Here is a 57,671-nt window from a genome sequence, read left to right on the forward strand (position 1 = left end):
CATGCGGTGGTGCTGGCTGGTCTGCCGCACCGAGGGAATCCGCTCGCCGGGCAGCAGCACGCCCTGTTGCACCAATGCCTCGATGTCCGCAGCCAGCTTTTCATATAGTTTCACGCTGCGCTCCCCTTTCCCTTGCGCCCCGTCGGTGCCCGGACCGGCCACCTTGCCGGGCTGCCGTCAGCTGAGCCAACGATGAAGATCATAGTACGGCAGGGGCACATTTTGGAGCTGTCCGGCACATTGGGGTTCCACCCGCACAAAGCCGCTGGCCTGGCCGAGCGCCGACACCGAGGCCGCACCCTGCTGTGCATTGACCTGCACGAAACTCTCGCGGCCGCCGAGGTTGCCAATTTCGCCCACGCGCCAGAAGGCATCGCCACGGTGCGGGCGCGTGCCGGACAGCGCCGCCCTGACCCGGCCCACTGGCGGGAACAGCTCCGCGCGCCCCTGCAGGCGGCGCAGCAGCGGCGTCACCAGCAGCGCGAAGGTGGCATAGGCTGCCGCCGGATTACCGGGCAGGCACACCACGGGCTTGCCGCGCAGGCGCCCCACCGTGACCGGCTTGCCGGGCTTCATGTTGACACCGCGGCAAAGCAGCTCGCCGCCCGCCGATGCCAGCGCCGCCGCGACCAGGTCGCGCTGGCCGACCGAGGCACCGCCGGTGACCAGCACCAGATCAGCGTCGGCGGCAAGTTCCCGCAGCATGTCGTGCAAGGCGCGCTCGTCGTCCTGCACGTGGCGGTGGCAACTGACCACGGCGCCCATCGACTGCACCAGCGACTCGAGCATCGGGCCATTGACGTCGTGCACTTGGTACACGTCGCGCGGCTCGTCGTGCGCCGCCACCTCGTCGCCCGAGGTCAGGATGGCCACCTCCACCAGCCGGCAGACCGTGGCCTCTGTCAGTCCCTGCGACGCCAGCGCGGCAATATGCCCCGCATGCAGCAGGGTTCCTGCCGACAGCAACAGGTCGCCCCGGCGGGCGTCCTCGCCCTTGCGCCGGATATGCTGGCCCGCCACGGGTGCGCGCGCGCAGACCACACCGCGATAGGTCTCTTCGGCATCTTCCAGCGCGACCACGGCATCGGCGCCGGGCGGGATCACGCCGCCGGTGTAGATGCGGATGGCCTGGCCGGGCAACAGCGGCTGCGGCTGCGTGCCGGCGAAGACGACCTGCTGCAGCGGCAGGCAGGCGTCAGCGCGGCAGTCTGCGCAGCGCACCGCATAGCCGTCCATGGCGCTGCGGTCCGCTGCGGGCGTATCCATGACCGCGGCCACGTCGCCGGCCAGCACGCGGCCGGTCAGCAGGCCCAGCCACACGGTTTCGGTCTGCCGCACGGGCTCCGCGCACATCGCGAAGACCGCCTGCGCCTCGTCAAAATTCAGCATGCTGCGTCTCCGCGGCTGGCGTCCAATGCGGCGCCGGTATAGTCGACATAACCATCCTGGCGGCAGAAGCTGAGCAGGCGCAGGCCGGCCTGCTCGGCAATGCGTATCGCCAGCGAGGTCGGCGCCGAGATCGTCGCCAGCATCTGGATATTCATGCGCGCGACCTTGCGCACCAGTTCATAGCTGGCGCGGCTGGACAGCAGCACAAAGCCGTCGTCCATCGCCACGCGCTGCATCGCCAGGTGGCCGATCAGCTTGTCCAGGCCGTTGTGACGGCCCACATCCTCGAACACATGCAGGATCTCGCCGCCCGCATCGCACCAGGCCGCGGCGTGGACGCCCCCGGTGGCCTGCATCAGCCGCTGGTGCGACGGCAGCGCCGCGACGGCACGCTCGATCATCTCGCGCGACGGCGTCAGCCGGGTGGCCGGCTCGGGCATGCGCGCGGGCTCCAGGTCGAGCAGCTCGATGCTCTCGATGCCGCAGACGCCGCAGCCGGTGCGCCCCGCCAGCGCGCGCCGGCGCGCCCGCATGGTGGCAAAGGCGTGTTCGCTGATCTCCATCTGCACTTCGGCGCCGTGCGCGTGCACGCGCACTTCCAGGTCGTGGATCTCCGCATTGCGCCCGACGATGCCCTCGGTCAGCGAGAAGCCGACCGCGAACGCCTCCAGGTCCAGCGGCGTGGCCATCATCACGGCATGCGAGATGCCGTTGTACACCAGCGCCACCGGGAGCTCTTCCGCCACGTTGTCCGTGGCCGGCTGCACCACGCAGTTCTTGTGCCGCACGATGCTGCGCGCTTCATAGCCTGAGTGTTCAACCAGTTCGGTGCATTCCATGGGGGTCTCTTGAAGAAAATGAATTCAGCGCCTGCTTGCACACCGTCGGTGGGTCCCCCTCTCCCGCTTGCGGGAGAGGGGGGCGTTCACCAGTGATAGCGGCTGCGTTCGCCGCGGTGGTGCACGCGCGCAGGATCAGCGCGCCGCCGCGGGCTGGCGACGGGACGGGGTCAGCAACACCGGCACCGACTTCGACGTGGGCGTGCCGCAGCCATCGCCAGTGCTTTCCAGCGGCACCAGCGGATTGGTCTCGGGGTAGTACGCCCCCAGGCAGCCTTGCGGGATGTCGTACTCGACCAGCACGAAGTCCTCGACCTGGCGCTGCACGCCGTCGTCCCAGACACTGGTGATGTCCACGTGCTGACCCGCCTTCAGGCCAAGCCGCGCCAGGTCAGCGGGGCTGATGAAGACCACCCGGCGCAGGCCGAACACGCCGCGGTAGCGGTCGTCCAGGCCATAGATCGTGGTGTTGTACTGGTCGTGCGAGCGCGTGGTCATCATCACCATCAGCTTATCGCCATACTTCTGGCGGGCCCGGCTGATGGGGGTGTCCTTTTCGATGCGGTTGACCAGGAACTGCGCCTTGCCCGACGGCGTATGCCAGACCCGGTTGCATGCCGCCGGCGTCAGGTGGAACCCGCCCGGCACCGCCACGCGCTCGTTGTAGCTCTCGAAACCGTCGATCACCTGCTCGATGGCGTCGCGGATGCGGGCGTAGTCTTGCGCATACCAGAGCCAGTCAATCTTCTCCGAGCCCAGCGTGGCGGCCGCCATGCGCGCGACGATGGCAATCTCCGACAGCAGGTGCGGCGACGCCGGCGCGTTCATGCCAAAGGAGATATGGACCATGCAGACCGAGTCCTCGACCGTCACGCCCTGCGCCACGCCGTCCTGCTGGTCGATCTCGGTGCGGCCCAGCGTCGGCAGGATCAGCGACTCCTTGCCGTGCACCAGGTGGCTGCGGTTGAGCTTGGTGGCGATGTTCACGGTCAGGTCGCACTGGCGCAGCGCCTCAAAGGTGCGCGGCGTATCCGGCGTGGCAGTGGAAAAATTGCCGCCCAGGCCGACAAAGACCTTGACCTTGCCCTCAAGCATGGCCGAGATGGTGTGGACCACGTCATACCCATGCTTGCGCGGCGGCTCGAAGCCGAAGGCGGCCTGCAGGCGGTCCAGGAATTCCTGCTCGGGCTTCTCTTCGATACCCACCGTGCGGTCGCCCTGCACGTTCGAATGCCCGCGCACCGGCAGCAGCCCCGCACCGGGGCGCCCGATGTTCCCGCGCATCATCATCAGGTTGGACAGGATCTGCACCGTCGGCACGGAATGCTTGTGCTGCGTCAGGCCCATGCCCCAGCAGGCGATCACGCGCTTGCCCCTGGCGTAGACCTGGGTCAGCGCATCGATATCTTCCTGCGACACGCCCGACTCGGCGACGATGTCGGCCCAGCTCTCCGCGCGCAGGTCTTCGATGAAGTCGCCGAAGCCGATGGTGTGCTCGCGCACGAAATCCACGTCGATCAGGCGCTCGCGGCCGTGCCGGATGGCCTCTTCGTCGAGTTCGTCCAGGCGCTTGGCCATGCCCTTGATCAACGCAAAGTCGCCGCCCAGCTTGGGCTGCACGAACATCGAGGCGATCTTGGTGCTGGAGCCGGTCAGCATCTCCACCGGGTGCTGCGGGCTGGTAAAGCGCTCCACGCCGCGTTCGCGCAGCGGGTTGATCGACACAATGGTGGCGCCGCGCCGCGCGCACTCGCGCAGCTCGCCCAGCATGCGCGGATGGTTGGTGGCCGCGTTGTGGCCGAACAGCAGGATGGTGTCGGCATGCTCGAAGTCATCCAGCACCACGGTGGCCTTGCCCACGCCGATGGTCGGCGGCAGGCCCCGGCTGGTGGCCTCGTGGCACATGTTCGAGCAGTCGGGGAAGTTGTTGGTGCCATAGGCACGCACGAATAGCTGGTAGAGGAATGCGGCCTCGTTGCTGGCGCGCCCTGACGTATAGAATGCGGCCTGGTTCGGGTCCGGCAGCGCGCGCAGGTGGCGCCCGATCAGCGCAAAGGCCTCGTCCCAGGCGATCGCACGGTACTTGTCGGTCTGCGCGTCATAGACCATGGGGTGCGTCAGCCGCCCGTGCTGCTCCAGCTCATAATCGGTCTGCGCCATCAGCGAAGTCACCGTGTGCTGCGCAAAGAACTCGGGGGTCACGCGCATGCTGGTGGACTCAGCGGCCACGGCCTTGACGCCGTTCTCGCAGAACTCAAAGGTGGAGGCGTGCTGCCGGTCCGGCCAGGCACAGCCGGGGCAGTCGAAGCCATCCGCCTGGTTCTGCTTGAACAGCATCTTGTACTTGCCTCCGGCAACCTTCTCCTTGATCAGGTTGATGGCAACGTACTTCAGCGCACCCCAGCCGGCGGCGGGGTGGGTGTAGGGGGCGATGTGGCCTTTTTCAGGGGTCGGGGAGCTCATTGGCGTGGTGTCCTGTAACGACGGGGGCGCTGTCCGGCGGCCTGCGCTGCTTATCGAAGGGGGCCGGATCGTTGCGGTGTCACCAGATTAGATTTCCCGGGTGTCCCCGGGTACATACAAACAGGTGCTTGCCCGGGGAGCACAGTTGCTTCAGACCAGCGGGAACGCCTTCACCAGGTGCCGCAGCAAGCTGTCAGCCACCGGCGACAGGTGCCGGCCGGTCCGGGTGATGATGTGAATGCGGCTGTTGTTCAGGATGGGATTGGCCAGCGGCAATGACACCAGCTGCCTGAACTGCGGCTCCTTCAGCGCCACCGAGCGTGCCGTCATGATGTAGCCCAGTCCCATCGCCGCATATTCCCACAGCACCTTGAACGAGTTGGTGACGAGCATCGGCTTCAGGGTGACGTGCTCGTCCAGCTCCGCCGCCTGGATATGCTTGCGCACACCGAACGATTCCGTCAGCGCCGCTCCCTGGTGCGGCGCCAGGTCCGCGAGCGTCAGCGCGCGGCGCCTGCGCGCCAGCGGATGGTCCTTGTGCACATGCACGCGGATCGGCGACAGCCGTGAATAGTGCGAGCGCAGGCGCACATCGTCGGGCGGCTGAAAGACGAAGCCGATATGCGCCAGGTCCTCCAGGATATGCCGGACCGTTTCATCGGTGCCGGCCACCTGGATGCTGCAGCTCACGTCGGGATGCTTGCGCAGGAAGCCCTGCAGCACGGGCTCCAGCACCAGGTCGACGAAGCCTTCGCCAAAGACCAGCTCCACGTGGCCACGCCGGGCATTCTTCAGGTTGTTGACCTCGGCCAGGAAGGTATCGTTCAGGTCCTGCTGGCGCCGGGCAAACAGCGCCAGCAGGCGCCCGGCATCGGTGGCTACAACACCCCGCCCGCGCCGCTCAAGCAAAGTCAGTCCGGTGTCCTGCTCCAGTTTCGCCACGGCGCGGCTCACCACCGACGGGTCCAGCTCAAGCACCTCGGCCGCGCCGCGCACCGTGCCGGTCTCGATAATCTGCAGCAGGCACAGCGCCCGCTTGCGGTCCAGCACATCTTCCATGTCTTCCTCCTCTGGTTCGCGCCGCCAGCCCAGGACGGCAGCGCGCTGATTTTTCTAATGTTGCAAATTATGCAACGTTTCGCGTCTACCATTGTCATGGTTTCGGCAAGCGCATGCGTAGAGAATGCTGTGGACGACCACGCTCCGATACCGCCATGAACCAGGCCCCGCTTGCCGATCTGCACCAGTCCATCCAGACCCTGTCGCCAGAGTTCGTTGAGATCCGCCGAAAGATCCATGCGCATCCCGAACTGGCCTTTGAAGAGCGCCAGACCAGCGACCTGGTCGCCGGGCGGCTGGCGGCATGGGGCTACGAAGTGCATCGTGGCATGGGCACCACCGGTGTCGTGGGCAGGCTCAGGAAGGGGCAAGGCAGCAAGGCGCTGGGCATCCGCGCCGACATGGACGCGCTGCCGATCCAGGAAAAGACCGGCCTGGACTACGCCAGCACCATCGCCGGCAAGATGCACGCCTGCGGACATGACGGGCACACGGCGATCCTGCTGTGCGCCGCCAGGTACCTGTCCGAATCCGTCGATTTCAATGGCACGCTCAACCTGATCTTCCAGCCGGCCGAGGAGAACGAAGGCGGTGCGCTGCGCATGCTGGAGGATGGGCTGTTCGAGCAATTCCCCTGCGATGAAATCTATGCGCTGCACAACTCCCCAGGTCTGCCGGTCGGCCAGATCGGGGTGATCGCCGGCCCTGCCATGGCCTCGTTCGACCGCGCCACGGTCACGCTGCGCGGCCGCGGCGCCCATGGCGCCATGCCTCATCATGGCATCGACGCGATGCAGTGCGCCGCCAGCATCGTGCTGGGACTGCAATCGATCGTCAGCCGCGAGATCGACGCGCTCAAGTCGGCGGTCATTACCGTGGGCTCCATCCAGGCCGGCACGACCTACAACGTCGTGCCCGATAGCGCAACGATCAAGATCGGAGTGCGCACGCTGGACCCGCAGGTGCGCACGCTGGTCGAGGCGCGCATCAGCGAATTTGTCGCCGCCCAGGCCCAGAGCTTCCGGCTGCAATCCGAGGTCGTCTACGAACGCAAGTACCCGGTGCTGGTCAACCACGACGCGCAGACCGAGCGCGCGCGCCAGGCCGCGATCCGGCTGGTGGGCGTGGACAACGTGGTCGAGCGCCCGCCGGTGATGGGCAGCGAGGACTTCGCCTACATGCTGGAGCACCGGCCCGGTGCCTACATCCGGCTCGGCAACGGCCTGGGCGAAGATGGCGGTTGCATGGTCCACAACCCCCTGTACGACTTCAATGACAAGGCCCTGCCTGTCGGTGCCGCGTTCTGGGCGCACCTGACGCAAAGCTATCTGGTTTGAACAACAATTCCCCGGGGACATCCGCCATGGCTACACTGAACCGCCGCCGCTTCCTTCAATACGCCGGTCTTTCCGCCGGCACCTCCGTGCTGGCCGGCCTGCCGGCCTTTGCCGCAGACAACTTTCCCGCCAAGTCGCTGTCCCTGGTGGTCCCCTACCCGGCCGGCGGTGCCAGTGACACCTCTGCCCGCATTTTCGGGGAATCCATCAGCAAGAGCGTCAGGCAGCAGGTGATCGTCGAGAACTACGGTGGCGGTACCGGGCTGATCGGCGCCAACAAGGTGCTGGGCGCACCGGCCGATGGCTACACCTTCTTCCACGGCTCGATCAACGAGGTCTTCCTGGCCCCCATGCTCAACCCGGCGGCGCGCTACAAGCCGCAGGACTTTCAGCTGGCCGCGCCCATCAGCGACGCCAACATCGTGCTGCTCGTCAGGAACGGCATTGCCGTCGATACCCTGGACAAATTCCTGGACTATGCGAAGCAAAGCAAGGGCAAGCCGCTGACCTACGCCACCGTCGGCATCGACTCCATCTACCACCTCATGGGCGATGCCCTGGCTGCCCGGCTCGGCGTGCCCTTCCTGCACGTGCCGTACAAGGGCGGCGCACCAGCGCTGCAGGGCCTTGCCGGCGGGGAAGTTGACTTCGCCATCCTGCCCTACCAGTCCAGTTTCGACAGCATGCAGCAACAGGGCCGGCTGAAGGTGCTGAGCAGCTTCGCCAAGGCCCTGCCCCCGGCGCTCAAGCATATTCCGCTGATCTCGCAAAGCCGGCAGGTGCCCGACTTCGAGTACTCGATCGGCGGCGGCTACTTCGTCAGGCAGGGCACGCCCGCGAGCCGGGTGTCGGTGCTGCGCAAGGCGATTGGCGAAGCCCTGGGCAAGCCCGAGATCCGGGCCAAGCTGGAAGCCGAGGGACGTACGGTCGCACAGCCGATCGACAGCCAGGAGCAGGCGAATCAGGTCTTCGACCAGTACCTGGGGCGTGTCACACAACTGATCCGGAACGTGGGCCGCAAGACCAACGCGTCCTGAAGCCTTGTCGCAGCACGCGCCTGAGCCACCCTCTCTTTCTCCAGCGCTGGTCCCCGCGCGCCTTCACCGGCGAAGGCATCGATGAGGCGACCTTGCTGCGCTTCTTCGAGGCCGCGCGCTGGGTGCCTTCGGGCGACAACGCGCAGCCGTTGCGTTTTCTCTATGCCCGCCGCGATACGCCGGAATGGCAGCCGGTCTTCGCGGCACTGTCTGAGTACAAGCAGGGCTGGGCGGCGCGCGCCTCCGCATTGGTGGTGATCCTGTCTCGCACGGTCTGGACGCCACCCGGCAAGACCGAGCTCAGGCCATCACCACGCATTCCTTTGATACCGGGGCGAGCTGGTGGGGCGTGGGCGCTTTGCCTTCGAGGCTGAATGAGTTTCCGCGGCCTGGCGGCCGGGCAGCACCCCACGGGGATGCTGCCCGGCGGAGGAACTGCCGGTTTGGCATTTGCATAGACGCCGCCTGCACATATCGGCATGCGCAAAGCTTCGTTCGCGTTACGCTGCGCCCTTCATATAGTGGGGCTCCCTGTGTTTCACCGACCTCCGCCACCGCGCCGCCAGAGCGCGGTGCGATCCACTGTTCCTGCCACCATGATGAAATTGTTCCGGCCGTTCCGGTCCGCACGCCCCGCCAGGGCGCTGGCTTCGCCTGCCTGGCTTGCTCCCGTCGTACTGTCCCTGGGTCTGCTTGGCGCGGGCGCCGCGGCCGCTGCCCCTGCCGCCGAAACCCCGCGTGCGGGGGGCACGCTGACCACGATCATCCAGCCCGAGCCCGTCGTCCTCACCTCCGCGCTGAACTCGGCGGCACCGACCGGCTTCTTCAGCGCCAATGTGTTCGACGGCCTGCTGGAGTACGACAACAACTTCAAGCTCAAGCCGGCCCTGGCCGAACGCTGGGAGATCTCCAGGGATTCGAAGACGCTGACTTTCCACCTGCGTCCCAACGTCAAGTGGCACGACGGCAAGCCGTTCACCTCGGCCGATGTCAAATGGACGCTGGAAAATGTCTGGAAGAAGCTCCACCCGCGCAACCAGATCCTGCTCGGCAAGGTGACCCAGGTCGATACGCCGGATCCGCTGACTGTGGTGCTGCGCTTCTCCGAGCCGTCGCTGGCCGTGCTCAGCTCGCTCAACAGCAACGGCGCGCAGGTGCTGCCCAAGCATCTGTATGAGGGCACTGACATCCTTAACAACCCCTACAACAACAAGCCGGTGGGCACCGGGCCCTTTGTGTTCAAGGAATGGAACAAGGGCAACTACATCGTGCTGGAGCGCAATCCCAACTACTGGGACAAGGGCAAGCCGTACCTGGACAAGATCATCTTCAAGGTCATTCCGGACGCCAGCGCACGGGCTGCGGCGCTGGAGAAAGGCGAGGCGCAGTACGCGCCGTTCAACCCGGTGCCGCTCAAGGATGCGCAGCGGCTCGCGCAACTGCCGCCGCTGAAGCTGGAAACGCGCGGCTATGACTGGCTCTCGCCATGGCTGTTCATGGACATCAACCTGGACCGGCCGTACTTCAAGGACGTGCGCGTGCGTCAGGCCCTGGCCCATGCCATCGACCTGAACGCGCTCAACAAGGTGGTCTGGTTCGGTTTCGGCAAGCCGGCCGTCAGCCCGGTGGTATCCACGCTTGGCCAGTTCTTCAACCCCAACGTGCCGAAGTACGCCTATGACCCGGCCAAGGCCGAGGCGCTGCTGGACGCTGCCGGCCTGAAGCGCGGCGCGGACGGCAATCGCCTCAGGATCCAGATCGACTACCTTCCCTACGGCGACGACTACAAGCGCAGCGCTGAATATATCAAGCAAGCGCTCAAGCGCGTGGGCATCGAGGTGGCGGTACGTACGCAGGACACGCCCACCTACACCAAACGGGTCTATGGTGACCGTGACTTCGACCTGGCGGTGGTGTGGTTCGCCGGCTTTGCCGATCCGCTGGTCGGCGTGACGCGCGCCTATCGCGCCGACACGGTGGGCAAGAACATCCCGTGGTCCAACGGCTCGGGCTATCGTGGCGAAGAGGCCAACAAGCTGATCGATCAGGCCCAGGGCTCGCCCAGTCAGGCCGAGCGCGTGGAACTGTTCCGCAAGTTCCAGAGCGTAGTGCAGACCGACCTGCCGTCGCTGCCGCTGCTTGAGCTGCGCTTCTTCACGGTGCAATCGGCAAGCTTGCGCGATACGGTCAGCAGCGTCGACCAGATCTATGCTTCGCTCAAGCATGCGTGGTTCGTGACGCCGCCGCGCGCCAACGCCACCGTTGCCACCGCCGGCAAGGCAGAAACGGCGCGCTGAACCATGGCAAGCCAGACTGGCGGCATGTTCCGCCTTCCGGCCTGGCGCCGGCTGCTGCAGCCACTGGGCGTGGTGACGGCCATGTCCGTGGTCAACTTCTTCCTGCTGCGCCTGGCGCCCGGCGATGCCGCCCAGGTCCTGGCGGGTGAAGCCGGCGCGGCCACGCCCGAGTACGTGGCCGCGCTGCGTGCCCAGTTCGGGCTCGACCAGCCGCTGTGGGTGCAGCTGGGCAGGTATCTGTGGCACCTGGCCCATCTGGACCTCGGTTACTCGTTCCGACAAGGCATGCCGGTGCTAGACCTGATCGTCCAGCGCCTGCCGGCCACGCTGCTGCTGATGGGCGCCAGCATCGCTTTCGCAGTGGTCGTTGGTGCCGCACTGGGTGTACTGGCCGCCATGCGCGCCGGGCGCCTGCTGGACAGCCTGATCTCCATCGCCGCCCTGCTGTGCTTTGCCACGCCGTTGTTCTGGATCGGCCTGATGCTGGTGCTGGTGTTCTCGGTCTGGCTCGACTGGCTGCCGGTGGGCGGCATGTTCACGGTCGAGTCCGGGCTGACGGGCTGGGCCTATGCGCTCGACGTTGCGCGCCACCTGGTGCTGCCGGCGGTCACGCTGGGCCTGTTCTACATGGCGGTCTACGTGCGCCTGATGCGGGCCAGCATGATCGACGTGCGCCGGCAGGACTTCGTGCGCACCGCGGTGGCCAAGGGCACGCCGCAGCACCGCGTGCTGACACGGCACGTACTGCGCAATGCCCTGCTGCCGCTGGTGACCATGGTCGGCGTGCAGGCCAGCTCCGTGATCGGCGGCGCGGTGGTGGTGGAAACGGTGTTCTCCTGGCCGGGCCTTGGCCGCACCGCCTTCGACGCGCTGTACCAGCGCGACTACAACCTGCTGCTCGGCATCCTGCTGTGCAGCTCCGTGGTGGTGATCCTGGTCAACGGGATTGTCGACCTTGTCTATGCGCGCGTCGATCCGCGCATCCGGCTGCCACGCTAGCCGGGATCGCTCCAGGAGTCCTGTCGTGCCCTCGTCTTCCCAAGTCCTGCCGGCGCAGGCAGCCGCCGCGGCCACCACGCCGGTGCTGCTCCGGCCGCGCCGCCGCGGTACTATGCGCCGGCTGCTGTCGTCTCCAAGCGCCCTGCTTGGCTGCTCGCTGCTGCTGGTCATCCTCGGCGCTGCCCTCGGCGCCGGCTGGCTCTTTCCCGGCGACCCGCTCGACATGGCCACCGAGCCCCTGCTCTGGCCCGGCCGCGACGCCGCGTATCCGCTCGGATCCGACATGCTCGGCCGCGATATCGCCGCCGGGCTGTTTCACGGGGCCCGCGCGTCGCTGCTGATCGCCGCGGTAGCCACGGCCATCTCGGTCGCCCTCGGCGTCGCCGGCGGCGTTGCCGCGGGCTTCTACGGCGGACGCGTCGACCGCGTGTTCGGCGCGGTCACCACCTTCTTCCAGACCATTCCTTCGTTCCTGTTCGCGCTGGCCATCGTCGCCATCGCGCAGCCCTCCGTGACCAAGATCGCGCTGGCGATCGGCATCACCTCATGGCCCGCACTGGCGCGGCTGGTGCGGGCCGAGGTGCTGCGCCTGCGGCACGGCGACATGGTGCTGGCCAGCGAGGCACTTGGCGCCAGCCATGCCCGCATCATTGTCCATGACGTCCTGCCGAACACCCTCACGCCGGTGCTCGTGTCAGCGTCGCTGATGGTGGCAACCGCGATCCTGACCGAATCGAGCCTGGCGTTCCTTGGCCTGGGCGACCCCAATATCGCCAGCTGGGGAAACATGGTCGGCGCCGGCCGCGAGGTATTGCGCACCGACTGGTACGTGTGCGTGCTGCCGGGGCTGGCGATTGCCGTCACGGTGCTGGCGCTCAACCTGATCGGCGACGGCCTGGCAGCCGTGTTCGATCCGCGCGACGGCCGCTGAAGCGGCCCGCATCCACTTTTCATCCATATACATTGCAGGAGAATCACTTGGCACGCGTCAACGACATCGATGCATCGCAACTGCCCCCTGAGGCAGGTAGCGTCTACGAACGCATCGAACGCGAGTATGGGGCGTTCGGCAATATGCTCAAGGTACTCGGCCACCGGCCACCCGCAGTGGCGCATCTGTTCGGGCTGCTCCTCGACTCCGCCCGCGATGCGCTGATCACGCGCCGCCACCTGGAAATCGTGCTGGTCACGGCATCGCGCCTGAACGCGTGCCACTACTGCATATCCCATCACGAGCCCCGGCTCGAAGCGCTGGGTGTGGACGCGGACACGGTGACCAACATCCTGGAGCCGGACGTGCCGGGCCTGGACAGCATTGAGCGCCTGGTGCGCGACTACACCGTGCAGGTCACCACGCAGCGCGTCACCGATACCCTGGCGGGCAAGCTGCGCGAGCATTTCTCCGAGCCACAGATCGTGGAACTGACCTTGCGCGCGGCCTTGTGCGCCTTCTTCGCGCGCTTCAACGAAGCGCTGGAGATCCAGGTGGAGCCGGAACTGCTGGCCGCCGAGGTACACGCGCCGGCATGACACAGGCAGCCACCCCATGACCCAACCACTGCTGTCGCTGCGCGAGCTGACGGTCCGTTATCCCGGCGCGGAGCGGCCGGCCGTTGCGGCGCTTGATCTCGACATCCATGAGGGCGAAACGGTCGCGCTGGTCGGTGAATCCGGCTGCGGCAAGTCCACCACGGCACTGGCCCTGCTGCGCCTGCTGTCGCCGCCGGCGCGGGCCACCGGCTGCATCCTGCTGGACGGTCGCGATCTGCTGGCCCTGCCTGAGCGGGATATGGCCGCGCTACGCGGCAACGCTATCTCGATGATCTTCCAGGAACCGATGATGTCGCTCAACCCGGTGCTCACGGTGGGCGACCAGGTCGTGGAAGCGTTGCAGCTGCACCGACCGCTGTCGGCTCGCGCGGCACGAACCCGCGCCGTGGAACTGCTCGACCAGGTGCGCATTCCTGAACCGCAGCGGCGCTTCGCGGCTTACCCGCATCAGCTGTCGGGCGGCCAGCGCCAGCGCGTGATGATTGCCATGGCGATCGCCTGCTCGCCGCGCCTGCTGGTCGCCGATGAGCCCACCACCGCGCTGGACGTCACCGTACAGGCCCAGATCCTGGAACTGCTCGATACCTTGCGGCGCGAGCTGTCGATGGCCATGCTGCTGATCACGCACGACCTGGGCGTGGTCTCGCGCTGGGCCGACCGGGTGGCGGTGATGCATGACGGCATCAAGGTCGAGGAACAGCCCGCTGCCGCGCTGTTCCGCGCGCCCGCGCATCCGTATACACGCGCGCTGCTCGGCGCATCACTGAGCGCCGCGCATGGGCAATGCCAGGCGCCCCACTACCGCAGTGTCCGCCTGCCCGAACTGCGTGTCGACCGGCGCGCGGACGGTACGCCGGCGGCATTCCGGCTGGCGCATCCCGCCGCGCCTGCCCAGGCGACGGATGCGCCAGCCGGCGCGACGCCGCTGGTCCGCATCGACGACCTGCACGTGGTGCACCGCACCGGCTCGCAGCAGACTCATGCGGTGCGCGGCGTATCGTTCTCGATTGCACCTGGCGAGACGGTTGCGCTGGTGGGCGAGTCCGGCTGCGGTAAGTCGACGCTGGCCCGCGCCGTGCTGCGCCTGTCGGACCATGACGGCGGGCGCATAGAGTTCGATGGCACCGACCTGGCCGGGATCGACCGGCGCAAGCTGCGGCCATGGCGAAGCGCCATGCAACTGGTGTTCCAGGACCCGTACGGCTCGCTGAACCCGCGCAAGACCGTGGGGGCGCTGCTGGAGGACGCGCTGCAGATCCATGGCGCGCGCGATCGCCGCGATCGTCGCGCACGCGCCGCCGCCATGGTCGAGCGCGTCGGCCTGCCGCCATCGGCGCTGCAGCGCTATCCGCACGAATTCTCCGGAGGGCAACGGCAGCGCATCGGCATTGCCCGCGCACTGATCGTACGCCCCAGGCTGCTGGTCTGCGATGAGCCGGTGTCCGCGCTCGATGTCTCGGTGCAGGCGCAGGTGCTGAACCTGCTGGCTGACCTGCAGGCCGAGTATGGCCTGGCCTGCCTGTTCATCTCGCATGACCTTGGCGTGGTGCGCTACATTGCCGACCGTGTGCTGGTGATGCGCGAGGGACAGATCGTGGAAGCCGATCACCGTGACCGCATCTGGGACGCGCCCGCGCATCCCTACACGCGCCAGTTGCTGGCGGCCGTGCCACAGATCGCGGCGGCGTGACGCGGGGCGCCGGGGCAAGCCCGGCGCCAGCCGCCAACTAGCGCCGGTGGTCGAACCGCCGCGCCAGCCGTTCGCCGGCAAACTGCACCAGCGAGACCAGCGCCACCAGGATCGCGATGACGTGGAACATCACGGCGGTTTCGTAGCGTTCGTAGCCATAGCGGATCGCCAGGTCGCCCAGCCCGCCGGCGCCCACCGCGCCCGCCATCGCCGACGAACCGATCATGGCGATCACGGTCACGGTGGCGCCGCCGATGATCGGGGGCATCGCCTCCGGCAGCAGCACGTGGCGCACGATATGCCAGCGGCGGCATCCCATGGCCCTGGCCGCCTCGACCAGCCCCTGGTCGATCTCCTTGAGCGCAACCTGCGAGATGCGCGCGAAGAACGGTATCAGGTGAGCGCTCAGCGGCACCACCGCCGCCCACGTGCCCATGGTGGTGCCGACGATCATGCGCGTGACCGGCAGCATCGCGACCAGCAGGATGATGAAGGGAATCGAGCGGAACATGTTCACCAGGACCGACAAGGTCCGGTGCAACCGCGGCCGCGGCGCCAGGGCGCCGGGAGCGGTCATGGTGAGCACGAGGGCCAGCGCCATACCGGCGGCGAACACCACGGCGCACGCGCTGGCGGTCATCAGCAGGGTCTCGCCCAGTGCCTTGAAATACTTGTCAGCCATTGGCAGCAGCACGATGTGCAGTCTCCTGTCTCGTTATGTCCGGCACGGCGGCCATGCGGTGCCGCAATGGCCGCAGCAGCGCGATGGTGGCTTCCGCGTGCGGTTCGGCAAACACCTTCCAGACGGGGCCATGCTCGATGACGTGGCCGTGGTCCAGCACCAGCACGCGGTCGCAGGCTTCACTGATCACCGCCATGTCGTGCGTGATCAGCACCACGGTCAGCCCCAGCCGCTGGTTGATGTCGCGCAGCAGCGCCAGGATCTGCTCAGTGGTCTCCGGGTCCAGCGCGGAAGTTGCCTCATCGCACAGCAGGATCTCGGGCCGGTGCACCAGCGCACGGGCAATGCCCACGCGCTGCTTCTGCCCGCCGGACAGCATCGCGGGATAGGCGCGCGCCTTGTCGGTCAGCCCGACCAGGTCCAGCAGTTCCATCACACGGACCGCGATCTCGTGGCGCGGCACACCCGCCACGCGCAGCGGGAGTGCGACGTTGTCGAATACGGTCTTGGCCGACAGCAGGTTGAAGTGCTGGAAGATCATGCCGATCCGGCGCCGCAGCGCCACCAGGCCGTTCTCGTCCAGCAGGCCGATATTGGCGCCGTCGATGCTGACGTGGCCGGTGTCGGGGCGCTCCAGCATGTTGATGGTGCGCAGCAGCGTCGACTTGCCGGCGCCGCTGCGGCCGATGATGCCGAAGCGCTCGCCGCGGCCTATGGTGAAGGAAATATCGGCCAGCGCGGGGGCGCCTGCCCCCGCGTAGGTCTTGCCGATCCCCGCGAACACGATATGCGGCCCGGGTTCGCTCAACGGTAGGACAGCGTGCATGCTGGCTCGTCAGAAGGCAGGGATCACGGAACCCTGGTATTTGGTCTGGATGAACTTGCGCACCTCGTCGGACTGATAGGCCTTGACCAGCCGCGCGACCCACGGCGCGCCCTTGTCCTTCTCGCGCACGGCAATCACGTTCACGTACGGGTTGTGCTCCTTCTTTTCCACCGCGATGCCGTCGCGCGTGGCGATCAGGCCGGCCTGGTACGCAAAGGTATTGACGATGGCGGCCGCATCGACGTCTGGCAGCGCGCGCGGCAGCACCACCGAGGCGCTTTCCACGAACTCCAGCTTCTTCGGGTTGGCCGTGATGTCGGCCAGCGACGCCGTGCCGGTATAGGGATCGAAGCCATCCTTGAGCTTGACCAGCCCGTGGTCGCGCAGGATCACCAGCGCGCGCGTCTGGTTGCTCGGGTCGTTCGGGATGCCAATGCGCGCCCCATTGGGCAGCGCCTCCAGCGACTTGACCTTGCGTGAATAGAACGCGATCGGCGAGATCAGCGTATCGCCGACATTGACGATCTTGTAGCCCCGCTGCCGGATCTGGTCGCGCAGGAACGGGATGTGCTGGAAGGCATTGGCATCGAGGTCGCCATTGTTGAGGGCCTCGTTGGGGCTGGCGGTGCCGGTGATGACGATGGTCTGCACCTTCAGCCCCTGCTTGTCGGCGACGCGCGTCACCACTTCCCAGATCTCTTCGTCGACCCCGCCGCGCACGCCGACCTTGAGTGGCCGGTCGCTGGCTTGCGCGTGGGCGGTGCCGATGGAGAACGTGGCAAGCGCCGTCAGCGCGGCGAGTGCGAGGGTGGCAAGGAAAGGGCGTCGTGTCATGGCAGGCTGGGCAGTGATAAGGAAGCACCAGTCTAAGAAACGCCCCTTGCCCAGTCCACGAAGGAATACGACGTAGCAAATGCGGACTTCTGCTTACGCCGCAGCCTGCGCCGGTACCCGTCCCGCGGGCCGTTCGAGGCCCAGGTGCGAGCGCAGCGTGGTGCCCGCGTACGCAGTTCGGAAGATGCCGCGCCGCTGCAGGATCGGTACCACGCCATCGACGAACGCCTGCAGCCCGTCGGGCAGCGCATCGGGCATCAGGTTGAAGCCGTCGGCGGCACCATGGCGGAACCAGTGTTCGATATCGTCGGCCACCTGCTCCGGCGTGCCCACGATCACGCGGTGGCCGCCGCCTCCCGCCAGCTCTCGGATCAGCGCGCGCACCGTCAGGTTCTGGCGCTGCGCCACCGCCACGGTGGCGCGGAAGAAGGTGTGGTTGCCGTTGGCCGGCAGCGCCAGGTCATCTGGCAGCGGCGCATCCAGGCTCAGCCGTTCCACCGGAATGCCCAGTGTGCCGGCCAGCCGCACCAGGCTGTAGTCCCACGGAATCAGGTCGACCAGCTCGTCGCGGCGCTGCCGCGCCTGCGCCTCGGTGGCGCCGATGATGGTGGTCAGCCCCGGCAACACCTTGACCGCGTGCGGGCCGCGCCCCAGCGCTTCGGCACGCGCGTTGATCTCGCGCTTGTAGGCCAGCGATTCCTCGAACGACTGCGACGCGGAGAACACCGCCTCGGCATGCCGTGCGGCCAGCTCGCGCCCGTCGCTGGAGCCGCCGGCCTGGAACAGCACCGGATGGCCCTGCGGCGGCCGCGGCAGGTTCAGCGGGCCTTGCACGTCGAAGAAGGCGCCATGGTGCGCCACCGGCTGCAGCCTGGCGGTATCGACAAAGCGCCCGTCGTGCTTGTCGCCGATCAGGGCATCGTCTTCCCAGCTGTCCCACAGCGCCTTGACGAGATCCGTGAACTCGTCGGCACGCGCATAGCGCTGTCCGTGGTCCGGCGGCGCGGCGCGGCCGAAGTTGCGTGCCGAGCCGGCATCCGCCGTGGTCACCACGTTCCAGCCCGCGCGGCCGCCACTGACATGGTCCAGCGTGGCAAAGCGCCGCGCGATGTTATAGGGCTCGTTGTAGCTGGTGGAGGCCGTGGCCACCAGTCCGATATGGGTAGTCGCCGCGGCGACGCAGGCCAGCAGCAGGGTCGGCTCCAGCGCCGTGATCGGCCGGAAATGGATCTGGTCGGCGATCGACGCATTGTCGGCCAGGAAGATCGCGTCGAACTTCCCCGCTTCAGCGATGCGTGCCAGGCGGATATAGTGCTGCACGTCCACGAACGCACGCGGGTCGCTGGCGGGCAGGCGCCACGCCGACGGCACGAAGCCGGAATGGAGCGCGTTGATGTTCAGGTGCAGCTGCCGCTGCGGTGAGCTTGCTGTCATCGTTCGTCTCCGGCGGCTCAGAACACCCGGCCTTCGGCCAGGTGCGTGGTGTCGCCGTTCAGGTGGTAGGCGCCGACCACGCGCGCCTTGTGCAGCAGCGGGTTGTGGCTGAAGATCGTGCGCAGGTTGCGCCAGTGCCGGTCGAAGTTGTGCTGCCGGGCGGTGGCCGAGGCGCCGCCGGCCTCGAACATGCGCTCGGCCACGTGCAGCGCCAGCTTGCTGACCACCAGCTGGGTCTGCGCGGTGGCGAGCGCGCCGGCCAGGACCAGCGCTTCGGCGTCTTCGGAGCGTGCCAGCAGCGCATCGGCCGAGCGGTCCAGTGCGCGCGCATTCTCACGCACCAGTGCGTCGATGGCATGGCTGTGCGCGGCCAGGTCGCCAATCACCTGCTGGATGAAATGGTCTTCGCGCGCCGAGGATGCCGGGCTGTGCAGCACCGGTCGGCCATGCTCGCGCACATAGCGCAGGGCATCGGCCCAGGCATTGCGCACGATCCCCGCCGCCACCGCCACCAGGTGCAACTGGCGCAGCGCGCCGCAATGACGGCCGACCAGTGTGCTGTTGGCGCGCCGCGTCACTTCATCGGCGAGCACCTGCACATCGTCCAGCACCAGGCTGCCGCTGGCGGTCATGCGCTGGCCCATGCCGTCCCAGTCGTCAACGACGTTGAAGCCGGGGCGATCGGTCGGGATGATGATCGAGGCATCGGCGCCATCGGCATCCTTCACATTGATGCGGGCGTAGTCGGCAAAGGCGGTGCCGGTGGAGTAATACTTCTTGCCGCTCAGGCGATAGTGCTCGCCGTCGCGCCGCAGCGCCGTGGTGATTTCACCGGGACGCGACGTGCCGCGTTCCGTGGAGGCACCGCCGAAGATCGCGCCCCCGACAATGCGCTGCACCTGCAGGTCGTTGAAGGCCGAGCGCGGCGCCAGGCGCAGCGACTCGGTCTGGTCGAAATGGATGCGCAGCGCGTGCGCGACGTTCGATTCCTCCGCGGCAATCGCGGCAATGACCTCGAACAGGTCGGCCAGCGAGCCGCCCAGGCCACCCTGCTCCACCGGGAGCCGGAGCACGCCAAGCCCGGACTGGCGAAACAGCGCGAAGGCCTCATAGGGCAGCAGCCGCCGTGCCTCGCGGGCGGCCGCGTCGATGCCAATCTTCTGCGCCAGCGCCGGCACGGCGTCCAGCGCGGCGCGCAGCGCGTGCCGCGCATCGAAGTCCAACGGGGCATTCATAAATGATTCCTTCCTTGCGGATGAGCAGGCTCACAAGATAGGGAACCCTGCATCACACGGGAACGAATGAATGCCTATATCGTTATCTGCCCCATGGACCTACAGCCGACTCCGGAATAAGTGCCATTAAGTGCACCCACGAATAAACCTGTAGAGATCGCTACATAGTTGATCGATACTCTACAAGCACTTAGTATCGGCCCATGGAACCAGCTCCGGAACTGTGGACCCTCCTCGTCATCAGCCTGCCAACCAAGGGCGCCACTGCCCGGATGCGCATCTGGCGAGCCCTCAAGACACTAGGCTGCGCCGCACTGCGCGACGGCGCCTATCTGTTGCCGACGGCAAGCGCGCAAAGCGCTCAACTGCGCGACCTGGCCGATGAAACTATCCAGGAAGGCGGCCAGGCCTGGCTGCTGAACGTGCGCGCGCATGATCCGGCGGAGGCTCACGCCTACCGGACACTGTTTGACCGCACGGCTGACTACGCCGGCTGGCTGGCCGCCCTTTCCGAAGACCGCAAGAGCTTGTCCGGCCAGGATGAGGCCGGGATCGCCCGCCTGCTGCGCCGGCACGGCCGTGCCTTTGATGCCATCGCCGGGACCGACTTTTTCCCCAACGACGCCTCGGCCAACGCCGCCTTGCAATGGCGGGACTTCAACAATGCGGTCGAAACCCTGCGCTCGCCAGGCGAGCCCCAGCCTGCAAGCGGCGGCATCCCGCGCCGGGATCCTGCCCAATACCAGGGGCGCGACTGGGCAACGCGGCGCCACCTGTGGGTGGACCGGGTTGCCTGCGCGTGGCTGATCCAGCGTTTTATCGACCCGCATGCGCGCTTCCTGTGGCTGGAGCATCCCGCGGACTGCCCGGATGACGCGCTGGGTTTCGACTTCGACGGCGCCGCCTTCACGCATGTGGGCGACAAGGTTTCATTCGAGGTGCTGCTGGCCAGCTTCGGGCTGGACGCCGACCGCGGACTGGCCCGCCTGGCCAGCATGGTCCACGCCCTGGATATCGGCGGGGCCCAGGTGCCCGAAGCCAGCGGGTTCGAAGCCGTGCTTGCCGGCGCGCGCGAGCGCCTGGCGGATGACGACGCCCTGCTGGCCGAAATCGGCCGTACCCTCGATTCCCTTTATGTGCATTTTTCCGGAAAGCGAAAGCACCATGCCCCTGAGGTCCACGACATGAGCAACGTCTCGCAGGCCATCTAATCCTACGGAGGAGGCGTCCCGAGGACGGGTCCCATCGCGCAATGCATAAAATGCGGATCTGAGAACCCCGTGGACGCCAATTTTTGCCAAACGCCATGCCAGCCTCCCGATCAGGAACCAGCTTCCCCACGATCCTGTTTGGCGCTTTCGATCGCCACAACTTCGGCGACCTGCTGCTGCCGCATGTGGTGCGAAGCCTGATCGGGCAGGCCAATCCGTTTTACGGGGGCCTGGCCGAGCGCAATCTGAGAATCCATGGCGGCCATCGGGTCCACACCCTGGCGCGGCTGGCAGCCACCGTGGGCGACAGCGCCGTCGATGTCGTCCATGTGGGTGGCGAAACTTTGACCTGCTCGCTCTGGGAGGCGGCCGTGATGCTGCAGCCTCCCGAGCAGGCCCGGGCGGTGGTGGCGCTGCTCGATGCCCGGCCGCACGAGCGGACGGTCTGGGCCCAGGCGCAGCTGGGCGTACGGGACCGGGTCCCCTACCTGTTGCCGGCCGGCATCTTTGCCAATGTCCGGCGTGTCATTGTCCACGCCGCCGGCGGCATTGAACTTGGATCGGTTGAGCCTGCCATGCGGGCCGAGGTGGTGGCCAAGCTCGGGGCCGCCACCAGCGTCGGGATACGAGACCATCAGACCCGGGCCATGCTCGCGCAGAACGGCATTGCCTGCCGCCTGGAACCCGATCCGGCCGTGCTGGTGGCCGAGCTGTTCGGCGACTGCATCCGCCGGCGCGCCCGCCAGGGCGAGTGCGCCCGCATCGTGTCAGGGTTCCCTGGCGGATACCTGGCCGTGCAGTTCAGCGCGGATTTTGGCGACGACGATACCCTTTCACAGCTGGCGGCCCAGCTCGAACGTATCGCCCGGACCAGGGCCCTGGGCCTGGTGCTGTTTCGCGCCGGCGCCGCGCCCTGGCACGACGACCTGGCTTGCTACCAGCGCCTGGCGGCACGGCTGCGCGGCACGCCTGTGGTCCTGTTCGACTCGCTCAATCTGTGGGATATCTGTGCGCTGATTGCGCACAGCCAGGGTTTTGTCGGCAGCAGCCTGCACGGCGGCATTGTCGCCGGCGCCTTTTTCCTGCCATGGCTTGGCCTGCTCCGGGCCGCACAACACCCTGGGACCAGCAAGCAAATCGCCTTTGCCGCGGCCTGGGGCGCGGCCGGGGCGCCGGCCGCGGTCACCGTGCCGGATCTTGCGGCCGGCCTGGACGAAGCGATGGCGACCCGGACCGCGCAGCGTAGGGAATTGGCTAGGGAATGGGCCAAGGCCTGCAGGACCGCATTCCAGTTGGTTCAGGAGAACTAGCGCGATCGAGTCCCGCGGGGCATGGCGACTGCTATCGGCACATCGCCATCAGCTGTACCCACGCCAGCGCAAAAGCCGGGTCGAGCCAAGATGTCAGTGCCACCATGCACAGGCCCGCCAGGCCGAGTACCGACAGCCATATGCCGAGCGCCGGTCCGCGGCGCAGACTCATGACCGCACCGGCGCGAGGCCGGTCCTGACAATCTGCCGGTCGTCGATCGGGAAGTGCAAGGCCGCGGCCAGTACGCCCAGCGCCATGGCGCTGAACCAGACCGGGTCGTACGAGCGCGTCAGTTCGAACGCGAGCCCGCCCAGCCATACGCCGAGGAACGAGCCCAGCTGGTGGCCGAAGAACACGAAGCCGAACAGCGTGGCGAGATAGCGCACGCCGAACACCTGTGCGAGGATCCCGTTGGTCAGCGGCACGGTGCCGAGCCACAGGAAGCCCATCGCCGCGCAGAACAAGTACAACGTGGGCGTGCTCAGCGGCAGTAGCAGGAACAGCGCCATCGCCGCGGTACGCACGAGGTAGATGCCGGCGAGCAGGTATTTCTTGCTGTAGCGCCCGCCCAGCAGGCCGAACACGTAGATGCCGGCCACATTGGCGAGCGCGATGATGGCGAGCGCGGCCATGCCGTCGGCCGGACGCATGCCACGGTCCAGCAGATAGGCGGGCAAGTGGCTGGCGATGAAGGCGAGCTGGAAGCCGCAGGCAAGAAAGCCGAGGTTCAGGAGCCAGAAGCCGGAATGACCGAATGCCTCGCGCACCGCGCCGAGCAGCGACGGCTGGCCGCGGGCCGCGTTGGTCTCGTCCGCGGCCGGCGCCGGCGCGGCGGCAATCCGGTCCTGGATCGGCAGCGCAAGCGGCAGCAGCACGGCCAGTGCCAGGGCGAGCATCAGCAGCGTGGTCGCCCATCCCGATGCGATCAGCAGCCCCTGCGCGGCCGGCACCAGTGCGAACTGCGCGATGCCGCCGACGGCGCCGGCCAGGCCCAGTGCGCGGCTGCGCTGCGCGGTGTCAGCCATTCTGCTCAGCGCGCCATACACTACGCCGAAGGTCGTGCCGGACAGCGCAATGCCGATGCAGACGCCTGCCGACCAGACGAAGGCCGGTGACGTCTCGGCCTGTGTCATCCCGTAAAGTCCGGCGGCATATAACGCCAGTCCGCCGGCCATCACCTTCCACGAGCCGTACCTGTCGGCCAGCATGCCAGTGAAGGGCTGCACCAGCCCCCAGACCAGGTTCTGCACCGCCATCGCGAAGCCGAAGATCTCGCGGGTCCAGCCGCGCTCGGCGATGATGGGCAGCAAGAACAAACCCTGCACATGGCGCACGCCCAACGCCAGCCCCATCAGCAGGCCGCCCGCCAGCACGAGCACCCACAACTCCCGCCACCATGGCGTGGCGGACTGCGGCGTGGCAATGGCGGCGCAAGTGTGCGGCAGGCGAGAAGTCATGACGGCCCCTTGTCGGACAATGGCGCCGGCAGGCGCGCGATGGCTCTATTGCAGCCGCCCCGGCGCTGTGCTTCAAGCGATCATTTGGTCGTCTTGCCATGCGCGCCGCGCATGGCAAGAGGGCCGGGGATCGTGCTGTAATGGCGTATCGCGAATCTGCCAGGAGGCCACCGCATGTCCGTCCCGCTTGTCCGGCTGTTTCCGCTCGACCTGCTCAAGGGCTTCGTCGCCGTCGGCCGACGCATGAGCATTACGCAGGCAGCGGACGACCTATGCCTGACGCAGTCGGCGGTAAGCCGGCAGATCCACGCGCTGGAGGAGCAGCTGAAGGTACCGCTGTTCGTGCGCAAGCATCGCGGCGTGGCCTTCACCGCCGAGGGCGAACGGCTGTTTCGCAGCGCCGACAGCGCACTGCAGCAGCTGCAGGACGTGGTAGCCGAAGTGCGCCGCAACGAGGGCCAGCGCGCCGTCACGGTCACCGCCAGCATCGGCGTGACCGGCTTGTGGCTGCTGCCGCGGCTGGGGAACCTGCAGAAGACGCACCCGCATTTGGATGTGCGCCTGTCCGCCAGCAACCGTATCAGCGACTTGCGTGCCGAGGGCATCGACCTCGCCGTGCGCTATTGCCGCGACGCCGCGGCGCCGCCCGATGCTGTGCGCCTGTTCGGCGAAAACATCGCCCCGGTTGCCCATCCATCGCTGGTGGCCGGGGTCGCCCGGCACGACGAGGCGCTGCTTCAGTTGCCGCTGCTGGAATTCGACGATCCCCGTCCGTGGCTGCAATGGCGCAGCTGGCTCGAGCCGCGCGGCTACCGCCAGGCGAGCCAGCACGGCGTGCTTCGCTTCAATCAGTACGACCAGGTCATCCACGCGGCGCTGGCGGGACAGGGCGTCGCACTGGGCCGGATCGAGCTGGTGCGGCCCCTGATCGATGGCGGCCAGCTGGTGATCGTGCCGACGGCGCTACAAGCGCCGCCGAGCCCCAACGCATACTGGCTGGTCCATGCCTCCGCCGATCCGCGCGAGGACGTCAGGTGCGTAGCCGAGTGGATTTGCCAGGAAGCCGCACACACCGTCAGGACACGTGCGAGCCCCGTAGCCACCTGAGCCAGGGGAAGCCCGCACGGCGCGGGGGTGGCGGCGCCTCGATCCCGCACAACACGGGGCCGGCGCCGTGCAGCGCCCCCAGAAACACGTCGGCGTCACCATGCAGCTGATAGCGCTCGCCGGGTGCGAGCAGGACGTCCGGGGACGGCCTGTCCCGTGTTTCGAACGTCAGCCACAGGCTGCCGCAGCGGCAGACCAGTTCCGCGCCGGCCCGCAGTCGCAGGCGCAGGCATTCCGCTTCAAGGCAAAGGGTGTATGGCATGAAAGGCTCCGGTGAGCCATTTCATTGTGGGAGCCGGCGTCGCGGCTTGCCATGAGCATTGCGTCGGCCAGCCATGCGTTATCCGATCGCATACGGCCCGGCAAAGCCACCGGGATTGCCGAGTCCCTGGTAAACGAAAAGGCGGGCTTCCGAAGATGCCCGCCCGTCTTGCCGCGAAACGCCCTGCGTACCTGTCTGTCAGGCTGGCACTTGCGTCCCCGCCGCCGCCGTCTCCTTCGAGAAAAGACTCCTGGAGGTGGCAACGTGGCTGGCCAGCACCGGCCGCAAGACCATGATCGCCAGGAAGGCCGCGGTCAGGTCCATGGCCGCAACCGTGTAGAGCACCGTCGACCAGGTGCCGCTCGCCTCCATCATCAGGTTGCCGACCGGCACGAACAGTGCGCCGATGCCCTTGGCCGTATAGAGCACGCCGTAGATCTTGCCGATGTGCTTGGTCCCGAAGGCATCGCCGGCAAGTGCCGAGAACAGCGAGTAGACCTCGCCCCAGGCCAGGAACACCACTCCCGACAGGATCAGGAACGCGTACGGGTTGCTGCCGAAGTAGCCGAGCGCGATGATGCCAAGGCCTTCCAGGGTGAAGGCAATGACCATGGTCTTCTCACGGCCGATGTTGTCCGAGATCCAGCCGAACAACGGACGCGAGATGCCGTTCATGATCCGGTCGAGCATCAGCGCGAGCGGCAGTGCGGCCATCACGAAGAAGTGCAGGTCGACCTTGAACTCCTTCACGCCCAGGTCCTTGGCGATGACGCCAAGCTGGGCCACGGCCATCATGCCGCCGGTGACGACCAGGATGAACATCACAAACATCAGCCAGAACAGCCTGGTGGACATCGCTTCCTTGAGCGTGTAGTCGCGCGTGGCCTGGACCAGCTTCTGCGATGCCCTCACCTCGCTACCCTTTGGTGCGCGCAGGAACCACGCCGCGACAAAGGCGAGCCCGCCCTGCAGCAGGCCGAAGAACAGGAAGGTGTGCTGGAAGCCCTGCGACTCGATCATGGCCGCGATGGGCAGGATCGTCGCCGCGGAGCCGGCGCCGTAACCGCCCGCGGTCAGGCCCACCGCAAGGCCACGGCGGTCAGGGAACCACTTGAGCGCGTTATTGATGCAGGTGGCGTAGATCGAGCCCACGCCAAGGCCGCCAACGGCTGCGCCGACGTAGAAGCCCATCAGGGTAGTGGCCTGGGAGTTGATGCACCACGCCGCGCCGATGAAGACCGCGCCGAAGGCAACCATCATGCGCGGGCCGAACTTGTCGATGAAATAGCCTTCGATCGGCGCCAGCCAGGTCTGCACCAGGACGAAAACGGTGAAGGCGATCTGGATGCTGGCGCGCGACCAGCCATAGGTACCCTGGATCTCAGGGACGAACAAGGTCCAGGCGTACTGGATATTGGCGGTGGCGATCATGCAGACCACACCGACAATCAATTGCAGCCAGCGTGTGCCTTCCGGGACCTGGCGATTAGCGCCCAGCGCTGCCGATGGATTACTCATTTGCGCGCTCCTTGAATCATTTGACCATTCAATTGCGGGGGTGCGGGCGGGTATGCGGACGCGCTGCGCCTCAGCATAAGGGTGGCTGCTGGCATTTCATGTCTCCTGTGTCATTGGCATTTATTTGCCTCTTATTCCGACCCCGACCTGAGGTCTCCGCCCTCACCTCTCTCAAGTTCGGAGTGGCGATGGGATACACAGTATGTGATATATCAAGCAAGTCAAGAGAAAGGGATGGCAGGGTTTTCACTGAATTTATGATGGGGAAGGATCGGCACCGGATATTCACGCTGAATATGCATCATCGCCCCCGGAGAAAGGCGTCGCCAGGCGCCACCCGATGACCATGAAACCCTTTGCTGGAGCGGCTTCCAGGCGAATCGCCGCCGATAGATGAGCGTTCGTTTTGAATGAATGAGGAAAAGAACTTAAATTTAATCATTACGAATTTGTAATGCCCGGAAGTCCACCCACCGGTCAGTCGGCATGATTACAAAAATGTCATGATTACAGAAATGTCATGATTTTGACTGCGTCGAATGATGAGCGAAATAAATCAGATCGATTAATACCGTACAAACAGTATCCTCGCGTCCCCAAAAAAAATGCCCGCAGGCAAGCCTGGCGGGCGTAGGCATGATGCGTGACATCAGCCGCAGCATGTAGATGCAGTTATAGGCGATTATTCGAGCCAGATAAACAAATAAAAATGCTTATTGCCGGGTAGCGGCCAGAAACCCTCGAAAACCCTGACGGATTCACCGAAAAACCCTGAACGCCATTTTGGCCGATTCAGAAGATGGCATTTTTGTCATGATCGGTTTTGATTTTCAGGCGACCAGAGGCACCGCTACCCGGATCGGAAGGCAAGCCCTGTAGACAAGATCATCCAGGCTACCCCCGAGAGTAGACGAAACGGTAAGTCCTGTAGAACTCCTGGGAAGCCCGGCGACCAGGTTGCCCGTCCATCGCTATAGATAGAATGGAAAGCATTTGGCCATCAAGTAGATGTTTTGGTAAATTCTGTAGAAACTCTGGTAAGCTCCAGGCAAACCCGCACCCAAGGATTGCGACTTCATATGTCTCATGCGCCACTAGGCTACGATGCGCTTATCCGCAAGTTCGGCTTGCGCGTCCCGCCGCTGCGCTCGACGTCTGCCCTCGCAGACAAGACCGGGGTCCTCAGCACGCACACCGGACCGGACGGCACCACGCGCACCGTGTACCCAAGGAACCGCTACCGCGGCGCCGACACGACCGTGGACCACCTGACGTTCGCGCTGAAGAAGGAGCACCTGGACCTGACCGTGCTGGCGGCGCTGTTCGAGCATGCGCAAGCGGTGCAGGCTGTACGCGAGTGGCTGGCGGCCACCCCGACCTCCCGTTATGCGAGGCTGAGCGCGTTCTATGCCAAATGGCTGGCCGGGGCGCAATTCGACTACAAGCTGCCGGCCGGGGCGCCCAGGGTACTGGCGCTGGACGAGACCCACTACCTGACCGGCCCGGCAACGCCGGACCTGCAGTTCGGCATCCAGAACAACCACCTTGGCCCGGCCGCGTTTTGCCCCCTGGTGCGCCGCACCGAGAAGCTGGCGCAGTACATTGCCGCCGACCTCCCCGGCCGCGTGGCCGCGGCCATCAAGCGGCTCGAGCCAGAGTTGCTGGCGCGCGCGGTGGACTACCTCTACCTCGCGGAAACTCGATCGACCTACTCCATCGAGCACGAGATCCCCGATAACCAGCGGGTCGCCAAGTTCAGGCGACTGCTGGAGTACGCCGGCAATCCCGCCCCGCTTACCGAAGAGCAGCTGTGCGAGTGGCAGAACGAAATCATCTCGGGGCTGCGCGCTGAATTCTCCTACCGCGACAAGCAGAACTGGCTGTCCCGCGGCGGGCGCATGCGCAACATCGCGGACTATATTCCCCCGCCGCCCGAGCAGCTTGGCGCGATGATGGACGGGATTGCCGCGGTGGCGGGCCTGGTCGCTGCACAGGCGGCAAACCCGATCGTGGCGGCGGCGTGCGTATCGTTTGGCTTTGTCTTCGCCCACCCGTTCTACGACGGCAACGGCCGGCTCCATCGATTCCTCATCCACCATTTGCTGCGCCAGGCCGGTGTCACGCCCGATGGCGTAGTGCTGCCGGTGTCGGCGCGGATGCTCAAGCAGATCGATACCTATGCCGCCCTGCTGAAGTCCTATTCCGCCCCGCGGACGGCCCTGCTCAACTACGCGCTGGATTCGGACAGCGACACGATCCTGATCAAGTCGCCACAGCCCGGCTGGCTTTACGCATCCTTTGATGCGACAGCGCTGTGCGAATTCGTCTTCGAATGCATCGAGCAGTGCGTCGAGCAAGACCTTGCGCAGGAGATCCAGTACCTGCGCGCTTACGATGCCAGCGTCACACGCCTGGAAAGCTGGCTCGACCTGCGCCAGTCACGGCTGTCGAACCTGATCGACCTGATCGTCCAGAACCACGGCGAGCTGTCCAGGCGCAAGCGCAAGCTGTTCGAAGACATCACGGACGACGAGCTCGCCCGCATTGAAGCCGTCGTGCGCGACGAATTCACGGAATACCTCGAGCTCCACGGCAGCCGCTGAAGCGGCGGCACCGCGTTGGCACGGCCCGGTGCGGTCACCGTGCGGCGGGTGCGGCGCCACTATGTATCGCTCTGTATCCCGGGCCGCTGCAGACATGAAAGATTGCACGGATGCCCGGAAGCGGAAACAGCCGGGATACGTGCGGACGGTGGAATGCGTCTATCGCCAACACCGGGAGTTCTCCGCCATGTCCATCGTCGCCATCCATCCGCCGCCCCGCCCCTGCCATCGTGCCTGCTACGGCACCGCGCACGCCAACGGGGGCCGCCCATGATCGACGCCTTCCTTGCCTTTGCCGCAGGCGTGCTGACCATTGCCTCGCCCTGTGTGCTGCCGGTGCTGCCCATGCTGCTCGCCGGCTCGGTGGGCGAATCCGGCCGGCTGCGCCCGCTGGCGATCGCGCTTGGCTTCGTCAGCGCCTTTTCCGCGCTGGGCATCGTCTTCGGCGCGCTGTCCAGCGCCTTCAGCGAAGCCCCGGGCGTGGTGCGCAACGCTGCCATCCTGTTCCTGTTGGGCGCCGGCCTGGCGCGGCTGTGGCCGGCGGGCTTCGAGCGCCTGGCGGCCCCGTTCGCCGGTGTGGTCGACCGCCTGGCGGGCGCCGGCGGCCGGACCGGCACCGGCGTGGCCGGCGGCTTTGTGCTGGGCATGACGCTGGGCGCGGTATGGACCCCGTGCGCCGGGCCGGTGCTGGCGTCGATCCTCGCGCTGGTGGCCAAGGCGCAAGACCTGCATCGCGCCGCCGGGCTGCTGGCGCTGTTCGCGGCTGGCGCGGCCATCCCGATGCTGGGCATTGCCTATGGCGGCCAGTTCGCCACCACTCACGTGCGCCGCCTGGCCCGTCACACGCACCGGCTGCAGCAAGGCTTCGGTGTGCTGGTGGTGGCGACCGCCATCGCCATGTACTTCCAGTACGACACGCTTGCCGTCGCCTGGCTGACCTCCCTTTTTCCTGCCTCCCAACCTGGAGCCTGAACCATGCACCGCTTCCTTCGTACCCTGCTGGCCACCACCGCCATCGTTGCCGCGCAGTATGCAGCCGCCGCCCCTGCCGACTATGGCAAGGCGCCTGAATTCACCGGCATCGACAAGTGGCTCAACGCTGAACCGCTGACCGTTGCCGGGCTGCGCGGCAAGGTCGTGCTGGTCGATTTCTGGACCTACAGCTGCATCAACTGCATCAACACGCTGCCCCATGTGCGGCAGTGGTACGACAAATACCGCGACAAGGGCCTGGTTGTGGTCGGCGTCCACACCCCGGAGTTCCCCTTCGAGAAGTCCACCGCCAACGTGCAGGCAGCGCTCAAGCGCTTCGATATCCGCTACCCGGTCGCGCAGGACAACGCCTATGCCACCTGGAACGCCTGGCGCAACCAGTACTGGCCGGCGCTCTACCTGGTCGATGCCAACGGCACCGTGGTCTACAAGCACTTTGGCGAAGGGAATTACGCCGAGACCGAAGCGGCCATCCAGAAGGCGCTGGCCGGGCGCAAGTAAGGCTGGCATACCGCTTCCACTGAGCGCGGATGGCGAACGAGCCTGCTGCGCCCTGGGCCGTGCTCTCGGGCACGGCCCAGCCCTTGGAACCTGTCTCGGGTTCCAACACCCATCCGAGCCGGTTTCCCGGCACCCCCGAAAGAAAATTCAGATTCCTCCACAATTAGTTGTTAATGCGAATCATTACTATTACAATTCACGGAGTTCTATTACAGCACATTTCGCACATCATTACGTTGGCCTGACCATCACCATGCAAACCGCAACACGCTCAGTCACCCTGGCGGTGCCGGCCGGCCGCTGCCGGGTACGTCCGCTCGCGCTTCTTGTGGCCGCCATCGGCGCGGGCACTCCGCTGCTGTCCGAGGCGCAGGCAGTGGCCGCCGCGTCCGCCGTCGCGCAAACCGGCACATCCGGTGCGGGCACAAAGCAGGACAGCCCGCCTGCCAAGGCCGACGGTGGCGAGCTGAATGCGGTGGAGGTCAGGGTCGACCGGATCAAGAGCGACCTCGTCAGCCCGACGCGCCAGGTAACGGTGCTGGAACGCGAGGAAATCGAGGAACTGAAGGTGGGTTCCAACAATCTCGCGACCATGCTGAGCAAGCTGATCCCGGGCATGGCGGACTCCAGCCGCACGGTCACGGACTTCGGCCAGACACTGCGCGGCCGCGGCACGCTGATCCTGGTGGATGGCATTCCGCTCAACACCAACCGGGATTCGGCGCGCAACCTCGCCACCATCGATCCCAGCAACATCGAGAAGATCGAGGTCATGCGCGGCAGCAGCGCAATCTACGGCGCCGGCGCCAACGGCGGCATCATCGCGATCACCACGCGGCCTGCGGGCGGCCCGCCCAGCGCGGATACCACCGTGACGCTGGGCACCCCGCTGACGCGGCTGAGCAAGGAGGGGCTCAGCGCCAATGTCCAGCAGCACTTCTCCGGCAGCCAGGGGCCGATCGACTACGCGTTCCACCTGGGCGCGCAGCATATCGGCAGCCCCTATGACGCCCACGGACACCGCATCGCGCCGGAGCCGAGCCAGGGCGACCTGTTCGATTCCAACGTTTACAACGTGAGCGGCAAGCTGGGCTGGCGCATCGACAGCCAGCAGCGCATCGAACTGAGCGTGAGCCAGTACCAGGCCAAGCAGAACACCGACTACGCCTCCGATCCCTCGGTGGCCAAGCTGCCGCCTGGCACCGCGGCCGCGCGCGCGATCAAGGGGCTGCAGCTTGAAAACCAGAACGAGCTGCGCAACACCGTGGTCAACCTGGGCTACCAGAACCTGGACCTGCTCGGCAGCACGGTGTCCACCCAGATCTACTACCGCGACTACTTCACCCGCTTCCCGCCGTTCGATGCGCGCGCGGTGGCCACGCGTGGCGGCAACGTGGACCAGGTCAGCCAGAACAGCGACGTGTTTGGCGGGCGCCTGACCATCAGCACCCCGCTGGGCGCGGACAAGAAGACCAAGCTGCTGTGGGGCGCGGACTACAACCAGGAGCGCAGCGACATGCCGCTCGATGTGTTCGATCCGCGCGCCTACGACCAGAGCGGCGGCCTGGTCTTCAACAAGACCGGTTCGCTGACCTACATGCCGCCGCTGACCACCCGCAGCGGCGGCGTCTTCGGGCAGCTGCAGCACAAGTTCAACGAGCAGTGGTCGATGGAGGGCGGCGTGCGCTACGAGCGCGCCAACGCCAGCTTCGACGACTTCGTGCCGCTGTCGCAATCGAAGGTCAGCAACCCGGTCGCGGTCAAGGGCGGCACGGTCAACTACGGCGCCTGGCTGTTCAATATCGGCGGTGCGTACGCGCCGGTGAAGAACCAGGAGTTCTATGCCTCGTTCGGCCAGGGCTTCCAGTTGCCCGATATCGGCCTGCAGATCCGCAATGCGCGCCCGGGCTTCGATATCAATTCGTCGAGTCTTGAGCCGGTCAAGACCAACAACTATGAAATCGGCTGGCGCGGCGCGTTCGGCAATACGATGGCGAGCCTGGCGCTGTTCTACACCACCTCGCAACTGGGCGACGTGCAGAGCTTCAACAACGGCCTGATCCTGACCCGCACCAAGGAGCACATCGCGGGCGTGGAAGCCTCTGCCGACTACCTGAGCGACAGCGAGACCTGGGGCGCCGGCGGCACGTTTACCTGGATCAACGGCCGCGAGCAGCCGCAAGGCAGCAGCAGCTTCCAGAACATGACCGGCTACCGCATACCGCCGCTGAAGCTGACCGCCTACGTCCAGTACCGGCCGATCAGTACGTGGAGCAACCGCCTGCAGGTGACCTACTACGGCGGCCGCGACTACCGGCTCAACGACCAGAACAGCTTCGGGCGGCGCGAGGTCAGCAGCTACACCACCGTCGACCTGATCAGCCGCTACCAGGTCAGCAAGAAGGACACGATCACGGTGGGGATCGAGAACCTGTTCAACCGCTACTACTACCCGTTGTACAGCCAGCTGATGCGCAACAGCAACAACACCAGCCGCCTGCCGGCTGCGGGCATCACGCTGACCGCGATGTACCAGCATCGCTGGTAAAGCAGCCGCCGGACGGCGATGGCCTTGTCGGGACCATCGTCGTCCGGCATTTTTTTAAACTCAGATGTAAATAATTCTCATTTACAAAACGATAAAAATTGCCCAGGCACGGTGCCGGGCAACATCGAATGAGGGGTAAGCCATGGTTTGCAACAGCATCATCGAGAGTATCGGCGGGACACCCGTGGTCCATCTGCGCCGCCTGTTCGGCGACACCGGGGCCGAGGTCTTTGCCAAGCTGGAGCTATTCAATCCCGCCGGCAGCGTCAAGGACCGCCCTGCCCGCTACATCATCGAAAAAGGCCTCGCCGAAGGCACCATCGGCGCCAACGCCCACATCGTCGAAAGCTCGTCGGGCAACCTGGCGATCGCACTGGCCATGGTATGCCGGCTGAAGGGACTGCGCTTCACCGCCGTGGTCGACCCGAAGATCTCGCAGACCAACCTGACGATCCTGCGCTGCTATGGCGCGGGGATCGAAATGGTGACCGAGAAGGACAGCCAGGGCGGCTACCTGGAAACGCGTATCGCGCGGGTGCGGCAGATGCTGCGCGACCTGCCGGATGCGATCTGGATCAACCAGTACGGCAATCCGCGCAACTGGGAAAGCCATTACCACGGCGAAGGCGAGGAAATCCTGCGCCAGCTCGACCGGGCGGTCGACATGCTGGTGCTCGGCGTGAGCACCTCGGGCACGGTGCATGGCATCGCGCGCCGGCTGCGCGAGGCGTGGCCCGCGCTGAAGGTGGTGGGCGTGGACGCCGCCGGCTCGGTGCTGTTCGGGCATCCGCCGGCCAGCCGCGAGTTGCCCGGCATCGGCGCGAGCCGCGTGCCGGAGCTGCTGTGCCGCGAAGAAATCGACCAGGTCATCCATGTGGACGACCACGCGGCGGCCCTCGGCTGCCGGCGCCTGCTGGCGCAGGAAGGCATCTTTGCCGGCGGGTCGTCCGGCGCGGTGGTGGCCGCGATCGGACGCCTGCTGCAGGACCTGCCGCGCAGCGCACGCCCGCCCCGCATCCTCACCCTGTTTCCTGACCGCGGCGAACGCTATCTCGACACCGTCTACGACGACGCGTGGCTGGAACGCGTCGCCGCCATCCATCGCGCGCGCACGGCTTCGGCTGCCGCGCAATCGTCCATCCCTGCACACGGAGTGACCGCATGAACGCCCCCATCCAGACCCCCGCTGCCGAGCTGCGCTACCTCAGCCGCGCCGACCTGATCGCCCTTGGCGCCGACCATTCCGACGCCTTTGTTCAGGCTATTGCCGAAGGGCTGGCGCTGCATGCGCGCGGCGAATGCGTGCAGCCGCTCAAGCCCTACCTGCGCTGGACCGGCGCCGACCATATTGCCGACCGCATCATTGCTATGCCCTGCTACGTCGGCGGCGACAATCCGGTCGCCGGCATCAAGTGGATCGGCAGCCGCCAGCACAACCCGCTGCGCCATGGTCTGGAACGCGCCAGCGCCGTGATCGTGCTCAACGACGCCCAGACCAACTACCCGGTCGCCATCATGGAAGGCGGCCTGATCAGCGGCATGCGCACCGCGGCTATTACCGCGGTGGCGACGCGCCACCTGGCGCGCGCGGGCTTTACCGAGGTGGCCTGCATCGGCTGCGGCCCGATCGCGCGCATGCAGCTGCAGACGCTGCTGGAGCAGTTCCCCGGCATCCGCTGCATCCACCTGTTCGACCTGTCGCGCGACGCCATGCAGGCGATGCGCAGCCAGCTGGGCGCGCGCTTCCCGGCGGTTGGCTGGGAGCTGTCGGCCAGCGCCGAGGCGGCGGTGCGTGCCGCCGACGTGACCGTGACCTGCACGGTTGCGGATGCGCCCTACCTGGAGCATGCCTGGCTCAAGCCCGGCGCCTTTGTCGCCAACGTCTCGATCATGGACGTGCACAAGGACGTCTATGAGAAGGTCGACAAGGTCGTGGTGGACGACTGGGACCAGTCCAACCGCGAGAAGAAGATCATCAACCAGCTGGTGCTGGAAGGCCGCTTCAGCCGCGAGCAGCTGCATGCCGAGCTGGGCGAGATCGTGATCGGCGCGAAGCCGGGGCGCGAGCGCGACGACGAGATCATCCTGCTTAACCCGATGGGCATGGCGTTGGACGATATGGTGTGCGCGCGCCATTTCTACCAGCTTGCGCTGCAGCGCGGCGTCGGCGTGTGCCTGCCCCTGCTATGACGGTGCTGCCACACGACCCCGTACGCGAGCGGATGCTGGCGCAGGACCTGCTTGACGCATTGTGGCAGGAGAACCTGTACGGCATGCGCGAGCACTGCCGGCTGGTAGCCGCCGATGACACGCCACTGGCCGCGCTCGCCGTCGACCTGGGTGCGGCCGGCACGCTGCTTTGGCTTGGCCGCCGCCTTGACGGCCCCAGGCCGTTGCAGCTTGGCGCCGGCGATGACAGGCCGCCCGTCGTCCTGCAACGCGACGGCAGCGCCATGGCGCTCGGCGCCGCCGCGGCGCTGGAAGCCTTGCAGTCGGCGGACTGGTGGCCGGGCCACAGTGAGCGCCTGCAGGCGCTGTTCGCGCTGGCCGAGGCGCAGGCCGCGCATACGCTCGCGCACGAGCCGGCCATCCTGGATCGGCTCGCGGCGGCGCCGCGCTCGCTGCTGTCGTGGGAGGCGGTTTGCTGCCTGCGCGACCGCCCCTTCCATCCGCTCGCCCGCGCCAAGGCCTGGGGCGACGCGCCCGGGCCGCACGCTAGCTTCGACGCGGAATCCGGGCAGCCCGTATGGCTGCACTGGATTGCCGTGCCGGTGCACCGGCTCCGGACTGGTTCGGCCATGGAAGCATCCGCGCAACCGCTGGCCCGCTCGCTGCTGCAGCCCGACGAGCTCAACCGCCTGGCGGCACGCGCGGAAGCCGCCGGCGCGCAGCGCGGCTACCTGTGGATGCCGGTGCACCCGTGGCAATGGCAGCAGCAGGCCCACGCCGGCGCCAGCGGGCAAGCGCCATGCATCGACCTCGGCAGCGGCATCGGCGCGGCCTACCCGACCGCCTCACTGCGCTCGCTCGTCATGCATGGGCGGCCCGGGCTCCACCTCAAGCTGTCGCTGGGCGTGCAGGCGCTGGGGGCCAGGCGCACCCTGCCCGCGCGCTACCTGCACAACGGTGCGCTCGCGCAGCAATGCCTGGCGCAGTTGCGGGCGCGCGATCCATGGCTCGGCCAGCACCTGCTGCTTTGCGACGAGCGCGACTGGTGGGCACTGCGCCAGCACGACTCGCTGATCGCTGAGCCGGGCGAGCTCGCCTGCGTGCTCAGGCGCTACCCCGGCGACGTGGCGGCTGGCACGTGGCTGTTGCCCATGGCGGCGTGCGCGGCGCTGACCGCCAGCAACGACCTGCCGGCGCTGCGCCGGCTGTCCTGCACCGATGCCGACGAGGCCTGGGCGGCATTCCGGTGCATCGCCGCGCTGCTGCTCGAAACCGGCCTGCGCTGCTTCGTCAACGGCGTCATGCCCGAGCTGCACGGACAGAACGTCGTGCTGGTGGTTGGCGACGAAGGGCCGCGGGCACTGCTGCTGCGCGATCACGACACGCTGCGCATCTGCCCGTCCCTGCTCGCCGAGGCCGGCGTGGACGTGCCGCCGTACGTCGTGGACACCTCCACGCCGAATACGCTGATGCTCGATGCGCCCGCGCAACTGCTCGCGTACTTCCAGACGCTGGCGATCGAGGTCAACCTGTACGCCATCGCCGCCGCGATCGCCGTGGCCTTCGACAGCGACGAGCGCACGGGCTGGCGCATCCTGCGCGAGGAGATCGCCCGATTGCTGCCCGCCGGTACCGGCAACCGGAGCGCGGAGATCGCGCGGGCCGCGCTGCTGGATGCGCCGGAATGGCCGTTCAAGCAATTGCTTGCGCCGCTGCTGGCGCGCGACACCGCCAGTACCGGCATGCCCAGCGCGCTCGGCAGCCTGCGCAACCCGCTGCGCGAGAGCGGAGTCCCGTCATGACGCCGGCGCCGCAAGCCGGCCCGTCGCGCGACATCGCCCTGCTGCTGGCCGGCCAGGCGGTGGTGACGACGGGCCTGATGACGCTGGTGCCGATCATGCCGCTCTACCTGCGCGACCTCGCCGGCCCCGCTGCCGCGCACTGGAGCAGCCTGGCGCTGGCCGCGCCCGGCGTCGGCGCGCTGCTGCTGGCGCCGTTCGCCGGCAACTGGTGCGAACGATGGGGCTATCGCCGGCCCTTGCTGCTGTCGTTGTCGGCCTTCACCGCCAGCCTGCTGCTGATGGGGCTGTCCACGCACGTGGCCGGCTTCATGGCCGGCCGCCTGCTGCAGGGCGCGAGCGCCGTCGGCGTCTTGCTGACCATCTGCATCGGCCGCGTCAGCACGCCTGGCATGCGCGGCTGCGCCTTCGGCATGCAGGAGTCGGCCGTGGCCACCGGCGCCTTGCTGGGGCCGGTGCTCGGCGGCGTGCTGCAGGACTGGTGGACGGTGCGGCCGATGCTGCTTGCAGTGGCCGCGGCCAATGCCGTGCTGACACTGCTGCTCGCATGGCGGCTGCGCGAGCCGGCGCCACAGGCGTTGCCAGGCGCCGGCTCGCCGCGCGGATTCGCCGCCATGCTGGCGGACGCGTCGCTGCGCCGCTGGTTGCTGGCCGGCTGCCTGACGCAGGCCGGCGCGTTCGCGCTGGTGAACGTGTTCGCGCTCTACCTGCAGCAGCGCTACCCGCACGATGCCCTGCTCGGCAGCAAGACGGGCTTCCTGCACGCGCTGGGCTGGCTTGCCGCGATGCTCGCCAGCCCGCTGTGGGGCGCGCTCAGCGACCGCGGCACGACCGTGCGCGCGTTCATGCTGGCCGCCGGCGGCTGCGCCGTCGCGCTGGCGTTGCTGCCGCTTGCCGATGCGCTCTGGCAGATCGGCGCGCTCCGGGTCGTGCAGGGCGCGCTGTTCGCCGCGCTCGCGCAATCCATGCTGTCCTATTGCTGCGCCCGCCTGCCCGCGAGTTTGCACGGCAGCGCCACCGGCATCGCCAAGAGCGCCATGACCGCCGGGCAACTGGTCGGGCCGCTGGCGGTGATGGCATGGCTGCCGCGCTCCGACCCGGCGGGCACGTTATGGCTGATCGCCGCCATGTTCGCGCTGGCCGCCGCACTCGTCGTCCCTGATCGCTCATCGTTGTTTGCCACCGTCCCTGATGCGAGGTAACTGCATGCTTTCCACTCTCCTGCCATCGACCGCCGTGGCGCCGCAAGGGCGCCTGCGCGCCCATCGCCCGGACCGGGATGCCGCCGCGCCCGACGCCGTCGAGCGCCGCCTGATCGAGCAATTCTTCAACACCTACTGCCGCGAGACCGGCATCGTCGATCCCCGCCTTGACGCGCACCTTCCGGCCCCGGTGCCGGCTGCGCTGAGAAGTACCCTTGCGCGCTGGCGTGCCGAGGGGCTGGTACCGGCGGTGCTGGCACTGCCGGATCGCGACGGCCGCCACCGCTGGTTGGCTGCCGCGCTCTCCTACGTATCCCCGATCGGCTACCACCGGCTCGCGGATGCGGTGCTGTCCGACGGCAGCGCCTTCGCCCCGCTGCGCCGCGCCGAGAATCTGGCCGATGCAATCACCGAGGCACTCGCGCATGCCTATCCACAGAGCGCCGCCACCGACTGGCCGGCGCGCTTTGCCGCGCTGATGAAGAACGGCGTCCAGAAGGTGCGCCTGTACCACCGCGAAGCGCCCGCACGGCATGCCCCCTCGCGCTTTATCGCTGCCGAGCAGGGGCTGCGCTTCGGGCATATCTTCCACGCCACGTCGAAGGCGTCGGAAGGGTTCAGCCACGATGCGCTGCAACGCTATGCGCCGGAGCTCGGCGCCGCCTTCCAGCTGCACTATTTCGCCGTCGCCAGCGACCAGTTGGAGAGCGGCGCCATCGACGGCCGGCCGCTGCCGATCGACCCCGCCGCGATGGAGGCCGCCGCGGACCTGCTCAAGGAAGGCGACTACCGCCTGCTGCCCTGCCATCCCTGGCAAGCCACGCAGCTGCTCGCGCACAGCGAGATCCAGCCACTGCTGGCCAGCCGCGCGATGATTTCCCTGGGGCCGCTGGGAGAGCTGGCCTGGCCGACCTCGTCGGTGCGCACGGTGTGGCTGCCGCAGCAGCAACGCTTCCTCAAGCTGGCGCTCGATATCCGCATCACCAACTTTGTCCGCAACAATCCGCCCGAGCACGTGCGGCGCGCGCTGGATGCCAGCCGCGCCATCGCCATGCTGCCCGAGGCGGCGCGTTCGTCCGCACACTTCACGGTGCTGGCCGAAACCGGCTACGCCGTGCTGGCGCTGCCCGACAACGCGCTGCGCGCGAGCACCGCGGTGATCTTCCGGCAAGGCATGACCGGCCCGCATGGCGACGCCGCGCAAGTGCTCGCCACGGTGCTGGAGGAGCCCGCGCATGGCGCCGGCATCCTGGACGGCCTGCTGCGTGAAGCGCTGGGCCATCAACCCGGCGCGGCGGATATCCGCCGCTGGTGGGCGCGCTATCTCGATGTCACTCTGCTGCCGCTGGCGCGCCTGTTCGCCGAGCACGGCGTCAGCCTGGAGGCACACCTGCAGAACAGCATGGTCGCGTTCGCGGGCGGCTGGCCGGTGCACGGCTATGTCCGCGACATGGAAGGCGCCAGCATCAGCCGCGCCCGCTTCGCCTGGGCGGCGCAGTTCGATGCCGACAGTCCCGCCCTGTACACCGAGCAAGCCGCGCTGCATCGCTTTGCCTATTACGTGCTGGTCAACCATATCGGCCACTTCATCGCCTGCCTGGCGCGCACGGGCGGCTGCGACGAAGCCGCGCTGTGGCAGGACACCGCCGCCGCGCTCGACGCAGGCGGCCCATCGCTGCGCCAGCTGCTGGCGTCGTTGCAGGCGCTGCCCACCCTTCCCGCCAAGGCCAACATGCTGAGCTGCTTCGGCCGTCATGGCGAAACGCCTGCGTGGGCAGGCGTCCCGAACTTCCTCGTATCCGCACCGCAAGCCTGAGCCCCCGATGAACACGACCGATTACCAACGACTGATCCAGAGCCCGCAATACCGGCAAGCCGCTCGCCGCGTGCTGCGCCAGCTGCTGGAAGCCCTGTTGTTCGAAGACTGCCTGCGCGACGTGATTGTCACCGACGCTGGCGTCGAGCTGCCCGGCGTGACGGCAGCCGGCCAACCCGTCAGCTATCGCTGCACCGCGCAGCGCACCGCCAGCTTTGGCCGCATCCGCATCCGTGGGCCGGTGCTCCGTTGCGAAGGCGAGAGCCAGGCTGAAGCCGACGACGTCGCGCAGCTGCTGTCCGAGCTTGCCGGCCAGCTCGATGCCGACCCGGTGCGCCTGCAGCAGTTCGGGCTGGAGCTGCTGTCCACGCAGGTCAAGGACGCGCAGTCCCACCATGCCAACGGGCACGCCGGACAACCGTTGCGCGATTCCGGCTACGATGCCATCGAAGCACGGCTGACGGGTGCCCATCCTTACCACCCGGGATATAAATCGCGCATGGGTTTCACGCTGGCGGACAATGGACGCTACGCGCCGGAATGCGCCGCGCCCCTGCAGCCCGTGCTGCTGGCAGCGCGCCGCTCGCATTGCCGCTGGAATCTCGGCAATGCCGAGGCATCGCCCGAGAGCCTGCTGCCACCGCTGGCGCGCGCCGCATTGGAGGCCGCGTTGCGCGAGCATGGCGCCAATCCCGCCGACTACCTGCCGCTGCCCGTCCACCCGTGGCAATGGGACGAAGTCATCGCGCCGGGCTACCACGGCGCGTTCGCGCGCGGCGAGCTGATCGCCGTCGGCGAGATGCCGGGCCGCTACCTGCCCCAGCAGTCGATCCGCACCCTCGCCAATGTCGATCAGGCCGATGCGTTGTCGCTGAAGCTGGCCATGAATCTCGTCAACACCTCCACTTCACGCGTGCTGGCGCCGCACACGGTATGCAATGCCGCCGTGTTGAGTGACTGGCTGGCGAGCCTGGTGGCGCGCACCGAATGGACCGAGCCGATGGCCGCGCCGGTGTTGCTGCGCGAAGTCGCCGGCGTCAGCCATGTGCCCGCCGCGCCGGTGCAGGGCCAGTACGGCGCGCTTTCCTGCATCTGGCGCGAAAGCATCCACCGCTATCTGGCGCCCGGCGAGGCCGCCATTCCCATGACCGCGCTTACCCATATCGATGTCGACGGCCTGCCGCTGATCGAGCCGTGGATCCGCCGTCATGGCGTGCGCGTCTGGCTGCAGCGGCTGGTGGAGCGCGCCTGGCTGCCGGTACTGCACCTGCTTTGGGAGCACGGCACCGCGCTCGAGTCGCACGCGCAGAACATGCTGCTGCTGCACATCGACGGCCTGCCGCAGCGCGTGGCGCTCAAGGACTTTCACGACGGCGTGCGCTTCTCGCGCCAGTGGCTGTCCGGCGCCGCGCCGCAACTCACGCCGCCGCCGGCCGAGCATGCGCGCGTCAACCCGAACTCGTTTATTGAAACGGACGATGCCGATGAACTGCGGGACTTCACCTGCGACGCGCTGTTCTTCGTCAACCTGGCCGAACTGGCCCCGCTGCTTGCCGGCCACTACCAGCTCGAGGAAACAGAGTTCTGGACCATCGTGGCAGGCGTGATCCGCAGCTACCAGCGCGCACACCCGCGCCTGGCTGAAAGCTTCCTGCGCTTCGACTGCTTCGCGCCCACCCTGTCGATCGAACTGCTGGCCAGCCGCCGCTTCATGCCCGAAATCCGGCTGCGCACGCGGCAGGCGCCCAATCCGCTGGCGCTGGCGGAGGCGGCATGAGATCGCTGAAGTCGCGTTTGTCGGATCCGGACGCCGGTCCGGTGCACGGCCTGTTCTGCTCGACGCCTGCGGCGCTGACCGTCGAACTGATCGCTGCCGCCGGCTATGACTTCGTGGTGATCGACCTGGAACACACGCTGATCGATGGCGCGCAGCTTGGCTCCATGCTGCTGGCGGCGCGCGCCAGCGGCATCGCGCCACTGGTGCGCGTGGCGGCCCCGCACCAGGTGGCGCCGGCGCTGGACGCCGGCGCCCAGGGCATCGTCTTCCCGCGCATCAGTGCTGTAGCGCAGGCAAGGCAGGCGGCCAGGCTCTGCCACTACGCACAGCATCAGCCCATGCCCGGCGAGCGGGGGCTGAACGCCACCTGGCATAGCGCGTTCGGCCGCGACGATCTTGCCGCGGCCACTGCCGCAGCGGGCGCCGATACGCTGGTCGTGGCGATGATCGAAGACGGCGCCGCGCTCGATGCGCTCGATGACATCGCCGCTGTACCCGGGATCGATGTGCTGCTCGAAGGCGCCGCGGATCTCTCGCAATCAGTGGGCGTGCCATGGCAGACGCGTCATCCGCTGGTGCGAGACGCCGTGGCGCGCATTGCCGATGCGGCGCGCGCGCATGGCAAGCATTTCTGCGCGCTGCCCCGCACCCCGGAAGATGCCGCGCTCTGGCGCCGGCAAGGCACGCGCATGCTGCTGCTCGGCGACGACCGCGGCATCGCGCGCCGGGCCATGGCCGCGCACCTGCAATCCCATTCCCAGTCATCAACATAAAGCCGCCCCTTCGCGCCACCACATGAACCCGCAAATCATCACCCGTTACCTGGATGAACTGGATCCCCGCAAGGGGCCTGCGTGCGCCTATCTCTATGACCTGGCCCACCTGCGCACGCGCGCGGCTGGCCTCGCTGCCGCCTTGCCCGACGACTGCGATCTCTACTACGCAATCAAGGCCAACAGCGATGCGCCAGTGCTGCGCGCGCTGCTGGGCGCAACGGCAGGCTTCGAAGTCGCGTCGCTGGGTGAAATCGAACGCGTGCGCGCCGTCGACGCCGAGGTGCCGGTCGTATTCGGGGGCCCGGGCAAGACCGATGCCGAGCTGGAGGGCGCGCTGCGCCTCGGCGTCAGGCTGATCCACATCGAAAGCGAGCTGCAACTGCGCCGGCTGGACCGCATCGCGCAACGCATGGGCCGCCGCGCCGACGTGCTGCTGCGCGTGAATCCGGCCTACGGCCTGCCCGGCGCCACGCTGCAGATGGGCGGGCGCCCGACGCAGTTCGGCATCGACCAGGCGGACCTCCCCGCCGTAATCGCGCTGGCACGCGATCTGCCCGGCGTGCGCCTGGTTGGGCTGCACCTGCACGCTGGCTCCAACAGCCTGGACGCCGGCCAGCATCTCGAACTGATTGCACGCCATATCGCGCTGGCGCAGCAATGCCGCGATGAACACGGACTGGTGCTGGAATGGCTGAACGTCGGCGGCGGCATCGGCATCGACTACGCCGATCCCGATCGCACCTTTGACTGGCCGCGCTTCTGCGCCGGGCTGGCGCAACTGCTGCAGCAGCGGCGGCCCGGCTGCCGCATCGTGCTGGAATGCGGCCGTTTCATCAGCGCCGACTGCGGCTGCTACGTGGCTGAAGTCATCGACCTCAAGCACAATCACGGCAAGCACTTCGCCATCGTACGCGGCGGTACGCACCATTTCCGGCTGCCGGTGTCGTGGCAGCACAATCATCCGTTTTTCGTCGCGCCGAACGACGCGTGGCCTTACCCGTTTGCGCGCCCGGAGCTGACTGACGCAAGGCTCACGATCTGCGGCGAGCTTTGCACGCCGAAGGACGTCTTCGCGCAGGAGGTAACGGTGCCGCGCGTGCGCGTGGGCGACCGCATCGTCTTTATGCTGGCCGGGGCTTACGGCTGGCATATCTCGCACCACGACTTCCTCAGCCATCCGCATCCGGACAGGGTGTTTTTCGGCGAGTAGCCTGCCGCGGACCTGTGCCGCGCGCCGGCGCGCGGCGCTGTTCCCCGGTTCTTATCCTCCCATGCAAGGGAGCTGATACAAATTGTATGCAATTTTTGTATCACGGAATGCTTATCCCTGCTATTCTTGCTCCCCGGTTGCGGCCTGGAACCTGATCCCGGCCATGCTCGCTGCAGGCGGTCTTCTCCGCCTGTCCGGCAGCGCGCAACGACAGGGCCAGGGGCTGCCCCTCCCCCGCGCCAGAAGAACAAGACAGTCCGGAAACATATCCGGCCAGACAACAGGAGACATGAATGGCGCCCTTGCTGTTCAAGGTGGAAGACCGCCCCCCGCGGCTGACGACGTTTTTGCTTGCGCTCCAGCATCTGCTGGCCGCCCTGGGCGGCATCATTGCGGTGCCGCTGGTCATTGGCGGTGCCCTGAAGCTGCCGCCGGACCAGGTCATAGCGCTGGTGAATGCCGCCCTGCTTGGCTCAGGCATCGTCACCATCATCCAGTGCAAGGGCATTGGCCCGGTGGGTATCCGCATGCCATGCGTGATGGGCACCAGTTTCGCCTTTGTCGGCGCGGCCATCAGCGTGGGCGTCGAACACGGCGTGGCCGGCATCCTGGGCTCGGCGCTGGCGGGCTCGCTGGTGATGATCCTGGGCAGTTTCTTCATGCCGGCGATCCGCAAGCTGTTTCCGCATACCGTCACCAGCGTGGTGGTCACCATGATCGGCCTGTCGCTGATTCCAGTGGCCATCGACTGGGCCGCAGGCGGCCAGGGCAGCAGCCGCTATGGCGCGCCCGGCAATCTGGCGATTGCCGTCGCGGTGCTGGCGCTGGTGGTCGCGGTGGTGCAGTGGGGCAAGGGCATGCTGTCGGCCTCGGCGATTGTCGTCGGCATTGCCGGCGGCTACCTGCTCTGCCTGGCACTGGGCCTGGTCGATTTCACCCAGTTTCACCAGGCACCCATCATCGCGGTGCCGCAGCCGCTGCACTTCGGAATGTCGTTCCCTATCTCGGGCATCGTCGCCATGTCGATCGCTTTCCTGGTGACCATCGTCGAGTCCACGGGCACGTTCATGGCACTGGGCGCGGCCACGCAGCGGCCGATTTCCGGCAAATGCCTGTCGCGCGGCATCCTGTGCGATGGCTTTGGCTCGGCCTTTGCGGCACTGGTGTCGAGCCCGCCGTTGTCGACCTTCGCGCAGAATGTCGGCGTGGTCTCGCTGACCGGCGTGGCCAGCCGCCATGTGGTCGCGCTGACCGGTGTCATGCTGCTGCTGGCGGGGCTGTTCCCGGTGCTGGGCGCGTTGGTGGTGACGATCCCGCAGCCGGTACTGGGTGGCGCCGGCCTGATGATGTTCGCGATGATCGTGTCGGGCGGGATCCAGATGCTCAGCACCGTCAAGTTCACGCAGCGCAATACCCTGATCGTGGCCGTGTCGATCGGCTGCGGCCTGGCGGTGACGTTCCGCCCGGAACTGCTGTCGAAGCTGCCGGCCTTCGTGCACGAAGTGTTCGGCTCCGGCATTACGGTGGGCTCGCTGTCGGCGGTGATTCTCAACCTGCTGCTGCCCGGCGGCAAGGACGAGCCGGCTGAAGACGCCGGCCACGGCACCGTCGGCGAGGCTGCCTGAGCGGCCTGCCAGGGCTGCGCACCGCATCAAACGCCCCCCGGCACCACTTCTGCAAGTATCCTCCGGTCGAACCATATGGGCTGGCGCCGGTCATATCCTGACGTTTTCACTTCAATGAGGAGAAGCAATGGATTGTCCGGTGTGCCCGCAAACGCAACTAGTGATGTCCGAACGCCAGGGCATCGAGATCGATTACTGCCCGAAATGCCGAGGTGTCTGGCTGGACCGGGGCGAACTCGACAAGATCCTCGAGCGCTCCGTGGCAGCCGCGCCGGTGCAGCAGGCGCCCATGCAGCAAATGCCGCAGCAAACCCCACCCCCGCGACAGGAATACCAGCGCGGCCATGGCGACCGCGACCGGTACTATGAGCGCGAGCAGAAGCACTATAAGAAGAAGAGCATCTGGCACGAGTTGTTCGACTGACTCTGGCTTGCCAGAGAGCAAGGGCGACGCAAGGTCGCCCTTTTTTGTTGCCGGCCGCTATTGCGCTGTCCCGCGCAAACCGGACCGGCACAACCGGGGCTTAGCGCGCTGCCCTCACACCGCCTTGCGCCTGCGCCGTGAAGCTTCCGCGGCAGCATCGCGCAACTCCGGCGGCAAGGCACGCAGTTCCGCAGTGAAGAACGCACGCTCGGCCGGCCGCAGCGCGGGCAGCTGGGCGGCAAGCCGCTCCACCGCTGCACACGCCATTGCAGTCGCGCCTTGCTCGTGGGTGAGATACCAGGCCGATTCGAGCAGCAGGTTGGCCAGCTGCAACGGCCCCAGCCTGATGTGGCCGGCGTCATGGTCTTCCAGTGCGAACGCAGCCACGGCCGACCAGCGCACGAAGCCCTTGGCCGGCGCGAACGGCGCGTGGAACGGCCGCAGGGCGTCGACAGCGTCCGCAACGGACAACGGGCGCTGGCGGCGGAACGCGGCCATGCTGTCGTTGGCCCTGGCTGGCCGGTCGGACGGCGGGGTATCGGGCCCGCAGCTGCCGCGTGCGATGCGCAGCAGGAAGATCGCGTTCCACGCCGTGCCGCCACCCACGCCGAACCGGTCGCAGATCCACTCCGACAAGCCCAGCCAGCGCATCGCCTGCCGCTGCACCGCGCTGGCGGACAAGACCCGCGCGGCATCGACCAGGCCGTGCTGCCAGAACAGCCACAGGCACAGGCCGATATTGGCCGCGGCATGCTGCACGGCGTCGACGGAATCGGCCTCGTAGGCTGCCTGCAGCGCGCCGGCGAAGGTATCCAGCGCCAGCTGCGCGGCCTGCGCCGTGCCAGCATGCCCGGCGCGCATGGCATCGGCCTTGTGCAGCAGCGCTTCCAGGTTCAGCACTTCAAAGCGCACGCGCGGGTTGTAGCGCACCACCAGGCGCAGTTCCGGATCGGACTGCAGCCCTTCCATGCCGGCACGCGCGCCGTCGCTGTCGCCGCGGGTATAGCGTTCCCAGGCCCGCACGATATGCGCCATGGCGCAGAACGCGGGCGTCGCGGCGCCGGCCTCGGCCGCCTGCACCAGGCGGTCGACACGCCTGAGCGCCGCCCGGCTCTGGTCGAGGCGGCCGCAGCGGCGCCAGGCCAGGCTTTCCTTGAGCAGCGACAGCGCTTGCTGGAAACCGTCGCCGGCACTGCGGCCTGCCGCGCGGAAGGATTCGGCCACGGCTGAGCCATGTATGCCCGCGTGGCCGTCCTGCGCGCCGCGCATGGCCTGGGTCAGCTCGCGCCAGAAGGCCATGTCGCGCATCACGTAGCCAACGCCGTCCGGCTGGCCCGCCGGCGCCGCTTGCGGCGCCGTGGCAAAGGCAAGATGGCGGGCCAGCGCGGCCGGGCCCAGCGTGCGCCCGTCCGCCACAAAGCGCAGGCGCCGCGCGCTCGCTGCCGTGATCCAGAACGGCCCGCGGCTGCGGTGCGCCGGATTGGCCGCGGCGGGATCGCGCTGGCGGTCAGCCCCCCATCCGACCGCCACCTGCCAGCGCGCAAAGTCCGCAAACGCGCGCGACGCCAGCATGCGCAGGTTGGCCGCCGCCGGGAAGGCGCTGCGCACCACTGCCGCGGTGACTCCGCCCTCCCCGGTGCGATGCGCATGCCAGATGCGCGCCAGCAGCCAGACCGACTGGTAGCGCGCGGGTTGGCCGTCGACCCGGTACGGGGCCGACACGTCGATACGGATCGGGGCAGGCGTGGCTGGCATCAGGCAGTCAGGGATCGAATGAAAACGCTGGCGGCGCCCGTCATGTTACGCACGTTACAGCCGGTGCGGTTGGCGTTATCCGGGCGCTCTCCTATGCTGCGCACCACGGTCCGGGCCCGGATTGCCATCCCCTCAACTCCTCTGCACAGCCATGAACAATCATCTTGCTCGTTTGCTGACACCGATGGCGATCGGCCTCGGCCTGCTTGCCGCCACCGTGCCCGCCCTGGCGGCACCGAAAGAAGTCCCGCTGGATGCCGCGGCGCTGTTCCGCCAGGCCGATGCCACCGGCACCATGGTGATCTACGACCTGCGGCGCGACCGCATGCTGACCTACAACAAGCCGCGTGCGTCCACGCAGTACTCGCCGGCGTCGACCTTCAAGATCCTGAACTCGATGATCGGCCTGGAGAGCGGCGCCGTGGCCGACGTCGACCATGACAAGCTGCCGTGGGACGGCAAGGTCTGGCTGGTCGGCGGCAAGGCCATCCTGCCCGAGGCCTGCAACGCTGACGTGCCGCTGCGCGTGGCCTTCCCCAACTCCTGCGTGCCGGCCTACCAGGCGCTGGCGCGGCGGGTTGGCAGCGCGGCCTACCAGCGCTACCTGACTGCGTCGCACTATGGCAATGCCAACAGTTCGGGCCAGGTCGACCGCTTCTGGCTGAACGGCACGCTGCAGATTTCCGCCTACCAGCAGATCGACTTCCTGAAGGGCGTGGTGCAGCGCACGCTGCCGTTCTCGCCAACCACCTTCAATGCCGTGGACGACATCACGGTGATGGAGCGCACCGCCGCCTACACCCTGCACGCCAAGACCGGCTGGGCCGATTCGGCCAGGCCGGCGGTAGGCTGGCTGGTGGGCTGGGTTGAGCGTGGCGATGATGACTACCTGTTTGCGCTCAATCTCGACATGCTGCGGCCCGAGCACGCCAAGGCGCGCATGGAGATTGCGCGCGCAGCGCTGCGGCAGGCGGGGGCGTTGCCGGATTGACGCTGCCGAAGGCGGCCGCCGGATGCGCGGCCGCGTCACCACCCTCAGACACTTCATCCAGGCATTTTCTCACCCGTATTTCAGATCCGTCTGATTTACCTGCCAACCCCGGATCGATAGCTTTGGCTGGTCGGCATTTCCCACTGCGTCGCCCGACGCAACCAATCCGTAATGGGATCCGCCGGCGCCTGTATGCAACGGGACAGCAAGACCGTTCCCACAATCCGGAGGTGAAATCCAATGAGAAAAATAGCCATGCCGGCAGCCCTGCTGTCGGCCATCGCGCTGCTGGCCGCCTGTGGCGGCGGCGGGGACGATGCGAAGCCCACACCGGCGCCACAAACGCCACCGTCTGAAAATAGTCCGGCACCGGCACCTGGGCCAAAGCCGGATCCAGCACCGCAACCTGAACCCGCTGGCGAGCTGCTGCCGAGCCTGAGCACACCGCAATCGGGCTCGACGGCAGCGGTCGGCAATGGCAGCGAAGGTCTCTGGGTCGGCACCATGAACGCCACGCTGGTCGACAACAGCGGGAAGTTCGTGCACGCGAGACTGACGGGCGTGCTGGGAGGCGCGTTCCAGTTCTCTGGTTCGACCTGGACGCTGGGCCCCGGCACGCTGTACGAAACTGGCTTTGCCAACCCGGCCACCGGGGCCGGCACCATTACCCCGGGCCAGCGCTTTGACGGCAATTTCGTCGCCACGCCAGGCAACGTTACCAATGCGCTATCCGGTACCTATGATCGGTCCAACGCGCTGGCCGTGGACCAGGCTGCCATCGCCGGCAACTGGAAGCAAGACGGCTTTGCCATGCAGATCGATGACGCTGGCAACGTCACCGGTACCTATACCAGCGGTACCCGCATCTGCGACCTGCAGGGCACGGCAACGCTTGCCACCCCGGGATCGGCCAAGAACCTGTATGCGGTCAGGATATTTGCCGAAAACTCCACGCAGCCGGGCAGCACCGGCTGCGCGCTGTCGACTCGCGTGGCGCACAACGGCTTTGCCGCGATCCGCCTGATGCCGGCAGACGGCAGCATCATCGTGAACAGCAGCACGCTCTATGCGCGCACGCTGGTGATGGCCGGCAGCACCGGGACCGGCGGGTATTTCACCGCGCAGATGACCAAACAATAAGCCCGCTCCCCGGGCAGTAACCCCCCTGGCGGTCCCCTGCGGGCGGACCGCCGCTATTCTTCCGCATCCGAGCCACGGCAGTGGCTTCTCCATCACCTGGCGCCCAGGCGCCGCATCCGCCCTCCGGGTTTCCCCGCGGTTGAGTTCTGCGCTCCCATATCATTTAATTCAACGTGAATTAATTAATAGCGGACGGAGACAAGATGACCGCATCCAAAGCGGGCCGTGGCGTGAATTCCGCCAGCCTGCGCCTGTACAACGAACGCGCGCTGCTGCTGGCGCTGCGCCGTGCCGGCGAGGCCTCCAAGGCTGACCTGGCGCGGATGGCGCAGCTGACCAATACCGCGGTGGGCAGCATCGTGCAGACCCTGTCCGACGAAGGCCTGGTCGAGCAGTCCGGGCGCCGCACGGAGGGCCAGCGCGGCCAGCCCGCCAGCCTGATCCGGCTGCAGCCCAAGGGCGCCTTCGGCATTGGCGTGCGGCTGGACCGCGGCAGCATCGAGGTGGTGATGGTGGACTTTGCCGGCCATATCCTGGCCAGCCGCGCCCACCAGCTGGTCCTGCCCCACCCCGACCAGGCGCTGGACATGGTGCGGCACGATATTGCCGAGCTGCGCGCCCTGCTCACCCCCGCCGAACAGAAGCGCCTGCTGGGCATCGGCGTGGCGCAGCCCTATAACCTGGGTGCCTGGCTGCGCGAGCTGGACGTACAGGGCGAAGCCTTCCAGGCAAGCTTCCGCGCCTGGGACCAGGCTGACTTCCCGGCAATGCTCAACGCCGCCACCGGCTTGCCGGTCTTCGGCGAGAACGACGGCACCGCCGCCGCGGTGGCCGAGCTGTTCTACGGGCGCCACCATGCCCAGCATTTCCTCTACGTCTTCCTTGGCCCCGCCATCGGCGGCGGCGTGGTGCTCAATGGCGACTGCGTGCGCGGTGTCTCCGGCAATGCCGGCGATATCGCGATGATGCCGGTGCCGCCCAGCACCCTGCCCTCCGCGCCGGTTGCCGCGGGCAACGGCAAGCGGCGCGACATCCTGATCTCGCGCGCGTCGCTCAACGCGTTGACCCGCCACCTGCGCCACCACGGCGTGGTGGTCAACGGCCATGCCGACCTGCAGCGCCAGGTCGAGCTGGGCCACCCCGCGGTCGAGGAATGGATTGCCGACTGCGTCGATGCGCTGGCACCTGCGCTGCAGTCCGCCCTCGCCGTGCTCGACGTGCCGCTGGTGATCTTCGATGCCGATATCGACGGCGGCCTGGTCGCCACGCTGATCGCGCGCCTGCAGCAGGCGCTGGATGAAAGCGCTCCCGAAGCCCGCGCGCCGGCCACCGTGGTGCGCGGCTGCTTTGGCGCCAACGCCGGCGCGGTGGGTGCCGCGTCGCTGCCGATGTTCATGAACTTCTCGCCGCGCGCCGAGCTGCTACGGGGTGCGTCAGCCATCGTTCCGGAGGCCAGCCATGCCATTGTCTGAAGCACCGCGTACCTCGCCCATGCCAGCGCACCTGCATGGCGGCCATGCGGGCCCCGCCCCGCTGCTTGAACTGCGCAATATCTCCAAGACCTTCCCCGGCGTGAAGGCACTCAGCAACATGGAGCTGACTGTCTACGCCGGCGAAGTCCATGCCCTGATGGGCGAAAACGGCGCTGGCAAATCCACGCTGATGAAGATCCTGTCCGGCGCCTATATCGCCGACCCGGGCGGCGAGTGCCGCATCGGCGGCGAGCCGGTGGCCATTGACGGCCCCGCCACGGCGCGCGCCCACGGCGTGGCCGTGATCTACCAGGAGCTGAGCCTGGCGCCCAACCTGAGCGTGGCCGAGAACATCTACCTGGGCCGCCACCTGCACCACCGTGGCATGGTCGACCGCGCCGCCATGGCGCGCGCCTGCGAGGCCACGCTGGCCCGGCTGGGCGCGGACTTCACGCCGCAGACGCCGGTGCATACGTTGTCGATCGCGCAGCGCCAGCTGGTGGAGATTGCACGCGCGGTGCATTTCGAGACCCGCATCCTGGTGATGGACGAGCCCACCACGCCGCTGTCCACCCGCGAGACCGACCGCCTGTTCGCGCTGATCCGTCAGCTGCGCGCCGAAGGCATGGCCATCATCTATATCAGCCACCGCATGGCGGAGATCGATGAGCTGGCCGACCGCGTCACCGTGCTGCGCGACGGCTGCTTTGTCGGCACGCTCACGCGTGAGGCGCTGACGCAGGCGGCGCTGGTCAAGATGATGGTCGGGCGCGACCTGTCCGGCTTCTACACCAAGACCCATGGCGAGGCCGCGCCGGGCGAGATCATGCTGTCGGTGCGCAATATGTCCGATGGCCGGCGCGTGCGCGGCTGCAGCTTCGACCTGCGCGCCGGCGAGGTGCTGGGCCTGGCCGGGCTGGTGGGCGCCGGGCGCACCGAGCTGGCGCGGCTGGTCTTCGGCGCCGATGCCCGCACCGATGGCGCCGTGTTCGTGGCCGGCACGCCGCTGGCCGTCACCGGCCCGCGCCAGTCAATCGATGCCGGCATTGCCTACCTGACCGAAGACCGCAAGCTGCAGGGCCTGTTCCTGGACCAGAGCGTGCACGAGAACATCAACCTGATCGTGGCCGCGCGCGATGCGCTGCGGGGCGGGCGCCTGAACCGTGCCAGCGCGCGCCAGCGCACGGCCGCGGCGATCCGCTCGCTCGGCATCCGCGTGGCGCACCCGCAGGTCAACGTGGGATCGCTGTCCGGCGGCAACCAGCAGAAGGTGATGCTGTCGCGCCTGCTGGAAACCCGGCCGCGCGTGCTGATCCTGGACGAGCCCACGCGCGGCGTGGATATCGGCGCCAAGGCCGAGATCTACCGGCTCATCAATGAGCTGGCGAGCTCCGGCGTGGCGGTGCTGATGATTTCCAGCGAACTGCCCGAGGTGGTCGGCCTGTGCGACCGCGTGCTGGTGATGCGCGAAGGCGAGCTGGCCGGCGAAGTGCCGGGCTGCGCCGATGCCGCCGCCATGCAGGAACAGATCATTGCGCTGGCAACCGGCGCCGGCGAGCAGCAGCCCCCGGTCCTGCATTGAACCGCTGAATTCCCGTACAGGCCGGCAAAGAACGGCCGCACCGGGGCGGCATCCCGCCTCGCAGCATCAGGAGACACTTATGCGCAATCCCCTCTCGTCCACGTCCCATGCGGCCCATCGCGCCACCGCCCAGGCTTCCGCGCCGCTGGCGCGCGCCACCGGCCGTGCCACCACGCAGGAACGCCTGCGCGCGCTCGGCATGCTGCCGGTGCTGGTGCTGCTCTGCCTGGGCTTCACGCTGCTGACCGAGAACTTCGCCAGCCTGCAGAACCTGTCGATCATCGCCCAGCAGGCGTCGATCAACCTGGTGCTGGCCGCGGGCATGACCTTCGTGATCCTGACCGGCGGCATCGACCTGTCGGTTGGATCGATCCTGTCGGTGTCGGCAGTGGTGGCGATGCTGGTCTCGCTGATGCCGCAACTGGCGGCGCTGAGCGTGCCGGCAGCGCTGCTGTGCGGGCTGCTGTTCGGACTGGTCAACGGTGCGCTGATCGCCTTCATGAAGCTGCCGCCGTTCATCGTGACGCTGGGCAGCCTGACCGCGGTGCGCGGGCTGGCGCGGCTGGTCGGCAACGACAGCACGGTCTACAACCCGGATATCCCGTTCGCCTTTATCGGCAACGGCGACCTGCTGGGTATCCCCTGGCTGGTGGTGATTGCCATTGCGGTGGTCGCGGTGTCGTGGCTGGTGCTGCGCCGCACGGTGCTGGGGCTGCAGATCTACGCGGTCGGCGGCAATGCGGAGGCGGCGCGCCTGTCGGGTATCAAGGTGTGGGTGGTGCTGCTGTTCGTCTATGCGGTGTCGGGCCTGCTGTCGGGGCTGGGCGGCGTGATGTCGGCGTCGCGGCTGTATGCGGCCAACGGGCTGCAGCTGGGGCAGTCCTATGAGCTGGATGCGATCGCCGCGGTGATCCTGGGCGGCACCAGCTTTGTCGGCGGGGTCGGATCGATTGCCGGCACGCTGGTGGGCGCGCTGATCATTGCGGTGCTGTCCAACGGGCTGATCCTGCTGGGCGTGTCGGATATCTGGCAATACATCATCAAGGGCCTGGTGATCATCGGCGCGGTCGCGCTCGACCGCTATCGCCAGAAGGGCTCCGCCCGTACCTGACACGCTGCCGGACAGGAGAAACATTGTGATCCAACCCATCCTCAAAGCCCTGGCGGCCGGCGTGCTGGCCGCGCTGTGCGCGGCACCGGCCATGGCTCAGGCGCCCGCGCAAGACGCGCACGCTTCGGATGCCCGGGCCCCGCAACGTCCGCTCAGGAAGGTAGGCGTGACACTGGGCTCGCTGGGCAATCCATATTTCGTCGCACTGGGCCGCGGTGCCGAGGCCGCGGCCCGGCAGGTCAACCCGAAGGTAAAGGTCACCGTGCTGTCGGCGGACTACGACCTGAACAAGCAGTTCATGCACATCGACAGCTTTATCGTCGCCGGCGTCGACCTGATCCTGATCAACGCCGCCGACGCCCGCGCCATCGAGCCGGCGGTACGCAAGGCGCGCAAGGCCGGCATCGTGGTGGTGGCGGTCGATGTGGCCGCCGCCGGCGCCGATGCCACCGTGCAGACCGACAATACCCAGGCCGGCGAACTCGCCTGCGGCTTTATCGCCGACCGGCTCAAGGGCCGCGGCAACGTCATTATCCAGAACGGCCCGCCGGTGTCGGCGGTGCTGGACCGGGTAAAGGGCTGCAAGACCGTGCTGGCGCGCCATCCCGATATCCGCATCCTGTCCGACGACCAGGATGCCAAGGGCTCCCGCGAAGGCGGGCTGAACGTGATGCAGCTGTACCTGACGCGCTTTCCCAAGGTGGACGCGGTCTTCACCATCAACGACCCGCAGGCCGTGGGCGCGGACCTGGCCGCGCGCCAGCTCAACCGCCGCGGCATCGTGATTGCCTCGGTCGACGGCGCGCCTGACATCGAAGCGGCGCTCAAGGCCGACACCCTGGTGCAGGCCTCGGCCAGCCAGGACCCGTGGGCAATTGCCCGCACCGCGGTGCAGCTGGGCGTGGGCATGATGAACGGCCAGCGCCCGCCCAACCCGACCGTGCTGCTGCCGTCCACGCTGGTGACGCGCGCCAATGTCGGCCAGTACAAGGGCTGGGCCGCGCCGCGGTAAGCGGCATGGCCGGTCCCTCCACCCTTTTCTCTATTTGCTGATCCATGATGGCTAGCCACCCTACCGGCGCTCCGGCGCCTGAACCTGCCCCGGAGTTCGATTTCGTACTGTTCGGCGCCACCGGCGACCTGGCGCGGCGCAAGCTGCTGCCGGCGCTGTTCGATGCCCACGCCGCCGGTTCGCTGCATCCGCGCGGACGCATCCTGGCCCTGGGCAGCCAGCCGCTGTCGCATGACGCCTACCTGGCGATGCTCGACGACGAAGTGCTGCCAGCGCTGGCGGGCAACGCCGCGGCCGCAGCCTGGCAGGGTTTTCTCGACCGCATCCTGTACCTGCAGGTGGATGCCAACGCCGATGCCGGCTTCGATGCGCTGGCCGAGCTGGTCAATGCGCGCGCGGCGCCGGTGGTGGTGTTCTACCTGGCCACGGCCCCGCACCTGTTCGTCACCATCTGCGAGCAACTGGCGCGCGTGGGCCTGACTGGCCAACGCAGCCGCATCGTGCTGGAAAAGCCGCTCGGGCACGACCTGGCCTCGTCCGAGGCCATCAACGCCGAAGTGGCGCGGCACTTTGCGGAAGACCAGATCTACCGGATCGACCACTACCTGGGCAAGGAGTCGGTGCAGAACCTGATGGCGGTGCGCTTTGGCAACGTACTGTTCGAGCCCCTGTGGCGGCGCGAATGGGTGCGGCAGGTGCAGATCACCATCGCCGAAGAGCTGGGCGTGGAGCGCCGCGGTAACTTCTACGACGGCATCGGCGCGCTGCGCGACATGGTGCAGAACCACCTGCTGCAGCTGCTGTGCATGGTCGCGATGGAGCCGCCCACGAGCCTGTCGGAAGACGCCATCCGCGATGAGAAGCTCAAGATCCTGAAGGCGCTGCGGCCGATCCGGCCGGAAGACGTCGCCGAGAAGGTAGTGCGCGGGCAGTACGCCCGTGGCGCCGCGGGCGGCGACCCCGTGCCCGGCTATGCCAGTGAGCCCGGCATCGCGCCCGACAGCCGCACCGAGACCTTCGTCGCCATCCGCGCCGAGATCGCCAACTGGCGCTGGGCCGGGGTGCCGTTCTACCTGCGCACCGGCAAGCGCATGCAGTCGCGCGTGGCGGAGATCGTGATCCATTTCCACGACGTGCCCTACCCGCTGTTCCCGCATCCGCTGGGGGTCATGTCCGGCAACCGGCTGGTGATCACGCTGCAGCCCGAGGAAAGCATCCGGCTGTATTTCCTGACCAAGCAGCCGGGCGACACGCAGGCGCTGATTCCCGCGTCCCTCGACCTGCAACTGAACACTGCAGCCCCACGTGTGCGGCGCGTGGGCGCGTACGAGCGCCTGCTGCTCGACGTGATCCGCGGCCGGCTGGGCCTGTTCGTGCGGCGCGATGAGCAGGTGCAGGCGTGGCGCTGGGTCGCGCCCATCCTGAAGACGTGGGAGAACTCGCCCACGCCGCCCAAGCCTTACACCGCCGGCACCTGGGGGCCGGCGGCCTCCAGCGCCCTGCTGTCGCGAGACGGCATGGCCTGGCATGAAGAGATGTAGCCCACGTATTGCGGAGTACCTGAGATGACCACTTCCCTACCCGCCTGGCAAGCCCTGCGCGCGCACGCCGACACCCTGCGCGGCACCCATATGCGCGACTGGTTCGAAGGCCCCCGCGGCCCGCTGCGCGCCGAGCGCTTCACCGCCGAAGCCTGCGGCCTGACGCTGGACTACGCCAAGAACCGCATCACCGACGAAACGCTGGCGTTGCTGTTCACCCTGGCTGGCCAGGCGCGCGTGGCCGAGCGGCGCGACGCCATGTTCGGCGGCGAACCGGTCAACACCACCGAGCACCGCGCCGCACTGCATATCGCGCTGCGCGCCTATCCGGAGGATGGCTATCGCGCGCTCGGCGTGCCCGTGGGCGCTGACGTAGCCACGGTGCTGGCACAGATCGAGCGCTTTGCCAACGCGGTGCGCAGTGGTGCCTGGACCGGGTTCGATGGCCGCGCGATCACCGACGTCGTCAATATCGGCATCGGCGGCTCGGACCTGGGCCCGCGCATGGTCTGCCGCGCGCTGGGCGATGCACAAACCACCGGCCCGCGCATGCACTTTGTCGCCAATGTCGACGGCAGCGATCTGGCACGCACGCTGTCGGGGCTGGATGCCGCCACCACGCTGGTGATCGTCTGCTCCAAGACCTTCACCACGCTGGAAACCATGGCCAACGCCTGCACCGCGCGCGACTGGTTCCTGCAGCAAGGCGTGACCCGTGCGGGGCTGGCGCGCCATTTCGTGGCGGTGTCGACCAACCGCGATGCGGTGGCCGATTTCGGCATCGACCCGGCCAATATGTTCCCGTTCTGGGACTGGGTGGGCGGACGCTTCTCGCTGTGGTCCGCAGTGGGACTTTCGATCGCCGTGGCCATCGGCTTCGAGCGCTTCCGGCAATTGCTGGACGGCGCGCGCGCGATGGACCTGCATTTCGCCAGCGCACCGCCCGAGCGCAACCTGCCGATGATCCTGGGCCTGCTCGACGTCTGGTACCGCAGCTTCCTCGGTGCCGGCAGCCGCTGCGTGGCGCCCTACTGCGAGCCGCTTGAACTGCTGCCGGCCTTCCTGCAGCAACTGGAAATGGAAAGC

General features: G+C 67.4%; 46 protein-coding genes and 1 pseudogene (2 of these 47 cut by a window edge). 33 read left to right on the forward strand and 14 right to left on the reverse strand.

Annotation, left to right across the window (positions count from 1 at the left end):
- The 5 genes from AC07UK_RS07465 to AC07UK_RS07485 all read right to left on the reverse strand — a co-directional run.
- A protein-coding gene (locus AC07UK_RS07465) for an aminotransferase-like domain-containing protein (protein ID WP_249679189.1) crosses the window boundary here: on the reverse strand, positions 1-114 show its start. It extends 1,341 nt beyond the left edge of the window; the window shows 114 of its 1,455 coding nt (coding positions 1-114); the start codon lies at positions 112-114; the stop codon falls past the left edge of the window.
- Positions 115-177: 63 nt separating this feature from the next.
- A complete protein-coding gene (locus AC07UK_RS07470) occupies positions 178-1,389 on the reverse strand; it encodes a molybdopterin molybdotransferase MoeA (protein ID WP_494685557.1) in 1,212 nt (403 codons plus the stop codon).
- A complete protein-coding gene (gene fdhD / locus AC07UK_RS07475) occupies positions 1,383-2,228 on the reverse strand; it encodes a formate dehydrogenase accessory sulfurtransferase FdhD (RefSeq protein ID WP_494685558.1) in 846 nt (281 codons plus the stop codon). The genes AC07UK_RS07470 and fdhD overlap by 7 nt, the downstream gene beginning before the upstream one ends.
- 135 nt (positions 2,229-2,363) lie before the next feature.
- Positions 2,364-4,691: an FdhF/YdeP family oxidoreductase gene (locus AC07UK_RS07480; protein ID WP_494685559.1), complete on the reverse strand. Its 2,328-nt coding sequence runs from the start codon at positions 4,689-4,691 to the stop codon at positions 2,364-2,366.
- Positions 4,692-4,841: 150 nt separating this feature from the next.
- Positions 4,842-5,750, reverse strand: a complete 909-nt coding sequence (locus AC07UK_RS07485; RefSeq protein ID WP_114130786.1) for a LysR family transcriptional regulator — start codon at positions 5,748-5,750, stop codon at positions 4,842-4,844.
- Positions 5,751-5,905: 155 nt separating this feature from the next.
- Between AC07UK_RS07485 and AC07UK_RS07490 the strand changes: the two genes are divergently transcribed.
- From AC07UK_RS07490 to AC07UK_RS07525, 8 genes are all read left to right on the forward strand, one after another.
- On the forward strand, positions 5,906-7,087 hold the full coding sequence (locus AC07UK_RS07490; RefSeq protein WP_494685560.1) for a M20 aminoacylase family protein: 1,182 nt from the start codon (positions 5,906-5,908) through the stop codon (positions 7,085-7,087).
- 26 nt (positions 7,088-7,113) lie between these two features.
- The gene (locus AC07UK_RS07495) at positions 7,114-8,124 is read left to right on the forward strand and encodes a tripartite tricarboxylate transporter substrate binding protein (RefSeq protein WP_494685561.1); all 1,011 of its coding nucleotides are present in this window, start codon (positions 7,114-7,116) and stop codon (positions 8,122-8,124) included.
- Positions 8,125-8,144: 20 nt separating this feature from the next.
- Complete coding sequence (locus AC07UK_RS07500) at positions 8,145-8,498, forward strand: nitroreductase family protein (protein ID WP_494685636.1); 354 nt, start codon at positions 8,145-8,147, stop codon at positions 8,496-8,498.
- 222 nt (positions 8,499-8,720) lie between these two features.
- Positions 8,721-10,421, forward strand: a complete 1,701-nt coding sequence (locus tag AC07UK_RS07505; protein WP_436223259.1) for an ABC transporter substrate-binding protein — start codon at positions 8,721-8,723, stop codon at positions 10,419-10,421.
- Positions 10,422-10,424: 3 nt separating this feature from the next.
- Complete coding sequence (locus AC07UK_RS07510; RefSeq protein ID WP_494685562.1) at positions 10,425-11,420, forward strand: ABC transporter permease; 996 nt, start codon at positions 10,425-10,427, stop codon at positions 11,418-11,420.
- Positions 11,421-11,532: 112 nt separating this feature from the next.
- A complete protein-coding gene (locus AC07UK_RS07515; protein ID WP_494685637.1) occupies positions 11,533-12,351 on the forward strand; it encodes an ABC transporter permease in 819 nt (272 codons plus the stop codon).
- A gap of 47 nt (positions 12,352-12,398) precedes the next feature.
- Complete coding sequence (locus AC07UK_RS07520) at positions 12,399-12,950, forward strand: carboxymuconolactone decarboxylase family protein (RefSeq protein WP_494685563.1); 552 nt, start codon at positions 12,399-12,401, stop codon at positions 12,948-12,950.
- 16 nt (positions 12,951-12,966) lie between these two features.
- The gene (locus tag AC07UK_RS07525; protein WP_436223256.1) at positions 12,967-14,661 is read left to right on the forward strand and encodes an ABC transporter ATP-binding protein; all 1,695 of its coding nucleotides are present in this window, start codon (positions 12,967-12,969) and stop codon (positions 14,659-14,661) included.
- Positions 14,662-14,698: 37 nt separating this feature from the next.
- Here the strand turns inward: AC07UK_RS07525 and AC07UK_RS07530 are convergent, their stop codons facing one another.
- The 5 genes and pseudogenes from AC07UK_RS07530 to AC07UK_RS07550 all read right to left on the reverse strand — a co-directional run bounded on the left by AC07UK_RS07530 (position 14,699) and on the right by AC07UK_RS07550 (position 19,672).
- Positions 14,699-15,355: a methionine ABC transporter permease gene (locus tag AC07UK_RS07530; protein WP_494685564.1), complete on the reverse strand. Its 657-nt coding sequence runs from the start codon at positions 15,353-15,355 to the stop codon at positions 14,699-14,701.
- A 22-nt stretch (positions 15,356-15,377) separates the two neighbouring features.
- A pseudogene (locus AC07UK_RS07535) lies at positions 15,378-16,169 on the reverse strand (methionine ABC transporter ATP-binding protein); the annotation flags it as partial.
- A gap of 9 nt (positions 16,170-16,178) precedes the next feature.
- Positions 16,179-17,003, reverse strand: a complete 825-nt coding sequence (locus AC07UK_RS07540) for a MetQ/NlpA family ABC transporter substrate-binding protein (protein ID WP_114130781.1) — start codon at positions 17,001-17,003, stop codon at positions 16,179-16,181.
- Positions 17,004-17,096: 93 nt separating this feature from the next.
- On the reverse strand, positions 17,097-18,437 hold the full coding sequence (locus AC07UK_RS07545) for an LLM class flavin-dependent oxidoreductase (RefSeq protein ID WP_494685565.1): 1,341 nt from the start codon (positions 18,435-18,437) through the stop codon (positions 17,097-17,099).
- Between the two features lie 17 nt (positions 18,438-18,454).
- The gene (locus tag AC07UK_RS07550; protein ID WP_494685566.1) at positions 18,455-19,672 is read right to left on the reverse strand and encodes an acyl-CoA dehydrogenase family protein; all 1,218 of its coding nucleotides are present in this window, start codon (positions 19,670-19,672) and stop codon (positions 18,455-18,457) included.
- A gap of 203 nt (positions 19,673-19,875) precedes the next feature.
- Here AC07UK_RS07550 and AC07UK_RS07555 point away from each other — a divergent pair, with 203 nt between their 5' ends.
- Positions 19,876-20,883: a chromate resistance protein ChrB domain-containing protein gene (locus AC07UK_RS07555; RefSeq protein WP_494685567.1), complete on the forward strand. Its 1,008-nt coding sequence runs from the start codon at positions 19,876-19,878 to the stop codon at positions 20,881-20,883.
- Between the two features lie 95 nt (positions 20,884-20,978).
- Entirely contained in the window at positions 20,979-22,193 is a 1,215-nt protein-coding gene (locus AC07UK_RS07560; protein ID WP_494685568.1) for a polysaccharide pyruvyl transferase family protein, read from the forward strand.
- 168 nt (positions 22,194-22,361) lie between these two features.
- On the opposite strand, the gene AC07UK_RS07565 is transcribed toward AC07UK_RS07560, so the two are convergent.
- Positions 22,362-23,651, reverse strand: coding sequence for an MFS transporter (locus tag AC07UK_RS07565; RefSeq protein ID WP_494685569.1), 1,290 nt, complete (start codon positions 23,649-23,651; stop codon positions 22,362-22,364).
- Between the two features lie 174 nt (positions 23,652-23,825).
- Between AC07UK_RS07565 and AC07UK_RS07570 the strand changes: the two genes are divergently transcribed.
- A complete protein-coding gene (locus tag AC07UK_RS07570) occupies positions 23,826-24,758 on the forward strand; it encodes a LysR substrate-binding domain-containing protein (protein ID WP_494685570.1) in 933 nt (310 codons plus the stop codon).
- On the opposite strand, the gene AC07UK_RS07575 is transcribed toward AC07UK_RS07570, so the two are convergent.
- Both AC07UK_RS07575 and oxlT read right to left on the reverse strand, forming a co-directional pair.
- A complete protein-coding gene (locus AC07UK_RS07575; RefSeq protein ID WP_436223248.1) occupies positions 24,727-25,020 on the reverse strand; it encodes a DUF2917 domain-containing protein in 294 nt (97 codons plus the stop codon). The two genes, AC07UK_RS07570 and AC07UK_RS07575, sit on opposite strands and share 32 nt — an antisense overlap.
- A 198-nt stretch (positions 25,021-25,218) precedes the next feature.
- Complete coding sequence (oxlT, locus tag AC07UK_RS07580; protein WP_436223247.1) at positions 25,219-26,538, reverse strand: oxalate/formate MFS antiporter; 1,320 nt, start codon at positions 26,536-26,538, stop codon at positions 25,219-25,221.
- Between the two features lie 1,079 nt (positions 26,539-27,617).
- Between oxlT and AC07UK_RS07585 the strand changes: the two genes are divergently transcribed.
- From AC07UK_RS07585 to AC07UK_RS07650, 14 genes are all read left to right on the forward strand, one after another.
- Positions 27,618-29,141, forward strand: a complete 1,524-nt coding sequence (locus tag AC07UK_RS07585) for a Fic family protein (RefSeq protein WP_013953133.1) — start codon at positions 27,618-27,620, stop codon at positions 29,139-29,141.
- Between the two features lie 270 nt (positions 29,142-29,411).
- Positions 29,412-30,113 (forward strand): cytochrome c biogenesis CcdA family protein, encoded by a 702-nt coding sequence (locus tag AC07UK_RS07590; protein WP_114130769.1) that lies wholly within the window; start codon positions 29,412-29,414, stop codon positions 30,111-30,113.
- Between the two features lie 3 nt (positions 30,114-30,116).
- Positions 30,117-30,635 (forward strand): thioredoxin family protein, encoded by a 519-nt coding sequence (locus AC07UK_RS07595; protein WP_153953525.1) that lies wholly within the window; start codon positions 30,117-30,119, stop codon positions 30,633-30,635.
- Positions 30,636-30,888: 253 nt separating this feature from the next.
- A complete protein-coding gene (locus AC07UK_RS07600) occupies positions 30,889-33,183 on the forward strand; it encodes a TonB-dependent receptor (RefSeq protein WP_494685571.1) in 2,295 nt (764 codons plus the stop codon).
- Positions 33,184-33,325: 142 nt separating this feature from the next.
- The gene (sbnA, locus tag AC07UK_RS07605; RefSeq protein WP_494685572.1) at positions 33,326-34,348 is read left to right on the forward strand and encodes a 2,3-diaminopropionate biosynthesis protein SbnA; all 1,023 of its coding nucleotides are present in this window, start codon (positions 33,326-33,328) and stop codon (positions 34,346-34,348) included.
- The gene (gene sbnB / locus AC07UK_RS07610) at positions 34,345-35,373 is read left to right on the forward strand and encodes a 2,3-diaminopropionate biosynthesis protein SbnB (RefSeq protein WP_494685573.1); all 1,029 of its coding nucleotides are present in this window, start codon (positions 34,345-34,347) and stop codon (positions 35,371-35,373) included. The genes sbnA and sbnB overlap by 4 nt, the downstream gene beginning before the upstream one ends.
- Before the next feature lie 296 nt (positions 35,374-35,669).
- The gene (locus AC07UK_RS07615; protein ID WP_494685638.1) at positions 35,670-37,154 is read left to right on the forward strand and encodes an IucA/IucC family protein; all 1,485 of its coding nucleotides are present in this window, start codon (positions 35,670-35,672) and stop codon (positions 37,152-37,154) included.
- Entirely contained in the window at positions 37,151-38,353 is a 1,203-nt protein-coding gene (locus AC07UK_RS07620) for an MFS transporter (RefSeq protein ID WP_494685574.1), read from the forward strand. Before AC07UK_RS07615 ends, AC07UK_RS07620 begins: the two co-directional genes overlap by 4 nt.
- Positions 38,354-38,357: 4 nt before the next feature.
- Positions 38,358-40,169, forward strand: a complete 1,812-nt coding sequence (locus tag AC07UK_RS07625) for an IucA/IucC family protein (protein WP_494685575.1) — start codon at positions 38,358-38,360, stop codon at positions 40,167-40,169.
- A gap of 7 nt (positions 40,170-40,176) precedes the next feature.
- Entirely contained in the window at positions 40,177-41,946 is a 1,770-nt protein-coding gene (locus AC07UK_RS07630) for an IucA/IucC family protein (protein ID WP_494685576.1), read from the forward strand.
- Positions 41,943-42,719, forward strand: coding sequence for an HpcH/HpaI aldolase family protein (locus AC07UK_RS07635; RefSeq protein WP_436223238.1), 777 nt, complete (start codon positions 41,943-41,945; stop codon positions 42,717-42,719). Before AC07UK_RS07630 ends, AC07UK_RS07635 begins: the two co-directional genes overlap by 4 nt.
- A 22-nt stretch (positions 42,720-42,741) precedes the next feature.
- The gene (locus tag AC07UK_RS07640; protein WP_436223237.1) at positions 42,742-43,932 is read left to right on the forward strand and encodes a type III PLP-dependent enzyme; all 1,191 of its coding nucleotides are present in this window, start codon (positions 42,742-42,744) and stop codon (positions 43,930-43,932) included.
- A gap of 293 nt (positions 43,933-44,225) precedes the next feature.
- On the forward strand, positions 44,226-45,557 hold the full coding sequence (locus AC07UK_RS07645; protein ID WP_153953516.1) for a nucleobase:cation symporter-2 family protein: 1,332 nt from the start codon (positions 44,226-44,228) through the stop codon (positions 45,555-45,557).
- Positions 45,558-45,684: 127 nt separating this feature from the next.
- A complete protein-coding gene (locus tag AC07UK_RS07650) occupies positions 45,685-45,981 on the forward strand; it encodes a TFIIB-type zinc ribbon-containing protein (protein ID WP_436223236.1) in 297 nt (98 codons plus the stop codon).
- Positions 45,982-46,095: 114 nt separating this feature from the next.
- On the opposite strand, the gene AC07UK_RS07655 is transcribed toward AC07UK_RS07650, so the two are convergent.
- Positions 46,096-47,736, reverse strand: coding sequence for a hypothetical protein (locus tag AC07UK_RS07655; protein WP_436223235.1), 1,641 nt, complete (start codon positions 47,734-47,736; stop codon positions 46,096-46,098).
- 151 nt (positions 47,737-47,887) lie between these two features.
- Here AC07UK_RS07655 and blaOXA point away from each other — a divergent pair, with 151 nt between their 5' ends.
- The 8 genes from blaOXA to pgi form a co-directional block, all read left to right on the forward strand.
- Positions 47,888-48,727 (forward strand): OXA-1206 family carbapenem-hydrolyzing class D beta-lactamase, encoded by an 840-nt coding sequence (blaOXA, locus tag AC07UK_RS07660; RefSeq protein ID WP_436223234.1) that lies wholly within the window; start codon positions 47,888-47,890, stop codon positions 48,725-48,727.
- Between the two features lie 240 nt (positions 48,728-48,967).
- Positions 48,968-49,867: a hypothetical protein gene (locus tag AC07UK_RS07665; RefSeq protein ID WP_494685577.1), complete on the forward strand. Its 900-nt coding sequence runs from the start codon at positions 48,968-48,970 to the stop codon at positions 49,865-49,867.
- A 203-nt stretch (positions 49,868-50,070) separates the two neighbouring features.
- Positions 50,071-51,339: an ROK family protein gene (locus AC07UK_RS07670; RefSeq protein WP_436223232.1), complete on the forward strand. Its 1,269-nt coding sequence runs from the start codon at positions 50,071-50,073 to the stop codon at positions 51,337-51,339.
- A gap of 19 nt (positions 51,340-51,358) precedes the next feature.
- Positions 51,359-52,921 (forward strand): sugar ABC transporter ATP-binding protein, encoded by a 1,563-nt coding sequence (locus AC07UK_RS07675; RefSeq protein WP_436225284.1) that lies wholly within the window; start codon positions 51,359-51,361, stop codon positions 52,919-52,921.
- 79 nt (positions 52,922-53,000) lie between these two features.
- Positions 53,001-54,032 (forward strand): ABC transporter permease subunit, encoded by a 1,032-nt coding sequence (locus AC07UK_RS07680; RefSeq protein ID WP_436223231.1) that lies wholly within the window; start codon positions 53,001-53,003, stop codon positions 54,030-54,032.
- Between the two features lie 91 nt (positions 54,033-54,123).
- Positions 54,124-55,044, forward strand: coding sequence for an ABC transporter substrate-binding protein (locus AC07UK_RS07685; RefSeq protein WP_436225283.1), 921 nt, complete (start codon positions 54,124-54,126; stop codon positions 55,042-55,044).
- A 44-nt stretch (positions 55,045-55,088) separates the two neighbouring features.
- The gene (zwf, locus tag AC07UK_RS07690; protein WP_436223230.1) at positions 55,089-56,585 is read left to right on the forward strand and encodes a glucose-6-phosphate dehydrogenase; all 1,497 of its coding nucleotides are present in this window, start codon (positions 55,089-55,091) and stop codon (positions 56,583-56,585) included.
- Between the two features lie 24 nt (positions 56,586-56,609).
- Positions 56,610-57,671 carry the 5' portion of a glucose-6-phosphate isomerase gene (gene pgi, locus AC07UK_RS07695; RefSeq protein WP_436223229.1) on the forward strand. Its footprint extends 573 nt past the window's final position, so only the first 1,062 of its 1,635 coding nucleotides appear in the window; it begins with the start codon at positions 56,610-56,612; the stop codon falls past the right edge of the window.

This window comes from Cupriavidus sp. GW821-FHT07C08 (assembly GCF_059419025.1).

What these genes read in the sequence shown, in the direction of transcription:
- AC07UK_RS07470 (WP_494685557.1), bottom strand. Translation starts at nt 1,389, where the DNA reads ATGCTGAATTTTGACGAGGCGCAGGCGGTCTTCGCGATGTGCGCGGAG.
- fdhD (WP_494685558.1), bottom strand. Translation starts at nt 2,228, where the DNA reads ATGGAATGCACCGAACTGGTTGAACACTCAGGCTATGAAGCGCGCAGC.
- AC07UK_RS07480 (WP_494685559.1), bottom strand. Translation starts at nt 4,691, where the DNA reads ATGAGCTCCCCGACCCCTGAAAAAGGCCACATCGCCCCCTACACCCAC.
- AC07UK_RS07485 (WP_114130786.1), bottom strand. Translation starts at nt 5,750, where the DNA reads ATGGAAGATGTGCTGGACCGCAAGCGGGCGCTGTGCCTGCTGCAGATT.
- AC07UK_RS07490 (WP_494685560.1), top strand. Translation starts at nt 5,906, where the DNA reads ATGAACCAGGCCCCGCTTGCCGATCTGCACCAGTCCATCCAGACCCTG.
- AC07UK_RS07495 (WP_494685561.1), top strand. Translation starts at nt 7,114, where the DNA reads ATGGCTACACTGAACCGCCGCCGCTTCCTTCAATACGCCGGTCTTTCC.
- AC07UK_RS07505 (WP_436223259.1), top strand. Translation starts at nt 8,721, where the DNA reads ATGATGAAATTGTTCCGGCCGTTCCGGTCCGCACGCCCCGCCAGGGCG.
- AC07UK_RS07510 (WP_494685562.1), top strand. Translation starts at nt 10,425, where the DNA reads ATGGCAAGCCAGACTGGCGGCATGTTCCGCCTTCCGGCCTGGCGCCGG.
- AC07UK_RS07515 (WP_494685637.1), top strand. Translation starts at nt 11,533, where the DNA reads ATGCGCCGGCTGCTGTCGTCTCCAAGCGCCCTGCTTGGCTGCTCGCTG.
- AC07UK_RS07525 (WP_436223256.1), top strand. Translation starts at nt 12,967, where the DNA reads ATGACCCAACCACTGCTGTCGCTGCGCGAGCTGACGGTCCGTTATCCC.
- AC07UK_RS07540 (WP_114130781.1), bottom strand. Translation starts at nt 17,003, where the DNA reads ATGACACGACGCCCTTTCCTTGCCACCCTCGCACTCGCCGCGCTGACG.
- AC07UK_RS07545 (WP_494685565.1), bottom strand. Translation starts at nt 18,437, where the DNA reads ATGACAGCAAGCTCACCGCAGCGGCAGCTGCACCTGAACATCAACGCG.
- AC07UK_RS07550 (WP_494685566.1), bottom strand. Translation starts at nt 19,672, where the DNA reads ATGAATGCCCCGTTGGACTTCGATGCGCGGCACGCGCTGCGCGCCGCG.
- AC07UK_RS07555 (WP_494685567.1), top strand. Translation starts at nt 19,876, where the DNA reads ATGGAACCAGCTCCGGAACTGTGGACCCTCCTCGTCATCAGCCTGCCA.
- AC07UK_RS07560 (WP_494685568.1), top strand. Translation starts at nt 20,979, where the DNA reads ATGCCAGCCTCCCGATCAGGAACCAGCTTCCCCACGATCCTGTTTGGC.
- AC07UK_RS07565 (WP_494685569.1), bottom strand. Translation starts at nt 23,651, where the DNA reads ATGACTTCTCGCCTGCCGCACACTTGCGCCGCCATTGCCACGCCGCAG.
- AC07UK_RS07570 (WP_494685570.1), top strand. Translation starts at nt 23,826, where the DNA reads ATGTCCGTCCCGCTTGTCCGGCTGTTTCCGCTCGACCTGCTCAAGGGC.
- AC07UK_RS07575 (WP_436223248.1), bottom strand. Translation starts at nt 25,020, where the DNA reads ATGCCATACACCCTTTGCCTTGAAGCGGAATGCCTGCGCCTGCGACTG.
- oxlT (WP_436223247.1), bottom strand. Translation starts at nt 26,538, where the DNA reads ATGAGTAATCCATCGGCAGCGCTGGGCGCTAATCGCCAGGTCCCGGAA.
- AC07UK_RS07585 (WP_013953133.1), top strand. Translation starts at nt 27,618, where the DNA reads ATGTCTCATGCGCCACTAGGCTACGATGCGCTTATCCGCAAGTTCGGC.
- AC07UK_RS07590 (WP_114130769.1), top strand. Translation starts at nt 29,412, where the DNA reads ATGATCGACGCCTTCCTTGCCTTTGCCGCAGGCGTGCTGACCATTGCC.
- AC07UK_RS07595 (WP_153953525.1), top strand. Translation starts at nt 30,117, where the DNA reads ATGCACCGCTTCCTTCGTACCCTGCTGGCCACCACCGCCATCGTTGCC.
- AC07UK_RS07600 (WP_494685571.1), top strand. Translation starts at nt 30,889, where the DNA reads ATGCAAACCGCAACACGCTCAGTCACCCTGGCGGTGCCGGCCGGCCGC.
- sbnA (WP_494685572.1), top strand. Translation starts at nt 33,326, where the DNA reads ATGGTTTGCAACAGCATCATCGAGAGTATCGGCGGGACACCCGTGGTC.
- sbnB (WP_494685573.1), top strand. Translation starts at nt 34,345, where the DNA reads ATGAACGCCCCCATCCAGACCCCCGCTGCCGAGCTGCGCTACCTCAGC.
- AC07UK_RS07620 (WP_494685574.1), top strand. Translation starts at nt 37,151, where the DNA reads ATGACGCCGGCGCCGCAAGCCGGCCCGTCGCGCGACATCGCCCTGCTG.
- AC07UK_RS07625 (WP_494685575.1), top strand. Translation starts at nt 38,358, where the DNA reads ATGCTTTCCACTCTCCTGCCATCGACCGCCGTGGCGCCGCAAGGGCGC.
- AC07UK_RS07630 (WP_494685576.1), top strand. Translation starts at nt 40,177, where the DNA reads ATGAACACGACCGATTACCAACGACTGATCCAGAGCCCGCAATACCGG.
- AC07UK_RS07635 (WP_436223238.1), top strand. Translation starts at nt 41,943, where the DNA reads ATGAGATCGCTGAAGTCGCGTTTGTCGGATCCGGACGCCGGTCCGGTG.
- AC07UK_RS07640 (WP_436223237.1), top strand. Translation starts at nt 42,742, where the DNA reads ATGAACCCGCAAATCATCACCCGTTACCTGGATGAACTGGATCCCCGC.
- AC07UK_RS07645 (WP_153953516.1), top strand. Translation starts at nt 44,226, where the DNA reads ATGGCGCCCTTGCTGTTCAAGGTGGAAGACCGCCCCCCGCGGCTGACG.
- AC07UK_RS07650 (WP_436223236.1), top strand. Translation starts at nt 45,685, where the DNA reads ATGGATTGTCCGGTGTGCCCGCAAACGCAACTAGTGATGTCCGAACGC.
- AC07UK_RS07655 (WP_436223235.1), bottom strand. Translation starts at nt 47,736, where the DNA reads ATGCCAGCCACGCCTGCCCCGATCCGTATCGACGTGTCGGCCCCGTAC.
- blaOXA (WP_436223234.1), top strand. Translation starts at nt 47,888, where the DNA reads ATGAACAATCATCTTGCTCGTTTGCTGACACCGATGGCGATCGGCCTC.
- AC07UK_RS07665 (WP_494685577.1), top strand. Translation starts at nt 48,968, where the DNA reads ATGAGAAAAATAGCCATGCCGGCAGCCCTGCTGTCGGCCATCGCGCTG.
- AC07UK_RS07670 (WP_436223232.1), top strand. Translation starts at nt 50,071, where the DNA reads ATGACCGCATCCAAAGCGGGCCGTGGCGTGAATTCCGCCAGCCTGCGC.
- AC07UK_RS07675 (WP_436225284.1), top strand. Translation starts at nt 51,359, where the DNA reads ATGCCAGCGCACCTGCATGGCGGCCATGCGGGCCCCGCCCCGCTGCTT.
- AC07UK_RS07680 (WP_436223231.1), top strand. Translation starts at nt 53,001, where the DNA reads ATGCGCAATCCCCTCTCGTCCACGTCCCATGCGGCCCATCGCGCCACC.
- AC07UK_RS07685 (WP_436225283.1), top strand. Translation starts at nt 54,124, where the DNA reads ATGGCTCAGGCGCCCGCGCAAGACGCGCACGCTTCGGATGCCCGGGCC.
- zwf (WP_436223230.1), top strand. Translation starts at nt 55,089, where the DNA reads ATGATGGCTAGCCACCCTACCGGCGCTCCGGCGCCTGAACCTGCCCCG.